At 71.0% G+C, this 57,671-nt stretch carries 46 protein-coding genes and 5 pseudogenes (2 of these 51 running past the window's edge); 27 read left to right on the forward strand and 24 right to left on the reverse strand.

All coding sequences use genetic code 11. From position 1 onward, the window contains the following. Window positions 1-774: the 5' portion of an ATP-binding cassette domain-containing protein gene (locus tag C6361_RS27290; RefSeq protein WP_107269440.1), read on the reverse strand. The gene continues 267 nt to the left of window position 1, outside the view; 774 of the gene's 1,041 nt are visible here — the first part of the coding sequence; the start codon lies at window positions 772-774; the stop codon falls past the left edge of the window. 88 nt (window positions 775-862) lie between these two features. On the opposite strand from C6361_RS27290, the gene C6361_RS27295 reads away from it, so the two are divergent. Further along, the gene (locus C6361_RS27295) at window positions 863-1,651 is read left to right on the forward strand and encodes a TetR/AcrR family transcriptional regulator (RefSeq protein WP_234359030.1); all 789 of its coding nucleotides are present in this window, start codon (window positions 863-865) and stop codon (window positions 1,649-1,651) included. Between the two features lie 43 nt (window positions 1,652-1,694). Next, the gene (locus C6361_RS27300; RefSeq protein ID WP_199853096.1) at window positions 1,695-2,933 is read left to right on the forward strand and encodes an MFS transporter; all 1,239 of its coding nucleotides are present in this window, start codon (window positions 1,695-1,697) and stop codon (window positions 2,931-2,933) included. Here the strand turns inward: C6361_RS27300 and C6361_RS27305 are convergent. Beyond that, window positions 2,911-4,143, reverse strand: coding sequence for a winged helix DNA-binding domain-containing protein (locus C6361_RS27305; RefSeq protein ID WP_107269442.1), 1,233 nt, complete (start codon window positions 4,141-4,143; stop codon window positions 2,911-2,913). The genes C6361_RS27300 and C6361_RS27305 overlap by 23 nt on opposite strands. 195 nt (window positions 4,144-4,338) lie before the next feature. Here C6361_RS27305 and C6361_RS27310 point away from each other — a divergent pair, with 195 nt between their 5' ends. After that, window positions 4,339-5,103 carry a DUF6071 family protein gene (locus tag C6361_RS27310; protein ID WP_107262449.1) on the forward strand — a complete coding sequence of 255 codons (765 nt, stop codon included), beginning with the start codon at window positions 4,339-4,341 and terminating at the stop codon, window positions 5,101-5,103. Next, window positions 5,100-6,044, forward strand: a complete 945-nt coding sequence (locus tag C6361_RS38350) for a glycosyltransferase family 2 protein (RefSeq protein ID WP_107269443.1) — start codon at window positions 5,100-5,102, stop codon at window positions 6,042-6,044. Before C6361_RS27310 ends, C6361_RS38350 begins: the two co-directional genes overlap by 4 nt. 120 nt (window positions 6,045-6,164) lie before the next feature. On the opposite strand, the pseudogene C6361_RS27320 reads toward C6361_RS38350, so the two are convergent. From C6361_RS27320 to C6361_RS27350, 7 genes and pseudogenes are all read right to left on the reverse strand, one after another. Further along, a pseudogene (locus C6361_RS27320) lies at window positions 6,165-7,166 on the reverse strand (Gfo/Idh/MocA family protein); the annotation flags it as partial. Further along, a complete protein-coding gene (locus C6361_RS27325) occupies window positions 7,163-8,089 on the reverse strand; it encodes a sugar phosphate isomerase/epimerase (protein ID WP_107269444.1) in 927 nt (308 codons plus the stop codon). The gene C6361_RS27325 and the pseudogene C6361_RS27320, both read right to left, overlap by 4 nt. Continuing rightward, window positions 8,086-9,096 carry a Gfo/Idh/MocA family protein gene (locus C6361_RS27330; RefSeq protein WP_107269445.1) on the reverse strand — a complete coding sequence of 337 codons (1,011 nt, stop codon included), beginning with the start codon at window positions 9,094-9,096 and terminating at the stop codon, window positions 8,086-8,088. Before C6361_RS27330 ends, C6361_RS27325 begins: the two co-directional genes overlap by 4 nt. After that, entirely contained in the window at window positions 9,093-10,646 is a 1,554-nt protein-coding gene (locus C6361_RS27335; RefSeq protein WP_107269446.1) for a hypothetical protein, read from the reverse strand. The genes C6361_RS27330 and C6361_RS27335 overlap by 4 nt, the downstream gene beginning before the upstream one ends. Next, window positions 10,643-13,054: an ROK family protein gene (locus C6361_RS27340; RefSeq protein ID WP_159079497.1), complete on the reverse strand. Its 2,412-nt coding sequence runs from the start codon at window positions 13,052-13,054 to the stop codon at window positions 10,643-10,645. Before C6361_RS27340 ends, C6361_RS27335 begins: the two co-directional genes overlap by 4 nt. Continuing rightward, entirely contained in the window at window positions 13,051-15,099 is a 2,049-nt protein-coding gene (locus tag C6361_RS27345; RefSeq protein WP_159079498.1) for a hypothetical protein, read from the reverse strand. Before C6361_RS27345 ends, C6361_RS27340 begins: the two co-directional genes overlap by 4 nt. Window positions 15,100-15,103: 4 nt before the next feature. Further along, window positions 15,104-16,462, reverse strand: a complete 1,359-nt coding sequence (locus tag C6361_RS27350; RefSeq protein ID WP_199853097.1) for a glycoside hydrolase family 5 protein — start codon at window positions 16,460-16,462, stop codon at window positions 15,104-15,106. Between the two features lie 621 nt (window positions 16,463-17,083). Here C6361_RS27350 and C6361_RS27355 point away from each other — a divergent pair. The 3 genes from C6361_RS27355 to C6361_RS27365 all read left to right on the forward strand — a co-directional run bounded on the left by C6361_RS27355 (window position 17,084) and on the right by C6361_RS27365 (window position 21,049). Then, on the forward strand, window positions 17,084-18,487 hold the full coding sequence (locus C6361_RS27355) for a sensor histidine kinase (protein ID WP_159079499.1): 1,404 nt from the start codon (window positions 17,084-17,086) through the stop codon (window positions 18,485-18,487). A 36-nt stretch (window positions 18,488-18,523) separates the two neighbouring features. Next, window positions 18,524-19,129, forward strand: a complete 606-nt coding sequence (locus C6361_RS27360; protein WP_107269449.1) for a DNA-binding response regulator — start codon at window positions 18,524-18,526, stop codon at window positions 19,127-19,129. Between the two features lie 120 nt (window positions 19,130-19,249). Continuing rightward, on the forward strand, window positions 19,250-21,049 hold the full coding sequence (locus tag C6361_RS27365; RefSeq protein ID WP_159079500.1) for an Hsp70 family protein: 1,800 nt from the start codon (window positions 19,250-19,252) through the stop codon (window positions 21,047-21,049). A 37-nt stretch (window positions 21,050-21,086) separates the two neighbouring features. Here the strand turns inward: C6361_RS27365 and C6361_RS27370 are convergent, their stop codons facing one another. After that, window positions 21,087-21,914, reverse strand: a complete 828-nt coding sequence (locus C6361_RS27370) for a DUF72 domain-containing protein (protein WP_199853098.1) — start codon at window positions 21,912-21,914, stop codon at window positions 21,087-21,089. Window positions 21,915-22,094: 180 nt separating this feature from the next. Here C6361_RS27370 and C6361_RS27375 point away from each other — a divergent pair, with 180 nt between their 5' ends. From C6361_RS27375 to C6361_RS27395, 5 genes are all read left to right on the forward strand, one after another. Then, the gene (locus tag C6361_RS27375) at window positions 22,095-23,144 is read left to right on the forward strand and encodes a hypothetical protein (protein ID WP_234359031.1); all 1,050 of its coding nucleotides are present in this window, start codon (window positions 22,095-22,097) and stop codon (window positions 23,142-23,144) included. 119 nt (window positions 23,145-23,263) lie between these two features. Then, window positions 23,264-23,797, forward strand: coding sequence for a YlcI/YnfO family protein (locus C6361_RS27380; protein ID WP_107269453.1), 534 nt, complete (start codon window positions 23,264-23,266; stop codon window positions 23,795-23,797). A 76-nt stretch (window positions 23,798-23,873) separates the two neighbouring features. After that, window positions 23,874-24,719 (forward strand): DUF4097 family beta strand repeat-containing protein, encoded by an 846-nt coding sequence (locus C6361_RS27385; RefSeq protein WP_107269454.1) that lies wholly within the window; start codon window positions 23,874-23,876, stop codon window positions 24,717-24,719. A 30-nt stretch (window positions 24,720-24,749) separates the two neighbouring features. Further along, window positions 24,750-25,709: an ATP-binding cassette domain-containing protein gene (locus tag C6361_RS27390; protein WP_107269455.1), complete on the forward strand. Its 960-nt coding sequence runs from the start codon at window positions 24,750-24,752 to the stop codon at window positions 25,707-25,709. Further along, window positions 25,706-26,536 (forward strand): ABC transporter permease, encoded by an 831-nt coding sequence (locus C6361_RS27395; RefSeq protein ID WP_107269456.1) that lies wholly within the window; start codon window positions 25,706-25,708, stop codon window positions 26,534-26,536. The genes C6361_RS27390 and C6361_RS27395 overlap by 4 nt, the downstream gene beginning before the upstream one ends. A gap of 76 nt (window positions 26,537-26,612) precedes the next feature. Here the strand turns inward: C6361_RS27395 and C6361_RS27400 are convergent, their stop codons facing one another. Next, complete coding sequence (locus C6361_RS27400; protein WP_107269457.1) at window positions 26,613-26,927, reverse strand: hypothetical protein; 315 nt, start codon at window positions 26,925-26,927, stop codon at window positions 26,613-26,615. Between the two features lie 88 nt (window positions 26,928-27,015). Further along, window positions 27,016-27,309 carry a hypothetical protein gene (locus C6361_RS27405; RefSeq protein WP_107269458.1) on the reverse strand — a complete coding sequence of 98 codons (294 nt, stop codon included), beginning with the start codon at window positions 27,307-27,309 and terminating at the stop codon, window positions 27,016-27,018. A gap of 501 nt (window positions 27,310-27,810) precedes the next feature. Between C6361_RS27405 and C6361_RS27410 the strand changes: the two genes are divergently transcribed. The 3 genes from C6361_RS27410 (at window position 27,811) to C6361_RS27420 (ending at window position 29,732) form a co-directional block, all read left to right on the forward strand. Beyond that, the gene (locus C6361_RS27410; protein ID WP_107269459.1) at window positions 27,811-28,035 is read left to right on the forward strand and encodes a hypothetical protein; all 225 of its coding nucleotides are present in this window, start codon (window positions 27,811-27,813) and stop codon (window positions 28,033-28,035) included. Window positions 28,036-28,249: 214 nt separating this feature from the next. Beyond that, complete coding sequence (locus tag C6361_RS27415) at window positions 28,250-28,453, forward strand: cold-shock protein (protein ID WP_107269460.1); 204 nt, start codon at window positions 28,250-28,252, stop codon at window positions 28,451-28,453. A 661-nt stretch (window positions 28,454-29,114) separates the two neighbouring features. Further along, window positions 29,115-29,732: a GNAT family N-acetyltransferase gene (locus C6361_RS27420; RefSeq protein ID WP_107269461.1), complete on the forward strand. Its 618-nt coding sequence runs from the start codon at window positions 29,115-29,117 to the stop codon at window positions 29,730-29,732. Window positions 29,733-29,920: 188 nt separating this feature from the next. Here the strand turns inward: C6361_RS27420 and C6361_RS27425 are convergent, their stop codons facing one another. Continuing rightward, window positions 29,921-30,553 (reverse strand): TetR/AcrR family transcriptional regulator, encoded by a 633-nt coding sequence (locus C6361_RS27425; protein WP_107269462.1) that lies wholly within the window; start codon window positions 30,551-30,553, stop codon window positions 29,921-29,923. 232 nt (window positions 30,554-30,785) lie between these two features. On the opposite strand from C6361_RS27425, the gene C6361_RS27430 reads away from it, so the two are divergent. Next, on the forward strand, window positions 30,786-31,931 hold the full coding sequence (locus tag C6361_RS27430) for an NAD(P)/FAD-dependent oxidoreductase (protein WP_107269463.1): 1,146 nt from the start codon (window positions 30,786-30,788) through the stop codon (window positions 31,929-31,931). A gap of 813 nt (window positions 31,932-32,744) precedes the next feature. Here C6361_RS27430 and C6361_RS27440 read toward each other — a convergent pair. Then, a complete protein-coding gene (locus C6361_RS27440) occupies window positions 32,745-34,550 on the reverse strand; it encodes a CocE/NonD family hydrolase (RefSeq protein ID WP_199853099.1) in 1,806 nt (601 codons plus the stop codon). 378 nt (window positions 34,551-34,928) lie between these two features. Further along, window positions 34,929-36,518 carry an FAD-dependent monooxygenase gene (locus tag C6361_RS27445; RefSeq protein WP_107269465.1) on the reverse strand — a complete coding sequence of 530 codons (1,590 nt, stop codon included), beginning with the start codon at window positions 36,516-36,518 and terminating at the stop codon, window positions 34,929-34,931. 278 nt (window positions 36,519-36,796) lie between these two features. On the opposite strand from C6361_RS27445, the gene C6361_RS38850 reads away from it, so the two are divergent. Continuing rightward, entirely contained in the window at window positions 36,797-36,922 is a 126-nt protein-coding gene (locus C6361_RS38850) for a hypothetical protein (protein ID WP_255416170.1), read from the forward strand. Between the two features lie 276 nt (window positions 36,923-37,198). Here C6361_RS38850 and C6361_RS27450 read toward each other — a convergent pair whose 3' ends face one another. From C6361_RS27450 to C6361_RS27465, 3 genes are all read right to left on the reverse strand, one after another. After that, window positions 37,199-38,119: a LysR family transcriptional regulator gene (locus tag C6361_RS27450; RefSeq protein ID WP_234359032.1), complete on the reverse strand. Its 921-nt coding sequence runs from the start codon at window positions 38,117-38,119 to the stop codon at window positions 37,199-37,201. 524 nt (window positions 38,120-38,643) lie between these two features. Further along, window positions 38,644-39,447 (reverse strand): maleylpyruvate isomerase family mycothiol-dependent enzyme, encoded by an 804-nt coding sequence (locus C6361_RS27455; RefSeq protein WP_107269467.1) that lies wholly within the window; start codon window positions 39,445-39,447, stop codon window positions 38,644-38,646. Window positions 39,448-39,827: 380 nt separating this feature from the next. Further along, window positions 39,828-40,784 carry a DUF3500 domain-containing protein gene (locus tag C6361_RS27465; protein WP_107269469.1) on the reverse strand — a complete coding sequence of 319 codons (957 nt, stop codon included), beginning with the start codon at window positions 40,782-40,784 and terminating at the stop codon, window positions 39,828-39,830. Window positions 40,785-41,758: 974 nt separating this feature from the next. Here C6361_RS27465 and C6361_RS39285 point away from each other — a divergent pair. The 3 genes and pseudogenes from C6361_RS39285 to C6361_RS38365 all read left to right on the forward strand — a co-directional run. After that, a pseudogene (locus tag C6361_RS39285) lies at window positions 41,759-42,025 on the forward strand (helix-turn-helix domain-containing protein); the annotation flags it as partial. 76 nt (window positions 42,026-42,101) lie between these two features. Next, on the forward strand, window positions 42,102-43,454 hold the full coding sequence (locus C6361_RS27475; protein ID WP_107269470.1) for a hypothetical protein: 1,353 nt from the start codon (window positions 42,102-42,104) through the stop codon (window positions 43,452-43,454). A gap of 100 nt (window positions 43,455-43,554) precedes the next feature. Next, window positions 43,555-43,890, forward strand: a complete 336-nt coding sequence (locus C6361_RS38365; protein ID WP_107269471.1) for a hypothetical protein — start codon at window positions 43,555-43,557, stop codon at window positions 43,888-43,890. A gap of 66 nt (window positions 43,891-43,956) precedes the next feature. Here the strand turns inward: C6361_RS38365 and C6361_RS38370 are convergent. Then, a pseudogene (locus tag C6361_RS38370) lies at window positions 43,957-44,645 on the reverse strand (IS630 family transposase); the annotation flags it as partial. Window positions 44,646-44,786: 141 nt separating this feature from the next. On the opposite strand from C6361_RS38370, the gene C6361_RS27490 reads away from it, so the two are divergent. After that, window positions 44,787-45,344: a GNAT family N-acetyltransferase gene (locus tag C6361_RS27490; RefSeq protein WP_107261885.1), complete on the forward strand. Its 558-nt coding sequence runs from the start codon at window positions 44,787-44,789 to the stop codon at window positions 45,342-45,344. Window positions 45,345-45,361: 17 nt separating this feature from the next. Here the strand turns inward: C6361_RS27490 and istB are convergent, their stop codons facing one another. Continuing rightward, window positions 45,362-45,859, reverse strand: coding sequence for an IS21-like element helper ATPase IstB (gene istB, locus C6361_RS27495; RefSeq protein ID WP_304598553.1), 498 nt, complete (start codon window positions 45,857-45,859; stop codon window positions 45,362-45,364). Window positions 45,860-45,975: 116 nt separating this feature from the next. Here istB and C6361_RS27500 point away from each other — a divergent pair, with 116 nt between their 5' ends. Both C6361_RS27500 and C6361_RS27505 read left to right on the forward strand, forming a co-directional pair. After that, entirely contained in the window at window positions 45,976-46,590 is a 615-nt protein-coding gene (locus tag C6361_RS27500) for a hypothetical protein (protein ID WP_107269472.1), read from the forward strand. Next, window positions 46,587-46,976: a hypothetical protein gene (locus C6361_RS27505; RefSeq protein WP_107269473.1), complete on the forward strand. Its 390-nt coding sequence runs from the start codon at window positions 46,587-46,589 to the stop codon at window positions 46,974-46,976. The genes C6361_RS27500 and C6361_RS27505 overlap by 4 nt, the downstream gene beginning before the upstream one ends. A gap of 286 nt (window positions 46,977-47,262) precedes the next feature. On the opposite strand, the gene C6361_RS27510 is transcribed toward C6361_RS27505, so the two are convergent. After that, window positions 47,263-48,155, reverse strand: a protein-coding gene (locus C6361_RS27510) for an IS5 family transposase (RefSeq protein ID WP_234359034.1) whose coding sequence is annotated in 2 segments (ribosomal slippage) — window positions 47,263-47,480 and window positions 47,480-48,155 — 894 coding nt in all. Because the reading frame shifts where the segments join, the coding sequence is not laid out codon by codon here. Between the two features lie 193 nt (window positions 48,156-48,348). On the opposite strand from C6361_RS27510, the gene C6361_RS27515 reads away from it, so the two are divergent. Further along, window positions 48,349-49,491 (forward strand): IS701 family transposase, encoded by a 1,143-nt coding sequence (locus C6361_RS27515; RefSeq protein ID WP_107269474.1) that lies wholly within the window; start codon window positions 48,349-48,351, stop codon window positions 49,489-49,491. Between the two features lie 698 nt (window positions 49,492-50,189). On the opposite strand, the pseudogene C6361_RS38375 reads toward C6361_RS27515, so the two are convergent. The 3 genes and pseudogenes from C6361_RS38375 to C6361_RS27525 all read right to left on the reverse strand — a co-directional run. Beyond that, window positions 50,190-50,414, reverse strand: a pseudogene (locus C6361_RS38375) (integrase core domain-containing protein); the annotation flags it as partial. Window positions 50,415-50,484: 70 nt separating this feature from the next. Further along, window positions 50,485-53,781 (reverse strand): annotated as a pseudogene (locus C6361_RS27520) (amino acid adenylation domain-containing protein); the annotation flags it as partial. Window positions 53,782-53,929: 148 nt separating this feature from the next. Beyond that, window positions 53,930-54,715, reverse strand: a complete 786-nt coding sequence (locus tag C6361_RS27525) for a transcriptional regulator (protein WP_234359035.1) — start codon at window positions 54,713-54,715, stop codon at window positions 53,930-53,932. A gap of 834 nt (window positions 54,716-55,549) precedes the next feature. Between C6361_RS27525 and C6361_RS27530 the strand changes: the two genes are divergently transcribed. The 3 genes in view from C6361_RS27530 to C6361_RS27540 are tightly spaced (at most 7 nt apart) and all read left to right on the forward strand, a layout consistent with a single transcriptional unit that may run on beyond the window. Next, entirely contained in the window at window positions 55,550-56,680 is a 1,131-nt protein-coding gene (locus C6361_RS27530; RefSeq protein ID WP_234359036.1) for an ABC transporter substrate-binding protein, read from the forward strand. A 7-nt stretch (window positions 56,681-56,687) separates the two neighbouring features. Further along, window positions 56,688-57,617, forward strand: a complete 930-nt coding sequence (locus C6361_RS27535; protein WP_107269476.1) for an ABC transporter permease subunit — start codon at window positions 56,688-56,690, stop codon at window positions 57,615-57,617. Beyond that, window positions 57,605-57,671: the 5' portion of an ABC transporter permease gene (locus tag C6361_RS27540; protein ID WP_234359037.1), read on the forward strand. The gene runs 758 nt beyond the window's last position; only the first 67 of its 825 coding nucleotides appear in the window; its start codon is at window positions 57,605-57,607; the stop codon falls past the right edge of the window. Before C6361_RS27535 ends, C6361_RS27540 begins: the two co-directional genes overlap by 13 nt.

Consider the following 57,671-nt stretch of genomic DNA (forward strand, 5'->3'; position numbering starts at 1 on the left):
GGGACCGTCGGCGATCCGGCCGAGCAGCGTGGCCGCCGCCGGCAGGTCGTCGAGCCGGTGCAGGAGTACGTCGATCCGGTCGCCGCCGAGCCGGCTCTTCAGGGCGTCCGGCGTACCGTCGGCGACGATCCGACCGGCGTCGACGACCGAGATCCGGTCGGCGAGCTGGTCGGCCTCGTCGAGGTACTGGGTGGTGAGCAGCACCGTCGTACCGGCGTCCACCAGGGCCCGTACCGCCTCCCAGACCTCGTTGCGTCCGCGCGGGTCCAGCCCGGTCGTCGGCTCGTCGAGGAAGAGCACCGGCGGGGCCAGGATCAGCCCGGCGGCCAGGTCGAGCCGGCGCCGCACCCCGCCCGAGTACCGGCCGACCGGCCGGTCACCGGTGTCGGCCAGGCCGAACCGGTCCAGCAGTTCGTCCGCCCGACGGTCGGCGACGGCACCGGGCAGGTGGTAGAGCCGGCCGAACATCGCCAGGTTCTGCCGGCCGGAGAGGATCTCGTCGACCGCCGCGTGCTGGCCGACCAGCCCGATCCGGTAGCGGACCTGGTCGGGCTGGCGGGCCACGTCGTAGCCGGCCACCTCGGCCCGTCCGGCGTCGAACCGGAGCAGGGTGGCGAGGATGCGTACCGCCGTGGTCTTGCCGGCGCCGTTCGGCCCGAGCAGGCCGTGCACCGTACCGGTGGGGACGTGCAGGTCGAGCCCGTCCAGGGCGAGCCGGTCGCCGTACCGCTTGCGCAGCCCCTCGGTCCGGATCGCGAGAGCGTTGTCGTGCATGACCACCCCAAATCATGTACACCGTATAGAGTTGACGCGCAACTATAGCGTACGCTGTAAGGAATTCAAGTCCGGGGAGAATGGCGAGGTGACGACGGAGTACAGCGGCAGTGGCGACCCGAAGCGGAGCATGGAACTGCTCTGGGGCGGGCCGGAACGCCCGCGCCGGGGACCGAAACCCAAGCTCACGGTGGACCAGATCGTCCAGGCGGCGATCGAGATCGCCGACGCCGAGGGGCTGCCGGCGCTCTCCATGCGGCGGGTCGCCGACGAGCTCGGGGTCACCGCGATGTCGCTGTACACGTACGTGCCGGGCAAGGCCGAGCTGATCGACGTGATGTTCGACACCGTGCATGCCCGGGCCGCCACCCCGGAGGACGACCAGGGCGACTGGCGGAGCCGGCTCGAACGGCTGGCCCGGGAGAACTGGGACCGCTACCTCCGGCACCCCTGGCTGCTCCAGGTCGCGACCAGCCTTCCGGTGCTCGGCCCCAACTCGGTGGCCAAGTACGACCGGGAGCTCACCGTCGTCGCCGGGCTCGGCCTGACCGACATCGAGATGGACCTCCTGGTCGGCCTGGTCTCCGACTACGTGCACGGCGCGGTACGCGGCGCCGTGGAGGCCGCCCAGATGCAGCGCCGCACCGGGATGACCGTGCAGGAGTGGTGGGAGCGCTTCGCACCCCTGCTGGAGCAGGTCTTCGACGCCGAGCGCTACCCCGTGGCGGCCCGGGTCGGCGCGGCGGCCGGTGCCGAGCACGACGCCCCGGCCGACCCGGCCCGGTCGTTCGAGTTCGGGCTGCAACGAGTGCTGGACGGGATCGAGGCGTTCGTCCGGAGCCGGGCCGGGCAACAGGGGCTTGCCGAGCGACCCTGACGGGTGTTGGCTGAGATCCTTTCCGGTTCCCGCTGGGGGTGACGTGCCGCCGTCCCTCGACGACCCCGCCGCGCTGCGCCGTGGCCGGGTCGCGGTGTCGCTGCTCTTCCTGCTCTTCGGGATGGCGATCGGCACCTGGACGGCCCGGATCCCCGCGGTCAAGGAGAGTCTGGGGCTGAGCGACGGCCAGCTCAGCGTCGGCCTGCTCGGGCTCGCCGCCGGCGCCATCACCGGCATGCAGTTCACCGGGCGCCTGGTCGACCGGTACGGCAGCGTCCGGGTGATGCTGCCGGTGGCCTTCGCCGAGGGCGGCTGCCTGCTGCTGCCCGGCTACGCCGGCAACCTCGGCACGCTGACCCTGGCGCTCTTCGTCTTCGGCACGGTGCACGGCACCCTCAACATCGCGATGAACGCCAACGCGGTCGAGGTGGAGCGCGCGCGGGGTCGCCCGATGCTCTCGTCGTGCCACGCGGTCTACAGCATCGGCGGTTTCCTCGGTGCGGCGCTCGGCGGGCTCTTCGCCCGCGCCGACGCCAGCGTCGTCGCCACGCTGTGGACGACCGCGCTGGTCGCGCTCGGTCTCGCCACCTGGGGCGCCCGCTGGGCACTGCCACACGCCGGGCAGGCCGGGACGCCGCCGACCGCCACATCCGCCGACGCCGCCGCCGAGAGCGACACCGTGGCGCGGCGGGAGCCGCCGGGGGTGCTGTTCCTCGGCGTACTGGCATTCTGTTGCCTGGTCGGCGAGGGCGCCGCCGCCGACTGGAGCACCGTGTATCTGCGCGACAACCTGGGCAGCGACCCCGGCTTCGCCGCCGCCGCGTTCGCGGCATTCTCGATCATGATGACCGCCGGCCGGCTCGTCGGCGACCGGCTGGCCGCCGCCCTTGGCCCGGTCGTCCTGGTACGCGGCTGCGGGATCCTCGCCGCCGTCGGGCTCGGCGGCGCGCTCGTGCTCGACCACCCGGTCGCCGGATTGCTCGGATTCGGCTGCCTCGGTGCCGGCCTGTCCTGCATCGCGCCGCAGGTCTTCTCGGCCGCCGGCAACCGGGACCCGAGTCAGGCCGGCCGAGCGCTGGCCCGGGTCGCCGGCCTGGGGTACCTCGGTTTCCTGGTCGGACCGGTGGTGATCGGCGGCGTCGCCGAACTCTCCGGGCTGCCCCGCGCCCTGGCGATCCCCGCCCTGCTCGCGCTCTTCGTCGCGCTGGCCGCCGGAGCGGTCCGGCCCCGTCCGGAGCGGCCGCGCCCCGCCGAGCCGGTCAGTTCGGAGCCACGATCCTGACCTCGGGCCGGCACTCCTCGCCGGCCAGGAAGCGGAGCAGGCCCACCCCCTCGACGGTCAGCGCCTCGGCGTCCACACCGGAGAGTCGGGCGAACGGCTCGACGGTGAGCAGGGCGCTGTCCCGCTCGATGGCGGTCGTCCAGATGCCGGCGGTGACGCCGTCGAGCAGGAGGCCCCGGGGCAGTTGGCCGTTTCGGACGGCCGATCGGGCGCGGAACTCGTCGGTGAGCACCCGGGACCGGTCGGCGTACGAGAGCAGCAGGTTGTCGAAGTCGTAGAGGAACCGGGGCGGCGCCGGAACGTCCGGGTCGGGGCGTACGGCGTCGGGCAGGTCGAAAAGCTCGGCGCCGCTCTCGTCGCGGAAGGTGACCAGGCTCGGGCGCAGCCGCTCCAGCACCTCGGCGAGCCGGGTCAGGCCGGACCAGACCTGCACGTCGCGCACGCTGGCCGGGCCGAAGGCGGCCAGGTAGCGCAGGACCAGCTCCTCCACCGAGCGGGCCGATCCCTCGACGGAGCGGGCCGCTTCCTCGACGGAGCGGGCCGCTTCCTCGACGGAGCGGGCCGCTTCCTCGACGGAGCGGGCCGCTTCCTCGACGGAGCGGGCCGCTTCCTCGACGGAGGCTGCCCGGGGCGGCGCGACGCCGAGCCAGTGCTCGACGCTCTGGTGCGCGGCGAGCGCGCTGCGGCCCCAGACGCCCCGGGGCGGCACCTGGACCAGCGGCACCCAGGCCCGGACCGCCTGCGCCAGCGCGGCCGGATCGCGGTCCGGCCACCGCCTGCCCAGTGCCGTGCCGAGCTGCCCGAGAGTCAGCGGTCGCTCGTCTAGCAGCTCGCGACCGGCCGCGACGACCTCGTCGCGGGGCAGGCCGGCCAGCCGCCGCCCGTAGGTGTGCGCCGTGCCGCGCTCGATCACCGGCTGCAACAGGGGTCGCAGCGCCAGCGCGTCGGCGGCGGTGACCAGGTGGATGGTCGAGCGCATCAGCGCGATCCGGACCGCCTCCCGGGTGGTCAGCAGCTCCGCCACCGCCTCGGGGCGGCAGTCGCGCAGCCGGCTCCAGAAGCCGACGTACCAGGTGTGCGGGGTCTGGGCCTGCATGCCGACCAGGTGCTCCAGCAGCTCGGCCGGCCTCCGGTCCGCGCGGGCCAGCAGGAGCTGACGGTGCAGGGTGGCCCGGTTGAGCGCCCGACGGGTCAGCACTGGGGCGTTCATCTGGAGCCCGTCCCGGTCATCGAGGTTGTCAACTTCCTGTCGCCGGTCAGATCAGCAGCCAGACCATACCGAGATCCCCCGACACGGCCGCATCGTTGCCCACCTCGGCGGTACTGGATATATTTACCTTCATCATCATGTGGGAGCGTTCCCACGGCGTGGGTCCGCAGGTACGGGACGGGGGAGGTCGGCCGCATGAGCACGATCCGGCTGCTCGTGGCCAACGGTTGCAGCTTCGCCCGGGGCGCCGAACTGGCCGAGCCGGAGCGGGACGCCTGGCCGGCCGTACTCGGGCGACAGCTCGGCATCGACGTGGTCAACCTGGCCTGCGACGGCGGCTCCAACCGGCGGGCCGTCCGCACCACCGTGCAGCACCTGGAGTCGATCCGGGCGGCGCACGGGATCGACTACGACCAGATCCTCTTCGTCAACATGTGGACCGCGCTGAGCCGCAACGAGTACTACGACAGCGGGATCGAGGACGGCCCGGTCCGCCCCGACCTCGGGGTACGCCCGGCGCTCCCCGGCGAGCTGCACTGGCAGCGGGTCGCCGACTGGAAGGCCGCCGAGGGGGACAAGCCGTCGAAGGCGTACCTGCGGCACCTCTTCAACCCCACCGGCGAGACGGTCAACTTCTTCGTCGACTGGCTGCTGCTGGAGCACCACCTCACCGGTCGCGGCGTGCCGAGCCGGTTCGCGTTCGCCTGGGAGATCCTGCCCGACCCGGTCCCGGCCGAGGCGGTACCGGTGATGCGCGCGCTCCGCGCCGACCTGGTCTTCGGGACGCTGCCGCCCCGGCCGGAGCAGACCTTCCGGGAGATGGTCTTCGGCCGGGTGCCGTTCGGCGACTGGGACCATCCGCTCCGGGAGGGGCACCAGCACTTCGCCGCCGCCATGTCGCACTGGCTCGGCGGCGACGAGCGACTGCGCTTCCCACCGACCGGACGGAGCCGGCGATGACCGTACAGGCGATGACCGTACAGGCGACGACCTCGACGACGGCGGGCCCGGCGGCCGATCCGCCGGTCCGGACCGGGCCGGGGCTGGTCTCGGTGATCATGCCGGCCCGCAACGGCGCGGCGACCATCGGCGCGCAGCTCGCGGCGCTGGCCCGGCAGACCTACCCCGGACGCTGGGAACTCGTCGTGGTCGACAACGGCTCCACCGACGGTACGCCGGAACTCGTCGCCGCCTTCGCCGACCGGCTGCCCGGGCTCCGGCTGCACCGGGCGGGCGCCCGGGCCGGCACCAGCTACGCCCGCAACGAGGGCTGCCGGGTGAGCCGGGGCGAACTGCTGCTCTTCTGCGACCAGGACGACGTGGTCGCGCCCGACTGGGTGGCCGGGATGGTACGCGGACTCGCCGAGTTCCCCGCCGTCGGCGGACACGTCGAACGCCGGCTGCTCAACGACGACGTCTCGCTGGCCACCCGCCCCGAGAAGCCGGCCGGCTCACTCCAGTCCGGATTCGACTTCCTCCCGTACGCCCTCGGCGCCAACTGCGGGGTGCGCCGGACCGTCTTCGAGGAGCTGGGCGGCTTCGACCCGGCCTACCGGTACGGCTCGGACGAGGTCAGCTTCTTCTGGCGGGCGCAGCTCGCCGGGTACCCGATCGGGGCGCTGCCGGACGCGGTGGTGCACTACCGGCTGCGTCGTCGGCTCCCGGAGATGGCCCGGCAGTACTACTCGTACGGCCTCAGCCATCCCCGGCTCTACCGCGACTTCGCCGCCGCCGGGCTACCCCGCTCGGTCCGGCCGGCCGCCCGGGAGTGGCGCTGGCTGCTGCGCCACCTGCCCGACCTGGTCCGCTCCCGCAAAGCCCGCGCCGTCTGGGTGACCCGGTGCGCGATGCGCTGCGGTCGGATCGTCGGCAGCCTGCGCAACCGGGTCGTCTTCCCCTAGCCCGGCAGGGCGGGCGTCGCCCCGGACCGGCCCGGCAGGGAGGACGTCGCCCCGGGCCGGCCCGCCGTCCGCCCCGGTCCAGCGGTCGTCCGGCGCCGCCGGCCAGTCGTCGTCGGCCGGATAGCGCACCCCGGTCCGCGCCCGGGCGGCGTCCAGGATCCGCAGCACCGCCACGGTGTCGGCCAGGGTGGCGAGCGGGCTCTCGGTCAGCCCGGTCCGCAGGCAGCGCATCACCTCGACCGCCTCGTGCACGAACCCCTCCCCCTGGTAGGGCACCTCGACGATCCGGGGCTCGGCGTCACCCTGCCGCAGGGTCAGCCTGGCGGGCCGGAAGAACCCCCGGTCCAGCTCGATCCGGCCGGCGCTGCCGCAGACCGTCGCCGTCCACGGCGTGTCGGCGACGATCGAGCAGGAGAGGCTGGCCAGCGCGCCGTCCGGATAGCCCAGCACCAGCGCGGTGGTCTCGTCGACGCCGTACGGGCTCAGCGTGGCGACCCCGGTGACCGTCTCGGGTGTTCCGAGCAGCAACTGGGCCAGCGTCACCGGATAGACCCCGAGATCCAGCAGGGCACCGCCGCCGAGCGCCGGGTCCCGCAGCCGGTGACCCGGGTCGACCGGCCCCACCAGGCCGAAGTCCGCCTGCACCAGCCGGGGTACCCCGACCGCGCCGTCCCGGACCAGGGTCACCAGCCGGCGGATCGCCGGCACGCAGCGCATCCACATCGCCTCCATCAGGAAGAGACCGGACGAGCGGGCCCGGGCCACCAGGTCGACGGCCTGGCCGGCGTTGAGGGTGAACGGCTTCTCGCAGAGCACCGACCGGCCGGCGTCCAGGCAGAGCGCGGTGGCGGCGTGGTGGCTCGCGTGCGGGGTCGCCACGTAGACCACGTCGACCCGGTCGTCGGCGGCGAGACCCGCCCAACTGCCGTGCGCGCGCGGAATCGCGTACCGGGTGGCGAACCGCTCGGCCGCCTCCCCGGTACGCGAGCCGACCGCCACCACCTCGGCGTCCGGCAGCCGCAGCAGGTCCTCGACGAAGCGCCCGGCCATCCAGCCGGTGCCGAGCACACCCCACCGGACCGGCCGGTCGGCGGGACGGACCGGCGGCCGTGCCGCGCTCACCGGCCGGACCCCGCCGCACCCGCCAGCGCCGCCGCACCGCTGGCCAGTTCCCCGACCGCCTCCGCCTCGGCCGCCGCGTGCCGGCGGGCGAGGTCGTCGCGGAGCGCCAGACAGTCGCGTACGTAGTCGCCGGCCCGGGCGATCGGCGGGTGCGGGTCACCGTCGCCGCAGTACTCGACACAGATCGCCGGTACGCCGAGCGAGTCCGCCTTGGTGATCCAGGCGTAGTTGTCCAATACCCCGTCGGCGGTGTCCACGTTGAAGTCGGCCCGTCCGCCGTCCGGGTGCAGGTTCTTCAGGTGGAAGTAGCCGAGCCGGCCGGCGAGCTGGTCGAGCACGTCGGGATTCCGGTCGGCCGCGCTGACCACGTAGGCGTTGCCGGGATCGGCGGTGGCGACCACGGCCGGATGGTCCACCATCGCCAGCAGCTTCGCGGTGCCGGCCACCGTGTCGTGTACCGAGCCGGGATACACCTCCACCCCCACCCGTACGCCGTGCCGGGCCGCGTGGTCGCCGAGCCGGCGGTAGCCCTCGGCGGCCCGCTCATAGTGCACCTGCTCGGCCAGGGCGCTGCCGTTGACCCGCCAGTCGTCCGGATCCCGTTCCAGGGTCCCGGACCAGCCGTTGACCATCTCGATCCCGGCGGCCGCGGCGGCGGCGATGGTCCGCTCGGCCAGGGCCAGCGAGGCTGCCCGGGCCGACCGGTCGTCGCCGACGAAGTCCCCGGTGTAGCCGACGCAGTGCACGCCCACCCCGTACCGCCGGCCGAGCGCCGCCGCCGCCGCGACCTCGCTCTCGACCCGGGACGGGTCGAAGTGGAAGTGGACCAGCTCGATGCCGTCCCAGCCGTGCCGCGCGGCGACCGCGAAGACGTGCCGCAGGGGGTACCGGCGGAAGGTGTAGCTGTGCAGGACGAGCTTCATGGGTTCTGCCCTCCGGTCAACGCCAACCGCACTCCGCCGTTGGCGACGCTTCGTTCCAGTGCGTGCAACACCCGCAGGTCCCGCAGTCCACGGGCGACGCCCACCTCGACCGGTACCGGCTGTCCGGCCGCGCTGGCCGCGAACGCCCGGTACTGGGCGAGGTACGGATCCACCGGTTCCGGACGCAGCCAGCGCCGTCCCCGTTCGTCGCAGACCAGCACCGAGCCGCCGGAGTCCATCGCCCACGAGTTCCGGACCACCAGCAGGCCCCGCTCGCAGACGACGGTGTAGCGCGAGACGCCGGTCTCCGGTGGCTCGGTGAAGGACGACTCGACCTGGAGCCGCCGCTCGTCGCCGAACCACACCGTCGCCTCGACGAAGATCTCGGTCTGCTCCCGGTCACCGGCGGGATAGCCGGTGGCCCGGCAGGCGGTCGGCGCGGCGTCGAAGACGTCGGCCGCGGTCAGCAACGGATAGATCGCCAGGTCGCCGAGGCAGCCGAGGCCACTCTCGGCCCGCCGGTTACGCCAGTCCCGCTGCCGGTGCCCGAGGTGGCAGGCGGCGATCGACCGGGGTGCGCCGAGCCGTCCGGAGCGGACCAGCTCGACCACCGCCCGGTTGTAGGCGTTGTACCGGGACATGTAGCCGATCATCGCGGGCGCGCCGGAGGCCATCGCGGCGCGCAGAATCCACTGTCCACCGGCGACGGTGTCGGCGAGCGGCTTCTCCACCAGGGTCGGTACGCCCCGGGCCAGCGCCCGGCAGGCGTACTCGGCGTGCCGCCGGTTGGGCGTCGCCACGTGCACCCCGTCCAGCGGCGTACGCAGGAAGTCCCGCACGTCCGTCCCGGACCAGACGCCCGGTACCTCGGCAGCGACCGCCCGCAGCGCCGCCTCGTCGGAGTCGAGTACGGCGACCAGGCGCAGGTCGTCGGCGGCGGCGATCGCCGGCAGCAGCGCCCGGCGGGTCAGGAACCCGGCGCCGACGATGCCGATCCGGAACGTCATCGGACCCGCTCCGGCCCGCCGCGCCAGTGCAGCAGCAGGCTGCGCGGCGCCAGCGAGCGGTGGGTGGCCACGGCGATCGCGTCCAGGGTGTGCCGTTGGGCCGCCAGCGCGCCGTCCAGGGCCGAGTCGCCGGTGCCGACCGGCGGGTCCGGGTCGAGCAGCACCGCCACCCCGACCGATCGGGTGTGCCAGACCAGTTGGTAGGAGTGGTGGTTCCAGCCGCTGCCCTCGTGCACCTCGATTGGGCGGCCGAGCCGCTGCGCCAGCCGCTCCGCCTCGACCCCGGTGGCCGGGCCGGCACCGTAGCCGACGACGTGAACGGCGGTGAGGTCGGGCCGCCGGGCCAGCCAGCCGGCGAGTACCCCGGCGAGTTCGTCGGTACCGGCGACCGCGTCCGCCCCGGTGGGCCGGTCGGCAGCGGTCGGGGCCGCCGGGACCAGCCGCTTGTAATGGTCCACGGCGTCGTGGGTGGCGAACCGCAACCCGTGCCGCACCGCGACGCAGGCGACCAGGGCGGCGACCGCGTAGCAGGCGGCCATCGCGGCGGCGACCGCACCGGCCGCCCCGGCCGGCCGGGACAGCGTGGAGATGCCCGCCGCGACGTCGACCACCAGCGCCGGCGGCGTCCGCTCGTCGACGTGCTCGTCGACGTGCCGGCCGCCGGAGGCCGGTCCGGCCGCAACGTCCGGCCCCGAGGCCGGTCCGGCCGCCACGTCCGGCCCGGAGGCCGGTCCGGCCGCCACGTCCGGCCACGGCCGGAACCGTTCGGACTTGCCGCCCCAGCCCTGCCGGGCCGCCTGGAGGGTCCAGAGCCGCAGCCCCGGGCCGGCGCCGGGCGGCAGCCGGAACAGCACCCGGGGCCGGCCGGTCGCCGGCAGCCGGGCCGACTCCTCGCCGGCCCACTCGCCGATCGCCCGGGCCGCACCGGCGAACGCCCGGTAGGCGTCGTCGAAGTGCGGCCAGCTCAGCATCCGGGCGGCGAGCAGCGCCGGCACCGAGAGTGGGGCGTGGTAGAGGGCCACCTGGTCGGGCCCGCCGCCCACCGAGAGGGTGCCGCCGCGTTCGCTGAGCCAGGCCGGGGCCGCCCCGCCGGTCCGGTGCCGGGCCAGCGCGAGGGTGGCGGCCAGCAGCCGGGTCTCCCGGGTACGCCCGGAGGCGCTGACCGCGAACCCGGCGACGGCGCCCCGCCCCGGCCACTCGTGCAGCGTCCGGCGCACCGTCTCCGGGTCGAGCGAGTCAAGTACCCGGATCGCGGACTGTCCCGGCACCGCCTCGGAGATCGCCCGCAGCCCGAAGGCCCAACCGCCGGTACCGACGAAGACCGCCCGCCGGCAGCCGCGCAGCAGGGTACCGCCGCCCCGTTCGGCGGTGAGCCGGGAGACTCTCGGCCAGGCCGGCGGGTGTACCCAGCCGAGCCGGGGCACCCCGGCGAGGCTGGCGAGCGCGGCGACCGTACCCGCCGGACCGTGCCGCTCGCCGCTGGCGGCCGCCCGCACGTACGCCCAGAGTTCGGCTCCGCTCGGCTCGACCGCCCAGTGCCGCCCGGTCACGGCGTACCCCGTCGGGCCGGCACCGGGGAGACCACCGTGCCGTCGAGCCGGAAGTCGACCACGACCCGCAGCGGCGGGCCGCCGCCGACCGTGCCGTGGTCGAGGAGTTCGGTCGCCACGCCCGGCAGCGCGGGCAGCGAGACGAGGTGGCTGACCAGCGGCGCCAGGTCGAGCACGGCCGCGGTGCCGCCCCCGGTGAGCAGCTCGCGGGCGGCGGCGAAGTCCTCGGCGCGCCCGCCCCGGGTGCCGACCACGGTGCACCGGCCACCGGCCGGGTTGGGCACGATCCGACGCTCACCGGCCCGCACCGGTCCCGGGTCCAGTGCCGCGCCGTCGCCGACCCGAAGCAGCCGGCCGGTCCGGAAGCCGCCGAACAGGTGCAGGCCGGCCCCGTCGGCCAGCGCCGGCCAGCTGAGTTCGGCCGCCGCCGGCCCGCCGTCACCGGCCACCGCCAGCACCGCCAGCTCGGCGCCCCGGCCGGCGGTGGCCGACCGTACCCCGGTGGCGAGTCCCGGCCCGAGCGGCAGCACCGCGTCCGGGGCCGGCAGTCCACGGTGGACGGCGGCGTGCAGCCTGCGGTCGCTCCGGCCGGCGACGATCACGGTACGGGCGCCACGGGCGCGGGCGACGGCGAGGTGCAGCAGGCCGAGTACGCCGGCACCGACGACGAGGACGTCCCGGCCGGCCCAGTCCGCGGCGAGGGCCCGGTGTGCCCGCAGTACCGCCGCCAGCGGCTCCAGCAGCACCCACTCCGGGCCACAGCCCGCCGGCACCTCGACGAGCTGCCCCTGTGCCAGCGCGCCCAGGTCGCTGACGAGCAGGTCCCGGAACACCCCGGGCAGGTTGTGCCCGAGCTTGAGGTAGTCGTCGGTCGGGTGGTTGGGGTTGAGCGTCACCAGGTCGCCGGGGCGCGGGCCGGAGACCGCCGTACCCACCTCGACCACCTCGGCCACGCACTCGTGCCCGAGCACCCCCGGTTCCAGGCCCCGTTCGCCGCGCAGGATCTCCAGGTCGGTGCCGCAGAGGCCGGCGTACCTCGGCATGAGCAGCAGTTGCTCGCGGCCACAGCGCGGCCGGGCGCCGGTGGTCAGGAGCAGCCGCGACTCGCCGACGGGCTTGACCAGCTCGCGGATCTCGGCCCGCCGCGCGGCGAGGTAGCCGGCCATCCCGGTCAGGGTGGCCGACTCGGCGTCGTCGGGGACGTGCAGCAGCCCGTCCCGCTCGGCGGCCGTCCAGCCGGCGAACCAGCCGGCGTCGACGCAGAGCTGCGCCAGCCATCCGCGCAGGGCGGCGAACCAGGGTGCGCCGACGCCGTGCGCGAAGCCGCCGACCACCACCACGCGGCAGAGCCCGAGCTGGGCGCAGACCTGCAACAGCGCCACCGCGAGGTGCCGGGTCGCCGCACGCACCAGGTCGGTGACGAACGCGTCGCCGGTCCGGGCGGCGTCGGCGAGCGCCCGGCCGTCGATCCGGTCCGGGTCGCCGCCGACCAGCCGGTGCAGTACCGAACCGGCGAAGTCGGTCGGCTCCTGCCGGGCGCGCCGGGCCGCCGCCCGCAGCACCGCCGGCCCGGAGCTGTACGCGCAGAGGTCCGCCACCGCACCGCAGTCGCACCACGGCAGGTCCAGTGTGGCCAGTTCCTCGCGGGCGGCCCGGTCTCCGGCGGCGGCGGCCCGGCCGAGCCGGGCGGCACCGGCCGGTCCACCGGGTACCGCGTCGAGCCGGCTCGGTTCCACCGGCACGTGCCCGATCTCCCCGCCCAGCCCGGTCGGGTCGGCGAGCAGCTTGGCGGTGCCGGGCAGCCGGTCGTCGAAGACCTTGACCGCCACGCCGGTGCTGACGGTGAGCAGGGCGAACCGGCCGAGCCGCCGGTAGTGCCAGGCCGCCGCGGCGACGTCGTTGAGTACGGTGACCCGGGCCCACGGCAGTCGGGCCCGCAGCGCGGCCCGTACGTCGTAGCCGGCCGACCGCGCCTGCCAGAGCACGCTGGCGTCCCGGACCACCCCCTCGGCGGTGACCACCGCGCCGAAGGCGACCCCGACGTCGCGCCGGCCGGTGGGCTCGGCGGCCCGGTGCAGCCGGTCGGCCTCGGCGGCGATCCGGTCCAGCAGGTCGTCCCGGACGACGGCCAGCGGGATCTCCGGCCGGTCGCGCCGGGTCGGGGTGGCGAACCGGACCACCTCGCCGACCAGCCGTCCCCGCTCGGCCAGCGCCAACCGGGTCCAGGTGCCGCCGACGTCGACCACCACGCCCCGCTCCGCCGCCGCCCCGGGCCACCCGTCCGGGCCCGTCCCCGCCGTGCCGGCGGCATCCGGTGCGCCGTCCCGGCCGGTGCCCGCCGTTCCGCCCGGCTGCCGTTCCTGCCCCGTCATCCGCGTCTGCCCGTCCTGCCCGGTGCCTCCGGTCACGAACCGCTCCACGCCGGGGCCGGCAGCACCGGCTCGCCGCCGGCTCCGGTGGTCCGGACCGGCGTACCGGCCCGGTGGCGCAGCGCCGACCAGGCCCGCTCCAGGTCGGCCGCGCCGATCTCCTCGATCGAGTCGACGAAGCCGCCGACCCCGAGCCCGACCGGTACGGCCAGGTGCAGCTCGCCGCCCTTGTGTGGCAGTACGTGGGTGTGCAGCGCCCGCCACAGTTCGGCGGCGTCACAGCAGTCGTCGTACGTCGGCAGCCCGATCCGGCGCAGCAGCGTCTCGGTACGGTCGGCGAGGCGTTCCGGCAGTCGCCCCGCGGCCACGCCCAGCCGGCAGGAGAGCGCCATCCCGACCGCCACCGCCTCGCCGTGCCGGAGCCGGTAGCCGGACCGCTCCTCCAGGACGTGCCCGAACTCGTGGCCGAAGTCGGCCAGCCGGCGCAGCCGCCGCTCCCAGGGGTTCTCCTCCAGTTCGACCAGCATCGCGGCGACCGCGCGCCGGAGTACCTCGTCGAGCACCGGGGCGGCGGCGGGGTCGCGCAGCCCGGCGTGGTGCTCCTCGACCAGGGCGAAGAGGCGGGCGTCCCGGACCAGAGCGATCTTCACGATCTCGGCCAGTCCGCACCGGAACTCGGGCTCCGGCAGGGTGGTCAGGAATCCGGCGTCGCAGAGGCAGGCCAGCGGCGGATGGTAGGCGCCGAGCAGGTTCTTCCGGCCGTCGAGGTCGACGCCGACCTTCAGCCCGACGCCCGCGTCGACCAGTCCGACCAGGGTGGTCGGGACGCGCAGGTAGGGGGTAGCGCCGGGATGGCAGGCGGCGACGTAGCCGACCAGGTCGAGCACGGTGCCGCCGCCGACCGCCAGGATCCGGTCGGCGGGCCCGAGACCGAGTCCGCGTACCCGGCGCAGCAGCCGCCCGGCGGCGTCGAGGGTCTTGCCCCCGGGCGAGCTGCGCACCGGCAGCACCGTGTAGCCGGCGAGCCGGCCCTGCCGGCAGCGGCGGGCGAGCGAGTCCCGGAGGGCGGCGGTGACGGTCGGCGAGTAGTCGTCGACCACCGCCAGCACCCGGGCGCCGGCCGGCAGGTGGGCGGAGAGCACCGGGTTGTCCGGGGCGAGGACCCCGACGGTGAAGGTGACCGGATAGCCCAGCTCCCGGATCCGGTGCGCCCGGACCGGCGCCGGCACCGACGGCCGCCACCCCGGTCCCGGTCCCGCCGCGGCGGGCGCCGGAAGCATCGCGGGCGCGGCGGTCGCCGGTGGCGGTGCCGGCCAGATCCGCCCGTCGCCGGGGCCGTACCGGTGCAGCAGCCGGGCCACCGCGTCCAGCGCCGCCTGCCGGACCAGGGCCGGCTCCGCGACCCGGTCGAGCTGGCCGGCGAGTACGTCGTCGTAGCCGACGAGGTGCCGGATCGCGGCCTCCTCGTCGGGGCGTACCGGGGCGGGGTCGGCGAGCAGGGTGTCCACGTCGACCAGGAGCACGGGATCGCGCGTCTCGGCGGCGAGTGCCGGCTCGCCGGCCACCACCCGGGCGCTCCAGTGCAGGGAGGCGAGCAGCGACGGCAGGTCGTCGTGCACCCGGACCGCGTGGGCGTACCGGCGGTACATGGCGGCGGCCAGCACGGTGGTCGCGGTCGCCGGTGGCCCGGCGAGGCAGACGAAGGCGTCCCGCCGGCCGAGTCCGGCGGCGACGGCGGCCCGCACCACGGCGCGTACCGGATCGGGGTCGTCCGGGGCGGCGAGGTCGGCGGCCTCGACCGTCCGGTGGTGGTCGAGCACGCCGCGGTCCCGCCAGTGTCCGAGATAGGCGTCGAGCCGGCGGCGCTGCTCCGGCCGGTCGCAGACCGCGAGGACCCGGCGCGCGCCGCCGAGCGTCCGCAGCAGGGTGACGTCGCCGGGCCGCCACAGGCCCCGGCGCATCCGCAGCTCGAAGGTGTCGATCAGCTTGACCCGGAGCGCGTCCTTGCGCCCGGGCGGGGACGCCGCCGGCCTGGGCAGGTCGCGGGGGCGGGCCAGGGCCGGAGCCCCGGTGGTCGACGACATCGCCTCACACCGGCGCTTGCTGGGCACAGGCCCGGCGCAGCAGTTCGACCAGCGGCTCGCGCTGCCGGCACTGGTCGAACCGGAACGAGCGCATCATCTCGTCGATCGCCGACTCGCCCATCCCCCGGAACAGTTCGCCGAACTCCGGCAGCAGCGCCTCGGCGAAGAGGATCTGCGGCACCAGCCGGCCGATCAGGAACTCGCTGCCGAACGGGAACGGCAGGTAGTCCGGGAACTCCCGGGCGAAGAGTTCCTTGAGCGGTCCCATCACCTGCTGGATGTGGTCGTGCCGGCCGCCCCACAGGTCGACGCCGAGCCGGGCCTTCTTCTCCAGTACCGGCCGGAGCCGGCGCATCCACGGGCTCTCCGGGTCGACGGTCAGCGGCGCCGCGACGCCGATGTCCTTGTAGGGCCAGAACGCCCAGTTGGCCCGGTGCCGGGTGTAGATCTCGAACTGGTCGGCGAGCAGGTCCAGCCGCATCCGGTCCTGTTCCGCGTCGCCGGTGAAGACCGCGTTGAACTCGCCGACGTAGACCGGGGTACCGGTGCGGAGCATGTACTCGCTGCGCTTGAGGTATGTCCGCTCCAGCACATCAGCGTCGAAGTACTGGTCGCGGGACTGGTCCGGCAGCAGGATGCCGTGCTCGTAGCCGACGCCGTCCGGCGACTCCCAGACGTGGGTCAGGTGCGCCACCCCGGGGTAGCGGCCGTCCGGCACGTAGCCGGGCGGGGCGTAGTCGTGGTGCGAGTAGATGACGTTGGGCAGCGGTTCGCCGTAGACGTCGAAGTCGTTGGAGTAGCGGTTGCCCTCCAGGATCACGATGTGCTCCGGGTCGACCTCGCGGATCGCCTCGACCAGCCGGCGGGAATACGGTCCGATCACCTCGCCGCTCGGGTCGGCCGGCTCGTTGACCGGGTTGTACGCGGCGACCCACGGCTCGTCGCGGTAGCGGCCGGCGATGGCCCGCCAGAGGTGTACGACCCGGTCCTGGAAGTGCGGGTGCTGCCAGAACTGGGCGACGTGGGTGGGGTTGTCGCTGTGCCAGTCCTGGTTCTGCCAGCCGGGCAGCGCGTGCAGGTCGATGATGGTGCGTACGCCGCAGGCGGCGAGCAGCTCGATGGCCCGGTCCAGGTGGTGGAAGCCGGACTCCACGATCTCGAACGGTCGCCGGTCGTCCTCCAGGTGCCGGTAGTTGACCGGGATCCGGACGACGTTGCAGCCCAGCCCGGCGATGAACCGGGCGTCGTCGGCGGTGAAGAAGTGTTCCAGGAAGCGGTCGAAGAAGAACGCCGCCCGCTCCGGACCGAGCACGTCCCGCACGGCGGCCCGCATGCCCTGCTCGTACGCCGGGAAACCGGTCATCCAGTTCTCGAAGTTGAGCCAACCGGCGAGGCCAATCCCCCGCCAGATAACCGGCCGTCCGTCGCCGTCAACTATTTGATCGCCATTGGTCCGGAGAAATCCTCCGGGGCATGTCAAAGCAAACCGAGACACGGACATGCCACCCCCTGCCTTTCCCGTCGTCGGATGCATTGCCCGTTCGGATCGATATCGACTCAATACGATGGAACGACAATCGTCAAGGGGTCGAGCATGATCAAATGGACGCGCTCCCACGGCGTACCTGCCGAGCCCGGAGCGTTGCACCGCAACCCCGGGGAGTCAGCGGGGCCGGCCGGTCCAGGTTGTTGCCGAGAACGATCCGAAGCGATATTTTTCGGCGGGGATGTTAGCGATCCCACCCACCCGGTCCCCGCCGCACCCCTCGGGGGGAAAATGGTTTGGCCGAGCGCGTTGAGGTCGGTCCTATCCGCCGTACGTCGCCTGATGCGGCGGCGCCGCCGTCGCCACCCCCGCGACCCGTTTCTCTACAAGTGAGGTACGACGCGATTCGCCGAATCGCCCGCCGAACCGGGTTCGGCCGGACGGGCCGGACCCCGGGCAGTCGGCATCGACCGTGCCCGGGGACATAGCATCGGCCGGATGGCGAGCCCAACCGATCCGCCCGGGCGTGATCCCCGGCTGCGCCGGCCCCGGATCGCCACCCTGGTCGCGCTGCTCAGCACGCTGCTGACCGCGCTGATGATGCCGGGGATCGGGCTGGCCCGGGAGTCGGATCCGCTCTGGATCGCCCTCGGCTCGGCCGGCATCGTCGCCGTCGCCACCGCCCAGATCGTCGCGCTGTACGTCCTGCTCACCCCCTGGCTGACCGCCTCGGCCCGGCGCCGCGCACTGGCCGGGTACGCCGGAACCGCCGTCGCCTCCGTACCGCTGGTCGCTCCGGTGGCCGGCGGCGACTGGCCCACCTGGGCCTGGCTCGGCGCCTCCACCGTCGGTACCGCGCCGCTGCTGCTCGGCCGCCGCACCGCGACCCTGGTGGTGGCGGCGACCGTCGGCGTCGCGGTCGCGGTGGCCCGGTGGACCGGCGGCGAGGTGTCGGACCACCTCCTGATCACCGGCGGCATCGGGCTCTCCGTCGCCGCGATCGGCTGGTTCCAGGTGTGGTTCTGGGACCTGCTGGTGCAGGCGCAGCGGGGCCGGGCCGCCCAGGCCCGGCTGGCCGCCACCCAGGAGCGGCTCCGGTTCGCCCGGGACGTGCACGACCTGCTCGGACACCACCTCTCGGTGATCGCGCTCAAGGCGGAACTCGCGTCCCGACTCGCCTCGGCCGATCCGGAACGGGCCGGGCGGGAGGCCGCCGAGGTGCAGCGGCTGGCCGTCGCGGCCCTGGCCGAGGTCCGCGAGGCGGTGCACGGCTACCGCGCGGTCGACCTGCGCGAACAACTGGCGGCCACCGCCGAGGTACTGCGCTCCTCCGGGGTACGCTGCGCGGTCACCCAACCGGCCGGAGACGTACCGGAAGAGGTCGCCGCCCAACTGGCTCCGGTGTTGCGCGAGGCGAGTACCAACCTGCTGCGGCACAGCCGGGCCACCTGGTGCACCATCGAGGTCGGTCGGGACGCCGACCGGTTCCGGCTGACCGTCGCCAACGACGGGGCGGGGCCGGCCGCGCCGGACCGGCACAGCTCGGGACTGCGCGGTCTCGCCGACCGGCTGGCCGACGCCGACGGGCTGCTCCGGACCGAACACCGCGACGGCGTCTTCACGGTCGAGGCCGTCGTGCCGGCCCCGGCGGAGGCCGCCGCGCCCGGCCCGGCGGAGGCCGCCGCGCCCGGCCCGGCCGTGGGCGACGGGGTCGGCCCGGCCGTGCATGACGAGGTCGGCCCGGCCGTGCATGACGGGGTCGATTCCGGGGCACGGCCGACGGTGGCGCGGCCACGGGTGCCGGGTGCACGGACCGGAGGCGACGGTGACGGGGAGGAGAGCGACGGTGGTGGACCAGACAGCAGCGGCGGGCACGACGGCGGCGGTGGGCGTGCCGGGTGAGCCGGGTGAACCGGCACCGGCCAGGGCGGACCGGCCGTGATCCGGGTACTGCTCGCGGACGACGAGGAGCTGATCCGGGTCGCCGTCGCCGCCCTGCTCGACCTGGAACCCGACCTGGAGGTGGTGGCGCAGGCCGCCGACGGCCGGGCGGCGGTACAGGCGGCGTTGGCGCACCGGCCGGACGTCGCGGTGGTCGACCTGGAGATGCCGGCGCTGGACGGGATGGGCGTCGCCGCCGAACTGGCCCGGGCACTGCCCTCCTGCGCGGTGGTCATCCTCACCGGCCGCGGCCGGCCCGCACACCTGCGCCGGGCACTGGGCACCGGCGCCCGGGGCTTCCTGGCCAAGGGCGCCCCGGGCGGCGCGCTGGCCGACGTCGTCCGGCGGGTGCACGCCGGGGCACGGTACGTCGACCCGGCGCTCGCGGCCGAGGCGCTGATCGCCCCCGAGTGTCCGCTGACCCCGCGCGAACTGGAGGTGCTCCGGGTCGCCGGCGCGGACGCGCCCGTCTCGGCCGTGGCCCGGCGCACCTCGCTGTCGCAGGGCACGGTACGCAACCACCTGGCCGCAGTGGTCGGCAAGCTCGGCGCCGGCAGCCGGGCGGAGGCGTACCGGATCGCCGTCGACAACGGCTGGCTCTGAGCGGCCGCCGACGACCTCCGCCAGGGTCCCCCGGCCCCCGGTCGGGCCCGCGTCGTCGCCGGGGCGAGGAAGCGCCGAACGGGCGAGCGTGCCGGGGTGCGGCTCCCGTACCGTGATGCTGTGCGTGGCGTGGGCGCGAGACTCGGCATCGACTTCGGCACCTACAACACGGTCGCGGTGCTGGCTCTGCCGGGGCGGGAACCCCGGCCGCTGCTCTTCGACGGCTCGCCGCTGCTGCGCTCGGCGGTCTGTGCCGACACCGGCGAGCGGCTGCTGGTCGGCCAGGACGCGCTGCACACCGCGCTCTCGCTGCCGCAGTCCTACGAGCCCTATCCGAAGCGCTGCGTCGACGAGGGCACCGTGCTGCTCGGCGGCCGGGAGATGTCGGTCGAGGAGCTGTTCGCCGCACCGCTGCGCCGGGTGGCCAGCGAGGTACGCCTGATCACCACCGAACCGGTCACCGAGGCGGTGCTGACCTATCCGGCCGCCTGGGGTACGCACCGCCGGGGCACCCTGCTGGCCGCCGCGAACCGGGTGCTGCCGACCGTACGCCTGGTCGCCGAGCCGGTCGCCGCCGCCAACTTCTTCGTCGAGGTGGCCGGCCGGGAGCTGCCGGTCGGGCGCTACGCGGTGGTCTACGACTTCGGCGCCGGCACCTTCGACGTCACCGTGGTACGCCGTACCGGGGACGGGTTCGAGGTGCTGGCCACCGAGGGGCTGGCCGACTGCGGCGGGCTCGACGTCGACGCCGCGATCGTGGAGCGGATCGGTGCCACGATCGGCAGCCGGGACGAGTCGCTCTGGGCCCGGCTGACCAGTCCGGAGAGCACCTCGGACCGGCGGGCCAGCCAGCAGCTCTGGGCCAACGCGCGGGCCGGCAAGGAGATGCTGACCCGGAGCACCACGACGCTGGTGCACGTACCGCTCTTCGATGTGGACATGCCGCTCGGCCGCGAGGAGTTGGAGGAGCTGGCGGCGCCGGTCGTCGCGCGTACCGTGGCGACCACCCGTGCCCTGCTCGGCCGGCTCGACGACGGGGAGTCGGCGGTCGCGGCGGTTTTCCTCTCCGGCGGGTCGAGCCGGATGCCGGCGGTCGCGACCGCGCTGCACCGGGCGCTGGACATCGCCCCCAGCGTCGTCGAGCAGCCGGAACTGGTGGTCGCCGAGGGGAGCCTGCGGGTCCCGGCCGGCTCCGCCGAGCCGGCCATGGTCGGGGTGCCGGCGCCGCCGCCGGCCGCCGAACCCGCGACCGCCGGCACCGCCGCGCCGGGCGGGCGGCTCGGCCGGTGGACCGCGCTGTCCCGGTCCCGGCGGGTCCGGGTGACGGGCGCGGCCGTGGCGGTCGCCGCCGTGCTGGCCGCCGCCACCGTCGCCGCCGCCGTCGCCGGGGGCGGCGACCCGAACCGGGGTACGGAGCTGACCGGCGCCGCCGGGGCGAGCAGCTCCGCGACGCCCGGCGGCAGCGCGTCACCCCGGCCCTCCGTCACGCCGACGGTGACCGCCGCCGGGGTGGACGCCTGCATGGTCGGCACCTGGCGCAGCCTCGGCGGCCAGTCGGACAAGAAGATCGACAACCAGAGCGTCCAGTTCAGCGGGGGTGCCGGCACCATACAGACCTACGGGGCGGACGGCAGGGTGACGCTGGACTTCAGCCGGACCACGGACGAGACCGCTACCTACCGGGGTGTCCGGTGGCGGGAACGGACCCGGGGTACCGCCTCGGCCAACGTCTACCACCGCAACGGCGTGGAGTACGTCAGCGGCGTACGGGCCAAGGGGACGATCGTGCTCTACCGGGGCAGCAGCCGCAACGCCAGCGTCCCGCTGTCGCTGCTGCTGGAGCCGACCGAATACATCTGCACCGGCGACACGATGCGGCTCTTCGGCAACGGCCCCAGCGAGTGGATCCGGGTCCGCTGACCGACCGCCGCCCCGGCAGAGGCAACGGATCGCCGGGTCAGAAGAGGGTCAGCGGCTCGGCCGGGGTCGGCTCCGGCAGTGCGGCGAGTCCGGGCACCCGGGCCCGTACCTCGTCGTGGAAGCGGCGGGCGAGCATCGGCGCGTCGGCGTTGTCCGGGGTGTGGATGAAGACGGTCGGCGAGCGCCCCTCGCCCAGCCAGTCGACGGCGACGTCGACCCAGTGCCGCCAGCCCCGCACGGTCTGTTCGGGATCGTCGCGACCGAGGTACCGGACGATCGGCCGGTCGGTCAGCGCGACCGTCCGCAGCGGCATCCGGGGTTTCTTGGTCCAGGCGTCCCGTTCCGCGTCGCTGGTCGGCGGACGCTGGAAGAACCCGGTGGTGTCGAACGGGATCCACTCGGCGGCGGCGTCGGCGAGTACCCCTTCGAGCAGCCGCGTCGCGCGCGGGTCGGTGAAGAACGCGGGGTCGCGGACCTCGACGGCGTAGCGGTGCGAGTCGGGGAGCCGGCGCAGGAAGCGGGCGAGCACGGCGACGTCGCCGGGGGCGAAGGAGCCCGGCAACTGGATCCAGAGCGCGTGTGCCCGGGGGCCGAGCGGCTCGACCGCGGCCAGGAAGGCCCGGAGCGGCTCGTCGACGTCGGTGAGCCGGTGTTCGTGCGTGATGAGCTTCGGGATCTTGACCACGAACCGGAAGTCGGGATCGGTCTGCCGCGCCCAGGAGGCCACCGTCTCCCTGGTCGGGGTCGCGTAGAAGGTGGTGTTCCCCTCGACCGCGTCGCACCAACCGGCGTAGCCGCGCAACCGCTCGGCGGCCGGCAGGGGATGCGCCAGGAACCGCCCCTGCCAGGACCTGTGCGTCCACATCGCACATCCCACGGACAGTCGCATCCCGGATCCCTCCCGCCGCACCGCGCACACCCCGGCCGGCCCGCCCGGGTCACCCGTCGGGTCGTCCGCCGTGCTATGGCAACGGTATACGGCCGCCGCCGGGTGGTCCGGTTCCGCCTTGACCTCGCCCCGGGGGCGCGGCGCAGACTCCATGGCGTGCGGCGAAGGTACCTGCGGGCCGGCGAGTTCGGCGCGGCCGAGCGGCTGTCGCCGAGGGCCCTGCGCCTCGCCGCGTACCCGGTCACCTCTCCGTCTCCCGATCCACCCCGGCGAAAGGCTCTCTCCATGCGCCACACCCCCTATGTCGGCAGCGGCCCGTACTGCTACGCCAACTCGTTCGCGATGCTGCTCGGCGAGCGGGCCCCGTCGACCGCCGTCATCGAGGTCGCCACCGGTGGCCCGTTCGGCATGCAACTGATCGGCGGTCGGACGGTGTTCTTCGACGCGTACGGCTGGAATCCCGAACTCGGCTTCGACCAGGCGCTGGCGGCGATCGGCTGGCGCTCGGCGGTCAGCCGGGGCGGTACCGCCGACGAGGCGCTGGCCCGCCTCGCCGGGGCGGCCGCGACCGGTCCGGTCTGGGTCGGGCCGCTGGAGATGGGTCACCTGCGGCACCATCCCGAGATGACCGGGCCGATCGGCGCCGATCACTACGTGGTCGTCCTCGACGTGGCCGACGACCGGGTGCTCGTGCACGACCCGCACGGCTACCCGTACGCCCAGGTGCCGGTGGACGACTTCCTGGCCGCCTGGCGGGCCGAGACGGTGGACTACGGCGAGCCGTACACGATGCGTACCGACTTCCGGCAGGTCGCGGAGGTGTCCGACGCCGAGGCGATCCGGTCGATCGTCCCGACGGCGATCAGGCGGCTCGCCATGGAGGCCGAGATGGCGATGCCACCCGGCAGTCTCGGCAACGGCGAGGCGGCGGAACGGGTCGCCCAGCTGATCGAGGCGGGTGCGGGCGGCGGGCTGCGGGATCACCTGATCTACTTCGCGATCCGGGTCGGCGCGCGTCGGCTCGGCGACACCGCGGACTGCCTGCTGCGGGCCGGGTACGCCGAAGCGGCGGGGATCGCCGCGCTCCAGGCCCGGCTGGTGGGCTCGATGCAGTACCCGATGGTGGTCGGGGATCTGCCGGCGGCGGCCGCCGCGCTCCGCGAACTCGCCCCGACGTACGACCGGCTGCGCGCCGCCCTCGGCTGACTCGTAACCCACCTCTGAGCTGCCCAGATGCGGCTTGGCACACCACTTGGCACCACGCATGGCAGCACCCTGAGCCAAGTTGGCTTGCAGTGGTGCCATGAGTGTGCCATGATGGCACCATGGATTTGACCTCGTACGTGAGCAACCTCGGACGTGAGTTCGCCACGCTCGCCGAAGCCGGCGGCGAGGAGTCGCGGGTGCTGGTCGAGCGCCTGACCGAGTCGCTCGAGTCGGCGATCCGGATGACGCTGCTGGACGCGCTCTCGGCCGCCGCCGACGAGATCACCCGGGACCTGGCTCCCGGCTCCGTGGAGCTGCGGCTGCGCGGACGGGATCCGAACTTCGTCGTGACCCCGCCACCCGCCGAGCCACTGGGGTCCGCCGCCGGGGACGCCACGGCGCCGATCGACGGCGGACCGGAGAGCGATCTGCTGATCGCCGAGGAAGGTCCCTCCGCGCGGATCAACGTACGCCTGCCGGAGCAGCTCAAGGCGGCGATCGAGGAGGCGGCGGCCAAGGAGGGCCGCTCGGTCAACGCCTGGCTGGTCCGGGCGGCCGCCGCCGGCCTGCAACGCTCCGACCGCGCCGCGCGGCCCGAGGCCCGCACCAGCGGGAAACGGACCCAGCAGCGCTTCAGCGGCTGGGTGCGCTAGCCACACCCACGCCTTTCCTTCCACCACGTCCCCGACCTGCGGGGACGCCTCAGCTACCGATGATGTGGAGACAACCATGCCAAATTTCGAGACGCCCGAATCGATCGCCGTCACGCTCGAACTCGGCGTCGGCGCCGTGCAGATCACCGCGAGCGACCGGACCGACACCGTGGTCGAGGTCCGCCCGAGCGACGAGGCCGACGAGTCGGACGTGAAGGCCGCCGCACAGGTACGCGTCGACTACACCAACGGGGTACTCCGGGTGACCGGCCCGAAGTCGCGCCCCTTCGACTTCTCCCGCAAGAGCAGGTCGGTCGACGTGTCGATCGCACTGCCCAGCGGTTCACAGGTCTCCGCCGAGATGCAGGTGGGCGACATCCGCTGTGCCGGTCGACTCGGTGAGTGCCGGGTCAAGACCTCCGCCGGGAACGTCTGGCTCGAACGAACCGGCCCGCTCCGGCTGGAGACCGCGGCCGGGCACGTCACCGCCGACGGCATCGCCGGCAACGCCGAGATCTCCACCGGCTCCGGCAAGGTCCGGATCGGCGAGATCGAGGGCACCGCGGTGATCAAGAACTCCAACGGCGAGACCACGGTCGACTCGGTCACCGGCGACGTACGGGTCCGCGCGGCCAACGGTGACATCCGGGTCGAGCAGGCCGGCGCCGGTGTCGACGCGAAGTCCTCCAACGGCAGCATCCGGCTCGGCGAGGTGGTCCGCGGCTCGGTCGTACTCGAAACCGCGATGGGCGACCTGGAGATCGGCATCGCCGACGGCACCGCCGCCTGGCTGGAGGTGAACACCGGATTCGGGCAGGTGCGCAACCTGATGGAGAGCGCCACCCGCCCCGACGAGACCGACCGGACCGTGCAGGTGCGCGGCCGCACCTCCTACGGCGACATCACCGTCCACCGCTCCTGATCCACCTCTGGCCCCCGGAGAGAGGCAACCATGACCACCAGGCAATCCCAGCCGGCGATCGTCACGACCGGACTACGGAAGTCCTTCGGCGACCACGTCGTACTCGACGGTCTCGACCTCGACGTACGACGGGGGACGGTCTTCTCGCTGCTCGGCGCGAACGGTGCCGGCAAGACCACCACGGTCAAGATCCTGTCCACCCTGCTCAGGGCGGACGCCGGTGACGCGTCGGTCGCCGGGCACGACCTCGGCCGCCAGCCGGACGCGGTACGCGCCGCGATCGGCGTCACCGGTCAGTTCTCGGCGGTCGACAACCTGCTCACCGGCGAGGAGAACCTGCTGCTGATGGCGGACCTGCACCACCTCCCCCGGGGCGAGGGCCGGCGGCGCACCGCCCAGCTCCTCGAACAGTTCGACCTGGCCGATGCGGGCCGGAAACCGGCGGCGACCTACTCCGGCGGGATGCGGCGGCGGCTCGACCTGGCGATGACCCTGGTCGGCAGCCCGCAAGTGATCTTCCTCGACGAGCCGACCACCGGGCTCGACCCGCGCAGCCGCCGGAACATGTGGCAGATCGTCCGGGACCTGGTCGCCAGCGGCGTCACCATCTTCCTGACCACCCAGTACCTGGAGGAAGCCGACGAACTGGCCGACCGGATCGCCGTCCTCGACCACGGTCGGGTGGTCGCCGAGGGAACCGCGGAGGAACTGAAGCGCCGGATCCCAGGTGGACACGTCCGGCTGCGCTTCACCGACCCGCGGAGCCTCGACGCCGCCCTCGGCGTACTGGGTCAGGCCTCCCGCGAGGCCGACGCGCTCGCCCTGCGGGTGCCCAGCGACGGCAGCCTGCGCTCGCTGAAGACCCTGATCGGCCGGCTCGACGACCGGGCCATCGAGGTCGACGAACTCTCCGTGCACACCCCCGACCTCGACGACGTCTTCCTCGCCCTCACCGGCAACCCCACGAACGAGAAGGTGACCGCCCGATGAGTACCTCCGCCCTCGCCGGCCCCGCCCCGGCGAGCCTCCGGCTCCATCCGCTGCGCGACTCGGCGACGATGCTGCGCCGCAACCTCAAGCGCATGCTGCGGTACCCGTCGATGACCCTGATGCTGGTCGGGATGCCCGTCGTCTTCCTGCTGCTCTTCGTCTACGTACTCGGCGGCACCCTGGGCGCCGGGCTCGGCGGGGTGGTGGACGGCTCGGCCGGCGGGCGGGCCGCGTACGCCAACTACGTGGCGCCGGCGATCATCCTGATGACCGTGGCGGCCACGGTCCAGGGGACCGCGATCTCCATCGCCATGGACATGACCGAAGGCATCATCACCCGGTTCCGCACCATGCACATCGCCCGGGTCTCGGTGCTGACCGGACACGTCCTGGGCAGCATGATCCAGACGGTCTTCAGCCTGGCGATCGTGATCGGCGTGGCGGTGCTGGTCGGCTTCCGGCCCACCGCCGGGCTGGGCGGATGGTTGGCCGCAACCGGCTTCCTGCTGGCGGTGACCTTCGCACTCGTGTGGCTCTCCGTCGCGCTCGGCCAGGTGAGCAAGTCCGTCGAGACCGCGAGCAACCTGCCGATGCCGCTGGTGCTGCTGCCCTTCCTCGGCAGCGGGTTCGTCCCCACCGACTCCATGCCGGCCGGGCTGCGCTGGTTCGCCGAGTACCAGCCGTTCACGCCGATCATCGAGACCCTGCGCGGCCTGCTGCTGGGCGGGCCGATCGGAAACAACGCCTGGATCGCCCTCGCCTGGTGCGCCGCCATCGCGCTCGGCGGGTACCTCTGGTCGAAGCGACTCTTCAACCGCCAGTCCTGACCAGGCATCGTCCTCCACCGCCCGGGGCCCACGGACAGTTGCCGTCCGTGGGCCTCGGGCATTGGTACCGGAAGGGTCATCCGGCCCGGTAGGCGTCCAGGATGGTCTGCTCGATGCCGCTACCGGCCCTGCCCTGCGCCGTCACCCGCAACGACACCGTCTGGCCGGCGGCGGGTTGCGGCAGTCGGGCCCGGTAGCTGCCGTCGCCCGACCGGTCGACCCGGACGGACCGCCGGGTGGCGCCGCTGTCCAGGGAGGCGGCGAGGGTGAAGGCGGTGATGGCCTGTGCCGGGTGCCTGGCGACGGCGAAGGTCGCCGTGCCGGACGCGATCGGCCGGTTCGCCCCGTCCAGCGGCAGGTAGTCATCGACCGCCAGCAGCGGCAGCGGCACGCTCCCGGTGCCGGACGGCGGCTGTGGTGTGGCGTTGCCGGTGACGGGACAGCGATCCGTAGCGCGACGGACCTTCTGATCGAGGCAGCTACCGTGATCGCAGGGGCGCGAGCTGCACGGTCCAGGTCCGGGCTGTCCCGACAACCGAAATGGCCCGGCAGAGAAGGTCGCAGCCAAGCTGCGGACTTCCTTCCGCGAAGCCGCGGTTGATGAAGCTGATCGCTCTCGGGTGGTCACCCGCTTCGAGCGCATCCTCCAGCCCGGCGGCCAGGACCCCGGCGAGCACGGCGTGAAAACTGTCTGCCCCTTTTTCCCGGAGGGTCTTGGTGGGCTGGCGCAAGGGTGCCGGAAAGACCGCGGGCGGGGCTAACAGAAACGTCATGTCCTTCTCCTGTGGTGTGGATGTTGCTCGTTCGGGCCAGGCAGATCGGCGCCCGCCTGCCGCGGTCGTGCCGCAAGCCCCGGGCAGGGTCACTGACGGACGCCGGAGCGTTGTGCCTGGGCCGAGGGTTTCCCGAAGGGGGCGACCAGCCACTGGACGCCTGTCATGTCTTCGAGCACGACGGTTTGCCGCACGCCGTCGCTGGTCGTCGCCGGCAACGGATTCGGCGTCGCCCGTCAGCAAACTGAAGTGTCGATGTCGATCGGATGGTCTGCCAACGCTCGGCCCTCAAACCTGGAGGTTGTCCCGTGGACACTGCCGAGACCTGAGCAGCACGCCCGGTAGGCGCTGGCCCGCCAACGCTGTTGACGAACTGATCCATCGCCCACTCTACCCGCACTACAGCCAGCGGTGCCGCTGCAAGCCCAGGGGCTGAGTGCCGGCGAAGGCGGCTCCCCTCGGCACTGCCCCTGGCTTCCCCACTCGACTAGCTTCTAGGACATGGCAACCACGGTGCTACGCGTCCGGCTCATCGGCGGCGACCGCATGGACATCACGTACGACAAACCGGAGGTCTCCGACGAGGACGAGCTGGTGGAACAGGTGATCTCGACCCTGGCGCAGGATTCGGGAGTGCTGCACACGACACACGGTGACCGGCTCGTCGTACTCTACGGCCGAGGCGTCGCGGCGATCGAAGTGGCGCCTCGCGGTGCGGTGCTGTGAGAGAGCCGCGCGCATGGGTCTGGCGGCGAGGGAGAGATTCTGTGCTATGGTTGCCCGGTTGCAGTTTTGATTTCCGTAGACGTTTCGGCGCCTGATGGGTTATCCAAACCCATCGGGCGCTTTTCGTTTTCGTGTCGTTTCCGACGCGGGTGATCAACGCGGCGGCGTGCGAGTCCGCACAGTGCGGTCTCCAACAGCCTGCGAAGGAGCAGACATGGCTACAGGTACCGTGAAGTGGTTCAACGGCGACAAGGGTTTCGGCTTCATCAGCCAGGACGACGGCGGCGCCGACGTCTTCGCCCATTTCTCGGCGATCTCGGCGAGCGGCTTCCGCAGCCTTGAGGAGAACCAGCGGGTGGAGTTCGACATCGCCCAGGGGCCGAAGGGCCTGCAGGCGACGGATATCCGTTCGCTCTGATCCACGCTCCGACCGCGGCGGCCCGACTGGTTCAGCGGGCCACCGTTCGGCGTTTCAGCTCAATCACCTGTCCAGGTTCGTTCTTGCGATGTCCCGTGGCCCGCGGCCCCTGCCTTCGTTGCGACGTGCCGTTCGAGGAAGGCATCACACAACCGTGATCATCACGTCACCGCGTACACCCAACGCACTTCCGAGGACGGTCTCCGCCGGATTCAGCGACGACCGGCAGCCGGTTGCCGTCGTCCCGCGTTTCCCAGGCCCGACCCCTGCCGTCGCCTACGGCGCGGCACAGTTTCTTGCTCCGTCCACCGCAGCGGAAGAGAAGCCCGTGCCCCGGGTTTCCGACTGCGGTGAGGTGGCGATGCGCCGATTGCGCCACCCGTTCACCATCACAGCCGACGCGACGCCACATCGAACGACTGTGACGATGGCCGCGCAGGTAGGGTGAATTCAGAACCAACCAGCCGGCGGTAACCGCAATCATTGCCGACCCGCAACCACAGGCGAGGTCTCGTTCCCACCAGTGTCTTCTGGTTGCACCAGCCGTGTCGGCAGGGTGACGGGCCACGGACGGTCAGACGCACTTGTTGCGACAGGCGGGCGCGCGTGACCTGCGACAAATCGGTTCGCGTTGTTGGTCACACGATGGAATCCTCGCCGCGTGCCTCAACCGATCTTGCGCACCGACCGCCTGCTGCTGGTCCCCCTTGTCGACCGGCATCTCGAGCTGGAGATCCAGCTCGACTCCGACCCGGAGGTGCTCCGCTACCTCGGTGGCCGGGCGCGTTCCCGGGACGAGGTGGTCGCGTCCCATGCGCAGAGAATGGCGCTGGCACGCAAGGTTGACGGCCTGGGATATTGGATGGCGTTCGGGTCTGATGGCGGCGCGCGTGACTCCACGTCGCCGACAGGCGAGGACGAGGGCGATTTCGTCGGACTCATGATGCTTCCACCGGCGCACGGCCCCGACCAACCTGACGACCCGACCGTTGCCGATCTGGGCTACCGCCTCGTCCGCCGGTACTGGCGGAAAGGACTGGCCAGCGAGGCAGCCCGCGCCCTGCTGCGGCACGCCTTCGACGTCGTCGGGCAGCACCGGGTGATCGCGCAGACCATGACCGTGAACGTCGGGTCCCGAGGCGTAATGAACGCCGTCGGTATGCGCTACGTCCGCACGTACTTCCCCACCTGGGATGCCCCGCCACCCGGAGCCGACCTCGGCGAGGTCGAGTACGAGATGACCCGGGCGATGTGGGAGGAGCTTCGCGGCGCCCGCTGAGGCAGGGATGCGTGGCCACGGAGTGGAGTTGCAGCCCCTGCACGAATCCCACGTGCACCGCCCGGTCGGAGGCCGCCAGCGACGGAAACCTCCGGGAATTAAAGCCATCGCGCCCGAGCGGAAGCCACCTCGCCGTGAAGCCCGGCGTCGTGGTGTCGTGTCCATCGCTTCCGGGGTGGGCGACGGCGTCACACCTGAGCTATGGGTCGGGGTGCGGCCGAGATGCCGTGTTCGATCGCGTCGAACGCCTGGTTCAATCGTTGTTGATGGGCCGTCGCGATGTCGGCGAGGTCATCGCCGGCAAGCCGGCGTCGGACGGTCGCGACGGCGACGACGCGGTACGCGGCGACCACGAGCGCGGCGACGAGCGCACCGTCCCCGGAGAAGCGCTTGTCGGATTCGAGTTCCTCGGCCAGCGCCGCCTCGATCTCGTGCTCGAACACGCGAAGGCGCGCGATCACCGTCGGCGCCTCCATGACGACCCGCATGAACGGTTCGATCCCCTCCTCCAGGACGGACACCCCGTGCCGTTCCTCGGTGAGGGCGAGGAGAGTCCGACGGATCGCTTCCACAGGGCCGACGTCGTCCGCCCGCTCCCGGACGGTGGTCCGCGCGATCTCGACCACGTCGGGAAGACGGTCGAGCAGAAGATCCTCTTTACGATCAAAGTGTGTGAGAACGGTCATCTTCGACACCCCCGCCGCGCGGGCGACCTCGACGAGCGTGACGTTGTCGAAGCCGCGTTCCAGGAACAGCCCGGTCGCGACATCAGCGATGTGCGCCCGGGTCTTCGACCCACCGCGGTCACCTCGATTGGGCATGTGCAACGACTCCTCGAAGTGTTACCGTTACCGAGTAAGCTTACCCGGTAAGGGGACCGGGTCAGATTCCGTAGTCGAGCCTAAGGGGTGCGCCTCGACCCGTATGAGCGCGTCGCCGAAATGCCACAACCGGACCCCTGGTAACCAGGACGACGCGGGCCACTCGCGCAGCCCACCACATCCACTGCCGTGCCGGCGTACGTCGGCACGCGCTCGACCCTGCTGGAGCACCATGTCCACTCCCGTCACGATCATCGGCGCCGGCCTCGGCGGCCTCATGCTGGCCCGCGTCCTGCACGTTCACGGCATCCCGGCAACGGTCTACGAGGGGGAGTCTTCCCCTACCGCGCGCACCCAGGGCGGCTTGCTCGACATCCATGACCACAACGGCCAACTGGCTCTGCGGGAGGCCGGCCTGATCGAGGAGTTCCGCAGCCTCGTCCTAGAGGGCCGTCAGGCGAGCCGGTTCCTCCTCCCGGACGGGACCGTCCTGGTCGACCAGCCCGACGACGGCACGGGTGGGCGCCCCGAGATCCTCCGCGGCGACCTGCGCCGGATGCTGCTCGACTCCCTCCCTGCCGGCAGCGTCAAGTGGGGCAACCGGGTCAGCGGCGTAACTGCCCTCGGCGAGGGCCACCACCACGAGGTGACCTTCGATGACGGCAGCACAATTGTCACCAGTTTGCTGGTCGGCGCGGACGGCGCCTGGTCACGGGTCCGGTCGCTGTTGTCCGACGCCACTCCCGAGTACACCGGCATGTCGGCCGTCGAAACCCACCTGTTCGACAGCGAGCGTCGGCACCCAATCACCGCGAAGGCGGTCGGCCAGGGAGCGATGTACGCCCTTGCGCCGGGAAAGGGCCTTCTGGCGCACCGCGAGAGGGGCGGTACCCTGCACAACTACGTGTTCGTCACCGCGCCGCAGTCCTGGTTTGCCACCATCGACTTCACCGATGCCGCCGCAGCCGCCGCGCGGATCGCGCAGGAGTTCGAGGGGTGGGCCCCCGAGCTCACCGCGCTGATCACCCACAGCGACACTCCACCGGTCCTGCGCCCCCTCTACGCCCTGCCGATCGGACACCGGTGGGATCGGGTGCCGGGGGTGACCCTGCTCGGCGACGCCGCCCACCTCACAGCCCCGAACGGCGAGGGCGCCAACCTGGCCATGTACGACGGCTCCGAACTCGCCAAGGCCATCGCCGCCCACCCCGACGACGTCGAAGCCGCCATCACCGCCTACGAGCAGGCCATGTTTGCCCGCAGCACCGAGGCCGCCGCCGAAGGCACCGAAGGCCACAAGCTCCTGTTCGGCGAGGGCACGCCCTACGTCATGCTCGGCCTCGACACAGACGACAAGCAGATCTCACGGGTGCCGTAGCCGCAGGGGACGATAGCCAGTGTCCCGACCAGCCGCCGTGCAGGGTGGCATTGGTTACCGCGCGCCGCCGCTTCTCGCTCCCGAAGGTCTCCATCGGTCAGAACCACTCTCCGGACACCGCTTCCCGCACGCCTTTGCGGCACCCGAAACACCCGCCGTCCAGGCATCACGATCCCTTGCGTGAAGATTACATAGGTAGACGTCGAAGCTGTGGCCATCTTCTTGCTGGTCAGCGCCCTGTGCTGGTGCCCCCGGCAGGATTCGAACCTGCGACACACGGTTACCAACCGTCGCCCTCCCGGACTTGTCATCGGTGGTCGCATCTTGGCGTTGAGCTGCACAGACGTTATCCTGTGCCGATCGTCGCCTGTCACTGGTAGTCAACCCTCGGGACGGGTTTTCGGGGGTAAACGGGGGCGCCTGCCCGGGTCCGTCAGTGAGCGGATACTGGCGCAGGTTGGTGCCCTGGACGTTGTCTTCGTGCCAATCCACGACGCATCCGGTCACCGAGTAGGTGCTGGTGTGGCGCAAGGACGCGCTGCGCCAGCCCGGGCGCGACTTCGTCGAGGTGACGGTCGAGCTCGGCCCGCGCGAGTTCGGCACGGTCAAGCAGTAGCAGGTTCGGCTACCGGCCGGGCTGGTCGGTGGCTGCACGGCCACGCGGTGGCCTTCTCGTAGAACAACGGCACAAACCCCGCATCACCAAGGCCTGCAGTCGGCGTCGATGATGGCCTGGTGAACTCGGGACGCCCGAGACGTCATGCGTACGGTCGCGACCACACTGGCCGCGACCGTACGCATAGATCGGTCGTGCTATTTCCCGCTGGGCGTACCGGTGACCAGCGGCAGCGAGATCGAGGTACCGGCCAGGTCGACGGTGACCCTGGTCCCCGTACCGGTTTCGGCATCGGTGACGTCGTCGTTCGTTCCGGTCAGCACCAGGCCCAGCCGGTGCCCTGCCTTGAACTCGTAGTCCTGCGGCAGCATCGACCAGGTGATCTGGTACGACCTGCCCGGCGTCAGCGGTGTCGAGCGGCGGAGCGACGTGTGGTTCTGCGCGTCCATGAATCCCCGGGCGACCACCTGGAAGCCGGATGTCACCGTGTTGTCCGCGGCCCGGACGTAGCAACTGTCGTCATCGGCCGTGCTCGCGCCGACGCAGTCTTCGGCGTCGATGAGCTTGAGGCCCTGCCCCATGGGGTCCGCACCGTGGATGCGGGTGTCCTGGCCGTAGTCGACGAGCATGACACCCAGGTTGGCGGTCGGCTTGTCCAGCGTGACCCGCAGGCTCACGGACGGCGTCCCGGACAGCCGTGTCGCGCTCCGCAGCGGTGAGGTCAGGTACGCCAGCCGGTTGGGGTTGGTGGTGCCGGGGTCGTCGGCCATCGCGGCCTCGGTCTGCAGGGTGTCGAGGTAGCTGCCGGTGCCGGTCGATGGGGTCCGGTCCAGCGAGCCGTCATGCTGCGGTCGCAGGGTCACCGTTCGCGTCGGCGCCGGCCAGTCGGCCTGGGTGGTCCAGCGGTCCGGGCCGAGTTGTACGTCGGCGCGCGGCTGCCGCATGATGTCGTTCGGGACGCCCATCAGTTCGTGGTCGAACCACTTGTGCAGAGTGTGGACCCACACGTCGCGGCGGGCCCAGAACGGGTCGAGGTGCCCGTACTGTGTTACCCACACCTTGCGTCGCACGTCGCGAGGCAGCGCGGCCCACCACGTGGAGAACTGGTCGGCCATCACGTTCCGGTCCTGCATTCCCACCACCGGAAAGACACTGGCGCGCACGTTGCGGGCGTTTGACACCGGCCCGGTCCGGTAGTCGAGTTCGTGCCAGTAGGCGTTGTAGTTGCCGGTGGCATCGTCCGAGCCAGCGGTCATGCGTTGGTGGACCGCCGCGCATTTCTCGTCCGGATCCTCGTCGACCATCGTGGCCAGCCACGCCTGTCCGCCCTTGGTATCCGTGAGGGTGCCGTTCGCGCGCCACAACCCGTACCAGTTGCTCGGCGCCGCGAGCGGCACGATCGTCGCCAGCCCTCGCACCCCGGTGCCGGCGACCCCAATGGCGAGCGCTCCCTCACCGGAGTGGCCGATCATCCCGGTACGCCCGGTGGTCCAGGTGGCTCTCACCGGATTGCCACTGTCGTCGAAAGCGGTCGCCCGGCCGTTCAGCCAGTCGATGACCGCCTTGCCGCCAAGCACGTCGGACCGGCCGCCGGAGGTCGGGCAGCCGTCTGACAACCGGGTGCCGATCATGTCGACGGACACGAACGCGTAGCCGCGCGGCACGAAGTAGTTGTCGTAGAACAGCGGAAACTTCGTCAGGTCCCCGTTCGCGTCGTAGGTTTTGTGGTCCAGCTCGAAGCCGGCACCCGGGGCGTCGTAATACGGGCTCTCGTGCATGATCACGGGCACCTTGAGCCCGAATCTCGTCTCTTTCGGTCGGATGATGTCCACCCGGACCAGGTCCTTGCTGCCGTCGTTGTCACTGTCGACCGGTGACTGCACCCGGACGTGCTCGCGAATAGCGTCCTGGTAGGAGTAGACGGGCTGCGTCAGCCCGCCGGAGACTTCGATCGCCGGCCTCGCGGTCGCGGACGCGGCGGGAGCACCGGCGACGACGATCACGGTCGCGAGTGCGACCGCAGCGCAGACAGCTCGCCGTTTCGAGGTTGGCATGTGTACCCTTCTTTCTGCGTTGGGGATCAGGCAGCCGCGCGCCGGACGATGCCGTCAAGTTACGTACGGGCGCAGATCTCGGCCTGGTGTGTGGAACTCGGGTCAGGGCTTGCGAAGATCGGGGTGAGGGTCAGGACACGGCGGAGGGTTCAGCCGCCCCAGCCTGTGACGTGCCCGTCCTTGCCCCGCGTCGTACACGCCGATCACCGACGAGCGCCGCGCTGACCGGATCAACCAGCGTTGTCGGCAATCGCTCTGGATCGGCCGCCTCGACACACTGCTTGAGATGTGCGGATGGTTGAAAGCCGAGGTGGTCTGGTCGTCGTCTCAGGGTGTGCCGAACCAGCCGCTGAGTGCTTCTCGCAGTGCGGGCGCGGCGGTGTCGGTGGCTTCATCGATGGTGGCGGCCCAGGCGATGTGGGCGTCCGGGCGGATCAGCAGGACGTCGGCTGGTCGCTGATCGGTTTTGGCGGTGTGGATGTCGACGCGATCTTGCCAGTCCTGGGCGGTCTGACGGAGGTCCGGGCGGTCGGCGAGGTCGAGGAGGATGGGCCGTGCGGTGTGCATGAGTTCCGCGACGCTGGTGATGCCCTGCTCGGTGTGCAGGGTGAGGTTGGGGGTGAAGGTGCCGGCCAAGGGGTGGTGGGAGCCGGGCATCGGGTAACGGATGTCGGTGCCGGCGACAAGCGTTCCCATCCGGCGCAACGGCTGCTCGTCGGCGAGCAGTTCCTGGAAGACTTCCCGGAGCGCTTCGGCGGCCGGGTCGTGTCCGCGCCGGAGTGCCACCTGGGCTCGGGTGTGCAGCATGGTGCGGGTGCCGGCGAGGTGGCGTTCGTCGTGGTAGGTGTCCAGCAGGCCGGCCGGCGCGCGACCGTGGATGTCGGCGGCCATCTTCCAGGCCAGGTTGACCGCGTCGAGCATGCCGGCGTTGAGTGCCACACCGGTGGCGGGGAACAAATGCGCCGCGTCACCGGCCAGCAGGATCCGCCCGGCACGGTATCGCTGCGCCTGCCGAGCCTTGAAGGTGAAACGCGACAGCCGAATCGCTTCTCCCACGGGCAGATGCACGCCGAGCACACGGCGCAGGCTGTCCTGGAACTCGGGCAGAGTCATCGGTAGGTCGTCGTCGTATTCGGTGCTCTCGTCTTCGACGGTGTAGAGCGAGACTGCCCTGGACTCGGGCGACGAGCCGACCCCGAGGAGCCCGTGGTCGGTCCGGGTGAAACCCGCGCGGACCGTGTCGGAACCGGGGACCTCGAGATCGCCGTTCCCGAGGACGGTCACCGCATCGGGCAAGGTGACCTGGGCCAGCCGATTGACCTCTGGATAGACCGTTCCCGGGAAGGGGATACCGGCCCAGTGACGGACCCGGCTGCGCGCTCCGTCGCACCCCACGAGGTAGCGGGCGACCACCTGGTACGACCCGTCCGGACCCCGTACGTCCACGGTCACCGCGGCATCGTCCTGGCTCACCCCGATCGCCTCGTGTCCGCGGCGGATCTCGACACCGAGTTCCTCGGCGCGTTCGTCGAGCAGCCGCTCCAGCTCCGGTTGCGGCAGCGGCAAGGCGTGCAGCGGCGGATCCGCCAACCGGGTGAAATCCAGATGCACACCGCCGAACGGGAACCGGGGAGCCGGGACAGGGCCGGTGCAGGCTGCTTCGAACCGTTCCAGTATGCCTCGGTATAGCAGCAGCTCGAGGATCTGACCGCCGATGCCACCAGCCTTTGGGGTGGCTCGGCGCTGCGGCTGCCGCTCCATCAGCAGTGGCCGCACTCCGGCCAGGCGCAGTTCATTGGCCAGCATAAGGCCGGTCGGGCCCGCGCCCACAATGATCACGTCGGCGTACGCCGCTGGCGGCTCACGTCGCGGTCCTTCGCCGCTTTCAAACGCGACCTCATCGTCGACAACACGCATTCGTCACTCCACTTCCGCACGTTCCAGCCCGGCTGGTCAGCGACGAGTCTTCCGCGCGGAACACCCGAAGATCAACGACAGTCTCCGTAACGTGGCATAACCCCTCGCTAATAGATTGAGGTGCCGGAATCAGTACCCGGTGGTCATAACCGAGCGGTTATCGCTGCTTGCGATCTTTGTCGTTGATCGACGTCCATACCAGCGGGGACCATGAAAGCGTCAGACGGGCCCGCACGCCGTGGGCGCGGGCCCGAATCCAATCCTCGTGGGGGATGCACATGCAGTTCGCACTGATCGGATTGCCGGTCGCGACGCAGGACCCGGCCGCGAGCGCGGCGTGGTTCGCCGAGCGCTTCGGGTTCAAGGTCGGGGTCGATCTTCGTTGGTACTGCCGGGGCCCCTGAAGTGTTCTGCGGCGGGCGGGCGGGCCGGACCGGCTGACAGCGCCGAGCCGGCCCAGTAGGCAGGGCTGCGACCTGGACCGTACGCCTCGGAGGTGGACTCCTTGCGGTCGTGCATCAGGTGAAGCGCGACCTGGTCGTCATACCGATGGGACGAGCATCCGCAGTCGCGGCCCCACGCGCATTCGTCATCGACAAGGTGCGATCACGGTTCCCGAATCATCGACCATCCGGTGCCACTCTCCACACCGACGCCAATGGTGACAGCGCAGAAGACGCCTATCTGGGTTTACCGAAAGCGCGTGGACCGAGTTGCGCCGCCGTCTCGACGAAGCTCTGCACCCGTGGCGAGGCCCCGTCCTTACGCCACAGCAGGACCCACTCGGTGACGGGCGCGTCATGGACGGGCACGAACACCACGCCCGGGTGTGAGTAGTACCGCAACACGTGCTCGTTCAGCGGACTGAGGCACTTTCCGGCAGCCACCTGGGTCAGGATTTCGTGAAACGTCGTGACGAGAGGGGCGCGCGGAATCGGCCGGCCGCTGGGTGTCTTCACAGGCACCATCGCCTCGACCCAATAGTCCGGAAGGTTTGGGGCGAAATCGACGAACACCAGTCCGCCAAAGTCCTCCATCGACACCGATGTCCGGTTGGCAAGCTCATGCCCGGTCCAGACGGCCAGCACCCGCCCCTCGGTCAACAACACCGGCCCCTCGACCAGATCCGGCTCCCGTACCGGCCGCCACAGCAAGGCCAGGTCTAGCTCCCCAGCCCGCAGGGCGGCGAACGGATCACTGAAATGGATCTCACGCAGCGCCACCTCACAGCCGGGGTGACGGCTCCGGAACAGATCTATGATATCGCGAATCTCGTGACCAACCGCCCCCATCACACCCAACCTGACGGTACCGCTGACACCCCGCGCCGACTCCGACGCCGCCGCGAGACCCCTCTGGATCGCGTCATAGCCGGGCCGCAGATCGTCGCGCAGCTGCTTGCCGACCGCGGTCAGCCTCACCGCCCGGCTCGTACGATCGAACAACGCGGCCCCGATGCGGCGCTCCTGTGCCTTGATCGCCTGACTCACCCGTGCCTGCGACACATGCAGTCGCTGCGCGGTACGTCCGAAGTGCAGTTCCTCGGCGAGCGTCAGAAAGATCTCGATGTCGCGAAGCTCCACCCGAACCCCAACTTCCATAACAACCAGGTTATTTATCCTAGCAGCGGAGGTTAGCGGTCGGCGTCGCAGCGCACCGAGGCAGGCCGGCGCAGACCCCGACACACTGCGACCTGGCTGACATCATTGACCTGATGCTGGCCACCGGTGCCCGCATCGACGAGATCCTAGTGGCGGCCCAGTTCGGTCACACCACCGAGCAGGTCACAAAACAGGCACTACATTGTGAAGCCCGTCCCTCGCCGCAGACAACTCCAGCATCCTCGAACAGCTCGGCGGTGGCCCGCCGACGACCGAGCCATGCGCCGAGACCACGACCCGCGTCAGACTGGATAGGCGCACCAGGGACGGCAGCCGACAGCACCGTGGCGGGCCGGTTCAGAATTCGATCGCCCAGACCGTTACCCGGGGGTTCGGGGGTAATTCAAAATCACATAGATGTACGCCGAAGCCCCCGGGCCGTGCGTTGCTTTCCCCGATGACGGCATTTCGTGCCGGTGTCATGCCGAGCGTTCCCTTCGTCGTGGTGGGGGCCGCGGTGCCGGTCAGTCGGCGATATGGGCGGTGTTGTCGAGCCAGTGCTGGGCGAGGTCGGTGTCGCCGTCGATGCTGATGTTGGTGGCTTGGCGGTCGGTCAGCGGGAGCCGTCGGGTCAGGATCAGCAGCAGCGATCGCGCCGGGCCGGCCACCGTCACATCGGCCTGCTGAATTCCGGGCTGCCACGTCGCCCCGTCAGACCGCCGTTCGACGAACCAGGCGCCCGCGTCGTCCGCGATGTCGGTGGCCAGCCATTGCAGGGTTTGCCCGGTGCCCCGGATGGCGTGGGCGGACTCGGACCGCAGCATCTCCCACGTGGGGGAGGTGAGCATGGCGAGGTGGTGGCTGATGAGCGCGGCTGCGATGTCGGCGTCGATGTCGGCCGGTCGGTGCGCTGCGTTGGCTGCGTCGAAGCCGTGGATGACCGTCTCGTTGAGGACATTGGACAGCCAGAATCGCGTCCCGGGCCGCTCGTCCCCCGCCGCGTTGAACACCGGCGCGTCCAGTGCGTCATCGGAGCACGCGCTCGCGACCCGCTGCGCGGACTCCGACAGCCACGCCTGCCACTGGCGGGGGTCGGCGGGCAGTACGGCATATTCGGTGGGCATCTGTGCGGGATCGGTGATGCGCTGCTCGATGATCTCCGCAGTCCAGTGCTGGGTCTGACCCACGTGCTCGACCAGGTCGGTGATGGTCCACCGCGGGGTGGTCGGCACTGCGGCGCCAGATCCGGCCGCGGCGGCTGATTCCCCCAGACGTCGGGTGTGGTCGACGACCGCTCGCCGGGCACGTTCCGCGTTCAGCTCGGTCATTGGATTGTCCTTTCCGTAGGTACGTTGTGCTGCAACTGACTGGGCGTGCCGGTCGAACTCATCGGTGACCTGTGGATCGGTATGCCAGACAACTTCCTGATCACCTCCTGATGTCGGTCGATCGAGAAGTGGTCGCGCTCGAACCTCACATCTGCGCGGACAAGTAAGCCCAGATGTGACTCGTTGACACTTGGCCAGTGGACCTGGGCGGACTCGATCAGCTTCAACGCCATCGCTACACCGGCGGCCCGTGAGCCGGGTCCTTGATGACCCCTGCCGGAGCCTGATGATGGCAAAGGCGGCTTCACGTCACCCCTCCGAGGGCCATCCATAGGTTCCGATCATTGCTCTGAGGGAAGCGATTTCTCTTGGAGTGTGGGTCACATAGCTTGGTGGCGCCGTGCGTAGTGATCCCTGAGTAGGTCGGCGCCCCAGTCGTGGCGCAGATGTCGCCATACGGAGTGGGCGTGATTGGCGTCGTCTTGGGTGTTGTCGTACTCGATGAGGAACTCGGGTGCGCGTATGCAGTAGTAGTGGCCTTCGCCGAGTGCGGTCGGGCCGGCCCACGCGAACCGGATCTGGTCCAGGCCAGCCGCCTCGGCCTGGCGCCAGCACGCCTGGGCATACGATGCCGGCGCGCGGTTGAGGTAGCGCTGGACCAACTGGTCGAGCAACCGCTGCTGCGCCGGCCGCAGCAGGTCGCGGCCGATGCCCTCGGGCAGCAGACTGGGATCGGCCACCGGATCGGCCCGGGTGAGGATGTCGTCCGGAGCAACGTCGGCACTGATGCCGACCGCGCGCTGGTGGGGGTCGAGCCCGGTGGCGAGCTCCCGCGCCAGGTCCTCCTCAGGGCCGAGGATCCGGCGGCCGGCGTGCGGCCCGGAGGGTACGACGGCCGGTTCTGAACCGACGAAGTGGGGCGTGATCGTCGTGCCGCCGGGTGCCACGACGACGTGCACGGCCAGGTGGTGGCCGTTGATCCGCCAGCCCCACGGCAGTTCGTCGCTCGGGTTGCCGAGCACTCGCATCCAGTACCGGTCCCCATCCGGCGGTGAGCCGGTGGCGAGTTCCCGCCTGACCCGCTCGACCTCGACGGCGCCGACGGCGAGATCGCCGCCCTCGGAAGAGTGGGCTGACCGAAGCAGCTCGACCGCGAGGGCGTGCTGGGCGTCGGTGAGGTGTTCCATCGACAGGCCAGGACGGTCCCCCGGCAGATAGGTCCACTGCCGAAAATCGGAGTCGGCGAGGTCGCCGCGGACAAGGCGGCGTTGGTGCTCGTCCAGGCTCGAGAGGAGGGCAAGCGCACATCGGCGGGCGTCATCGGCCGCGGTGGTCATGCAGTCCCTCCCGGGCTCCGTGGCTGCCGAGCCCTGCCTCGCAGCCGGCTGATGCGGGACTATCCGCGCTGCTTGTCATTCCCGTCCCTCGATCACGATCTTATCCTGGCGATGTTGAGCCTGGCCCGCGCGATCGATGGATGGACGGCTTCGCGAGGGCTGCCGTCCACTGCTCCCCTCCACCGAAGGCTGGGTACTCTTCTATCGCTGGTCTATTCGATCATGTTGGATGCGAATCAGATCCAGCGGACACGCTCACGCACCAGTTGATCTACGCCCGTCGGTTCGTGTTGACATCGGCTCATGGCGCGACCCGGGTGTGGATCAAGGCATGGCGTTTCGAAGACGCGTCGCCGTGCAGGGTTGCCGGGAAGGCGCGCTGTAGGTCAGGGCAGCGTCCGTTGACGCCGCCTCGACGGCCACCGAATTACGACAGTTAGGGCATGCGTGACGAAAGGCGAGTCGAGGGTCGAACCCCAAAACAGCGTCGCGAACGTCCGGTGCCGGGGTTTGCGCAGCTCAGCGGATGTGCAGGGTAGAGCGTTCATCCGCGCGTTCGTGCCCCCGGCAGGATTCGAACCTGCGACACACGGTTACCAACCGTCACCCTGTCGAGCTTGTCATCGCTGACCACATTTTGGCATTGACGTGCACAAACGCGGTCCTACGTTGATCGCCGCTTGTCACTGGTAGTCGGCTCTGGGAAGGGGTTTTCGGGGGGTAAACGGGGGCACCTTGGTCGGTGTACACCAGCGGACGAACGCTGGCGCAGGTTAGCGCCCTGGGGTGGTGAGGTGCATGGTCTAACGAGCACCTCGTCGTGCGGATTCCGGACGTCGAGTGGTACGCGCTAGTGCGTTGTCCATGAACGTTTGCCGGGTCGGTAACACGCCGGGCGGCGTGCGTTCGGATGAGGTGGTGAGGGCTCACTCTCGACGGCGGTGATGTAGGCCGTTGAGGGTGAGGTGGGTGGATTGGCCGCGCCGGTACGGGCGCGGCGGTTGACGCAGGATGAGGGCCGCAGGCTGCAACAGCTCGTGCGACGAGGCAAGCACGACTCGGTCCGGGTCCGACGGACAATGATCATCATGGCGTCGGCGCCCGGGACGCCTGTCACGTCGATCGCTCGGCTGGTCGCCGCGCATGAGGACACCGTCCGCGACGTGATCCACCTGTTCAACGAGATCGGACTACGCGCGCTGGACCCTCGATGGGCGGGAGGCGAGGATAGGACCAGTTCTCTTGTTTGATCGCTGCCTGCCATTTTCGCTGTTCGGTCTGGCGTCAGCTCCTGCGACTTCCGTCTATCATGCGGGCATGTGGAAGGTGCCGGTGACTGCTCCGGAGGCGCTGCCATACCTTGTGGACGCGGCGCGCCGTGACGGCTATCTGGGACTCATGGTCATTCTCGCTCGCACTGCGGAGGCGAGGACGCTTCATGAGGAACTGGTACGGGACTGGACCAGCATTCATGACGTGACCGGGCACCGGATTGCCGTGCTTTGCCCGGACGCCCGGTTCGTGCTGAGCGAGGCGGACAAGCACGGCAGGTTCTACGGGACCGAGAACGGCGTCACCAGATACTGGTCGAGGCTGAGACTCGATGATGCTCTCAACTTTCCCCACACCCGGGTGGTGGTTCCCGGCAGCGATGGTTATCCGCGCGGCGTCCCGGTCGCGGTTCCGCCCTATCCGGCGGAGGTGCAGCAGGCCGCATGGACCGAGGCCGTGACCCGCTGCGCCGAGTACTTCGGCATCCGCGAAAGCCGGCTCCCCGCGGTGCTCGTGCTGTGCTTGCGGGAAGAACGGGACGTGTTGATCCAGATCCGGCAGCAGACGAGCATCTACGGGCTGTGCAAGAGGATCGCGTCGCATCCCGGTTACGAGTCGGGGGACGACCACCGGCTGTTAGCGCGAGCCCGGCTCACCGCTCTGGTCGCGAGCCTCGAAACTGGTTACGGTCTCGACGACGACCCTCCGAGGAACATGCGCAGGCTGCTCACCGTGGCAAAGGTGGATGCGCAGTTCGAAGGGCTGCGGAAACACCTGGGTATGGTCGCGCACGTCGATCCAGATCTGAACTGGACGTGGTCCACCGGTCTCGACGAGCTGGTCGACTCGAACGCTGACCACAAGGCCGTGTTCGCCTACCTGTCCGAGATGGTGCACGCCGTCCACACGCACCCGCGAAAGGCCGATCTTCTCGGCTTGGACAAGAAGGCCCACAAGGTCAAGCGCGCTGTCACGGTGGCTGCGCATCCGCCTCCAGACTTTCGCTATCTAACGGAAGGCCCGGCAGTCAAGACCAACTGGGAGGCGGAATACACCCGAGCGCAGGTCGAGCTGGCCGAATTGGAACTGTTGCTGGACAGCAGGCCGGGGTTGGCGACCGCGTGCGAGGCGGCGGCCAAGGCCGAACAGGGCGCCTGCAAGACAACACAACTGGAAGTCGCCGAGTACATCAGACTCCACCGGGGATATCCCACGCAGCGCATTCACGCGGTGTCACCGGTCGACCCCCCGTCCGATGGTGCGAGCGTCACCACCCACAACGACATCTCCGGGACGGTACACGGCGTCGTGGTCCAGGCTGGGCACATCGACGATCTGCACCTCCACGTCCACCGCAAGTGGCTTGGCACCTGGCGAAAACGCCGCCGTCAGCAGTAGACCCGATACCCGAACCGAGCCTTGCACGCGACCGACCAGATGGCTGCTTCTGAAGACCATTGGGGCTTGTAGGCTGTGTCTCGGAAGAGGGGTGGTGCCAGTGCTTGAGCCGATCTTGGTCTCCGTCGCTGCCGCGCTTGCCGCGCAGTCGGCGACCTCACTCTACGACCTGGTGAAACGACGGTTCGCCGGCCGCGAAGACGCCGAGGCGGCACTCGAAGCGGTTAGCGGCGCATCGCCAGGGTCGCCTCAAGTAGCGGTACTCGCCGCACATCTCGCTGCCGCAGAGACCGAAGACCCCATGTTCGGGGTAGAGTTGCGGCACACATGGCAGCAGGTCAGCGCTAGCCGCAGTGGCGTGGTCAATCAGATCACCGGGAACGTGTCGGGCAAGGTCGTGCAGGCACGCAACATCGAAGGCGGCATCACCTTCTAGTGCTGTGACCACGAACGTTGGCCGGGTTGGGTCAAGCTGCTCGTGTGATGGTTTGGCCCGATCGGTGTTGGCGTTGCGCCACCGGAAGTAGGCGTGGATGGCCCGGGTCGCGGTGGTGTGGTTGGGATGGTTCGACCCGGCCACGACGAAGGTGCGTAGCGGTCGAAGTGCGCCTCGATCGGGTTCGCCCAGGAGGGATACGTCGGGGTGAAGCACAGCTCGACCCGGTTGGTGGCCGCCCAGGTCTTGATCCGGTGGCCCTTGTGCGCGGAGAGGTTGTCCAGGATGACGTAGATTGGTGCCCCGTCCGGGCGGGCGGCGCGGATCGACTTGAGCGCGGCGAGGGTGTTGGCCGCCGACTTCCGGGTCCGGACAGTGCCCCAGAGGGTGTCATCGCCGACGCTGTAGCAGGCGTGGAGTTGCCGGACCCCGTGGAGTTTGTGGTAGTTCGCGGGCAGCCGGTCGGGGTGCCCTTTCGCGGTCCATGACGCGCCGGGGTGTGGTCGGATGGTTAGTGGCCCGAACTCGTCGAAGGCGAAGACCCGGTCCGGGAAGGCGATGGTGACCTCCTCGATCCTGGCGAGTTTCGCCTGCGCGTGGGGGTCGTTGGTCTCCTTCCACGTCTTGGTGCGCTGGAAGGTGATCCCGTGTTTGTGGACAAACTCCCGTAGCCGTTCCCGGCTGATCGTCACCCGGCGGGCGCCGTGGTTGTGGGCTAGGTAGTGGGCGAGCTTCCGCAGGCTCCGGCGGGTGAACTGCTGTTCGTGTCGGCGTACGAGTTGGTGTACCCAGGTAGGTACGGATGAACGCGGCCAGTCCGTCCGGTGAGGTCAACGGCTGGGGGTGACAGCGTCGGCGGGGACTGCCCGAGGTGGCCTGTGGCGTAGCTTGGTCCGGTGTCGTTGGCCTATCCTGCTGTTGATCTTACTGATGGGACGGTTTGTCTTCGTTCCTGGCGGGAAGATGATCTGGACTGTGTTCGAGCCGCGGCCCATGATCCCCGAATTGTCGAGGCCACGACGGTTCCGGGAGTGTTCTCGGTCGATGCAGGACAAGCGTTTATCCGTCGGCAGTGGAGTCGAGCCGACAGCGGTGAGGGTGTCTCGCTTGCGATTGCTGATGCGGTGACTGGTCAGGCGATCGGTTCGGCCGTGCTCATGCTGCGGCCGCAGCCGGGTGTGGCTGGTCTTGGTTACTGGCTTATCCCATCGGCGCGGGGGCGAGGGATCGCCACGCGTGCGGCGAGGCTGGCGTCTTCGTGGGCGATCGACGTCGCGGGCATCGCGCGGGTGGAGGCGTGGGTGGAGCCGGAAAACGAGGCGTCACGGCGGGTTCTCACCGCTGCCGGCTTCGAGCAGGAGGGTGTGCTGCGCAGCTTCCTGGCTTTCGCGGGCCGTCGCGCTGACGCGGTGGTCTTCTCCAAGATCCGGGACACTCGTCCTAGACAAGCATGAGGGGATCCTGGCTGGGTTCAGGCGACGTTGGCTTGGCCGTCGATGGCGGTGAGGCGGTTCTTGAGTCGGTAGCTGGGTCCGTTGATGGCGACGACGTCGCAGTGGTGCAGGAGGCGGTCGAGGATGGCGGTGGCGAGGACTTCGTCGCCGAAGACTTGGCCCCATTCGCCGAAGATCTTGTTTGAGGTGAGCAGGGTCGAGCCCTTTTTTTCATAGCGCTTGGAGATGACCTGGAAGACGAGGTTGGCTTGGGCGCGTTCGAGGGGTTGGTAGCCGACCTCGTCGATCACGAGGACGTTGGGTCGTAGGTAGGTGTGCAGTTTGCGGGCGAGGCGTCCGATGGTGTCGGCGGCGGTGAGGTGGCGGACCATGTCGTCGAGGCTGGTGAAGTAGACGGTGAACCCGGCTCGGCAGGCGGCGACGGCCAGGGCGACGGCGATGTGGGTCTTGCCGACGCCGGGCGGGCCGAGGAGGGCGAGGTTGGCTTTGGCCTGCACGAACGCGAGGGTGGCCAGGTCCCTGGCTCGGCCCCACCCGGTCCGGGGTCACGGTCACGTTCTGGGCCGACACCGACGTCATCCACCTCATGATCGCCGGAGCACGGTTGAAGTCGTGCCGATCTCACCTGTCGGTGGCGGACCTGGTGGTCTTGGCCCGTGATGGTGGCCGTCCCGCCGGTCCGCCACCGCTACCCCCAGCAGCGGCCGGACAGCCGGCCGGTCCGGTCGAGGTCGACCGGACCGTGGGTAACAGCGGATGCGTCTCCCTCGGCCAGCACCTGGTCCTGGCCGCCGAGATCCTGGCCGGGCGGCGGGTCGGTGTCCGTGTCGACACGCATACGCTGTCGTTCTTCGACCTGGAGACCCGCGAACTGCTCCGCACCCGACCGAACCCGCTCATCCCCGCCCAGGTCGCCCGGCTGCGTAGTGCCCGACCCGCCGGACCACCACCACAACCATCCACCAGACCGGTCCGGGTCCAACGCCGCGCCTCGAACAGCGGCGGCGTCATGGTCGCCGGTCAGAAGGTTGCGCTCGGCCGGATCCACGCCCGCAAGACCATCACGATCGACGTGACCGCCACCGAGCTGGCCGTCCATTGCGACGACGGCACCCGCATCATCCGCCGCACCACCAGCCAAGCCGTCACCCAGATCAAAGCCCACCGACCTCGCATCCGTCACGGTGATCGCGAAGACAGCCAGGGACCATCGAGACGGCAGCACACAGGGAAGATCAACCCATGACCATCTGGGACGACCTGGGCCCCGAGGAACGCGTGATCTTGCAGAACGCGGTCGAAGAGGCGTGGCTCAACAACGTGATCGGTGACTACCTCGGCCACGCTGAGCACGGCGGCCTAGTCTGGATGATCAGCAGCGACGAGGACGCCATCCGCCCGCTCGTCCCACGCTTCGCCGCCATCGTCAAGGACATGGTCCGCCGTGACCTCATCGCGCTCATCCACACGGCCCGCCATCACGACGTGGCCAACGCCCCATACATGACGGACAACGAGATCGACGCCGCCCTCATCGACCCCGACACCTGGTTCCCACCCACGGGAGCGGGACCCGTCATGCTCATCACCACCGACCACACAGACCGCCTGCTCGGCAGGCAACAACCGTGAACCGCACCGACCCCGCAAGGTCGGCCCGAAGGTCTAGATCACCTGTCAAGGATCAGATGGGACGGATCCGTCAAGCATCAACTGGGACTAGACACCGGCGCAGAAGGAGTGCCCTTTGGCGCCTCGCTTACAAGTTCTGGGCGCGTCGTTCGGCGGGGTCCGTCCACGTTTGCGACCTCGGGAGACTGTCCGCGCCCGGCCACGGTCGGCTGTTCTCGTCCTGGCAGGTTGCTGTCGACAGCTACACCCGCTGCGATCGGTCGGCTAGGGTCCGTTTCATAAGCGGTTAGAGCCATTCGTTGATGGCGGCGACGTGGATGGTTGCCTGGTAGCGCACGGCGAGTTTGTCGTAACGGGTGGCCAGGCTGCGGTGGCGCTTGAGCCGGTTGATGCCGCACTCGACGGCGTGGCGCTGCTTGTAGATCTCGGGGTCAAACGTCGGCGGGCGTCCGCCCTTGGACCCCTTCTTGCGCCGGTTCACGGCCTGGTCGACCTTGACCGGATCGTCGCCTTGATCCCGCGTTTTCGCAGGTGCTCCCGGTTGGCTGCCGAGCTGTACGCCTTATCGGCCAGGACTCGGTCCGGGCGGGTACGCGGACGTCCGCCACCGGGCCGTGGCACCCGGATACGAGCAAGGATCCGGGCGAACTGCGGACTGTCACCACGCTGCCCACCGGTCACCACCACCGCGAGAGGTTTCTGGCCCTGCTCACACCCCAGATGCAGCTTGGTGGTCAACCCGCCACGGGAACGACCGAGAGCATGGTCGGCGGGCTCGTGCTCGACACCACCCGGCGGCTCATTCTGCTCCTGCGACCGGGCCCGAGCACCGGCGGCGTGCTGATGAGCGCGGGTGATCGTGGAATCGACACTGACGTCCCAATCGATCAGCCCGGCCGCGTCGGCGTGGGCTTGCAGGCCGGTGAGAATCTGCTGCCAGATCCCGCCGCGCTGCCAGCGCCGGAACAGCCCGTACACGGTCTGCCAGGGTCCGTACAGGTCGGGCACGTCCCGCCACGGGCAGCCGACCCGCACCCGCCAGCGGATCCCGTCGATGAGCTGGCGTTTGTCCCACTTCGGCGGACGGCCCGGCTTCTTGCCCCTGGGCAGCAGCGGCTGCAGCACCGCCCACTGGGCGTCGGTCAGGTCGTGCCGCCTCGCCGCCGGTATGGTGGCCACGAGGTCTCCGGTTTTCGTTCTTCTTGGTCGTTGAACGGTCTACCGGAGACCTCGCCGTCTAACGATCAGCGACACACCACCTGATCAGGCTTCCCGACACCAGCCATATGAGTCACGACCACTTCTGAAACGCGCCCTAGTACTGCAACGGCAGTGAGCGTGTCGAGTTGTGCTCGCGTTCGTTGGGTATCGCGTGACGGATGTCGATGTTGAGCGGTGGTCTGCCGAGCTGGACCGGTTGCACGGTCGGATCGGGGTGCGGTTCCGTCGGGTGCAGCCGCGCAGGCGGGCGCGGCAGTACCTGTGCGGGCTGGTCTCGGGCCTGGGCCGCAAGAACGGTTGGACCTTGGCTGAGCAGGCTGGGGATGTGTCGCCGGACGGGATGCAGCGTCTGTTGCGGTGGGCGGACTGGGACGTCGACGCCGTTCGTGACGACGTGCGTGACTACGTGGTCGAGCACCTCGGCGACCCGGGCGGGGTACTGATCGTCGACGACACCGGCTTCCTGAAAAAGGGCATCCGTTCGGCCGGGGTGGCCCGGCAGTACTCCGGCACCGCCGGCCGGGTCGAGAACTGCCAGGTCGGCGTGTTCCTCGCCTACCGCTCAGCACGCGGTCATGCGTTGATCGACCGGCAGCTGTATTTGCCGGCATCGTGGACCGACGACCGGGACCGGTGCCGGGCCGCCGGCGTCCCGGACTCGACAGGGTTCGCGACGAAGGTGGAGATGGCCCGCACCATGCTCGCCCGTGCCCTGGACGCAGGCGTGCCGGTCGGCTGGGTGACGATGGACGAGGCGTACGGGCAGTCGAAGTCGCTGCGGGTGTGGCTGGAAGAGCGGGACGTACCGCATGTGGTCGCGACCCGCCGCAACGACGACATGGTCACCACCAGCATGGGACGAGCCCGCGCCGACCAGCTCATCGCCGCCCTACCAGGTCAGGCGTGGTGCCGGCTGTCCGCCGGGGCGGACGCTCACGGACCACGTGAGTACTGGTGGGCGCGGGTACCGATCCGGGTGCCCGTTTGGTGGAGACCCGGCCGCGGGCACTGGCTCCTCGCCCGACGCAGCATCACCACCGGCGAGATCGCCTACTACGTCTGCTACGGCTCCCGCCGCACACGCCTGGTCGACCTCGCCCGGGTCGCCGGTGCCCGGTGGGCGGACGAGGAATGCTTCCAGCAGGCGAAGAACGAGGCCGGTCTGGACGAGTACCAGGTTCGGGACTGGCGGGCCTGGTACGCCCACATCACCCTCGCCATGGCCGCCTACGCCTGGCTGGTCGTGGCCCGATCCCTTGCCGTAAAAGGGGAACCGCCCCCAGCAACTGCATGATGATCGGCTACACCGTACCGGAGATCCGACGCCTACTCACCGCACTCACCGTGCGACGACCCCGCCCAGCAGAACAGGTCTGGGCCTGGTCCCGATGGCGCCGACGACGCCAGTACCAGGCCCGACTCTGCCACTACCGACGACACGGATACCCCTGACACTGCCGTTGCAGTACTAGTACGGGCCGCACACCGGATGACTCTGTCGAAGCATTCTGGCCATGCAGGCTTGCAGGGAGTGGCCGGATGGCCTACTGCACGTGACCGTCAGGCTCCCTAGAGTCTCTCCATGGCTAGGTTACGACGTGGCTGGGCGATACTGAATCTGCCGCCGGAAGCCGGGTGTCACTTCGCAATGGCGCATCGACCTGACGTGAGAGAGCCGTCGGGAGTGACCGCCCTATGCGGCGTCGACATACGCACGGCCGCCCCCCACAAGGGCAACTTGCCTCGCGGGATGACCGAGTGCACCGAATGCAGGCGCATTGCCATGGAGCGACGGCAGGCGGCTAGGAGCAGCCTCGACCGTCGCAAGCAGCTCGCGCAGGTAGAGCGCTACTTTCCGGACCGTAAACCCAGGATGCCGAGACAGGCAGAGGTGGCACTGTCTGAGGAGGTCGACCGCCGAGATCGCGCCCGCGATCGCGGAGTGTCCCTTCGCACCCTGAGCGGCGGACTCCCTACCCTCGGCCGCCGCCGCTAGGTGTAGGGACCAGCAGCGTTGTTGACGCGGCTGATGGGTGGTTGGCCTCCGAGTGCGGTGTGTCCGCGATGGTGGTTGTAGGTGTGGATCCAGGTGGGTAGGGCGTCGGCGCGGTGTTGGTTGCTGGTGTAGGGCTGTTGGTAGGCCCATTCGTCGAGGAGGGTGCGGTTGAAGCGTTCGGCTTTGCCGTTGGTTTGTGGTCGGTAGCGGCGGGTGAAGCGGGGTTGTGCGCCGACGCTCCACCGACGACAACAACCCCAACTCCGACAACCCCAACCCCGAACCACCAACAACCGAACCCAACAACACCACAAAAGAACCCACCAACCGCTCCACCGACCCCACATCAAACAAATCGGTGCTGTAGCGCAGCGAGCCGACCAGTTGCCGACCCTCCTCGCGGAGCAGCAGTTCCAGGTCGCAGTGCACCGTGCCGGCTCCGGCACCGGCCGCGAGCGCCGGCCGGCCGTCCGGGCCGGCACCCCGGACGGCCAACCCGGACCACTGCGTCGGGGCGTCGCCGAGTTGCTCGGGCAGCAGCCAGAAGAGCGTCTGGACGAGCGGGTTGCGGCTCAGGTCCCGGGCTACCCCGAGCTGCTCCACCAGCATCTCGAACGGCAGGTCCTGGTGCTCGTACGCCTCCAGCGTCCCGGCCCGGACCCGGCGCAGCAGCTCGACGAAGCTCGGGTCGCCGGAGAGGTCCGACCGCAGCACCAGCGTGTTGACGAAGGGGCCGACCAGCCCCTCGGTCTCGGACCGGCCCCGGCCGGCCACCGGCGAGCCCACCAGGACGTCGGTCTGCCCGGTGTAGCGGAACAGCAGGACCTGGAAGGCCGCCAGCAGGGTCATGAAGAGCGTCGCGGAGTGCCGGGCGGCCAGCTCGCGCAGCCCGGCGGTGATCTCCGGCGGGACCACCACCGGCACCACCCCGCCCTGGTACGTGGGCATCGGCGGCCGTGGACGGTCGGTGGGCAGCTCCAACACGTGTGCCGCCCCGGCCAGCCGGTCCCGCCAGTAGTCGAGGTGCCGGCCGAGCGCCCCGCCCGACAGGTGCGCCTGCTGCCACACGGCGTAGTCGGCGTACTGGATCGGCAGCGGCGGCAGCGCCGCCGGGGTCCCGTCGACGTAGGACGAGTAGAGGACGGCCAGGTCACGGGTGAGCACCCGCAGCGACCAGCCGTCGGTGACGATGTGGTGCATGGTCAGCAGCAGCAGGTGCCGGCGGCTGTCCAGGCTGATCAGCCGCACCCGCAGCAGCCGGTCCGCGCCGAGGTCGAACGGCGTGCCGGCCTGCTCCGCCGCGAGTGCGCGGACCCGGGCCAGCCGCCCCGGCTCCGTCCCGTCGAGGGATTCGGCGTCGGGGGGTTCGGCGTCGAGGGGTTCATCGACGTGCGGCTCGACCGGACAGGGCGGGTCGACGAGCACTGCCGGGCTGCCGTCCGCGGCGGCGTACCTGGTGCGCAGGACCTCGTGCCGGCGTACCAGGTCGGTCAGCGCCAGGCCGAGCGCGGTCCGGTCCAGCTCGCCCTCCAGCCACAGCTCCAGCGAGACGTTGTACGCCGGACTGCTCGGGACGAGCCGGTGCAGGAACCAGAGCCGCCGCTGGGCGTACGACGGCGGCAGTTCGCGGTCCCGGGGCACCGGCAGCGGCCGGGACTCGTCCGGGCCGGTCCCGGCATCCGCCGTGGTGCCCGCCGCCCGGTCCACCGTGGCCGCCAGCTCGGCCAGCGTCGCGGCGTCGAAGACGCTGCGCAGCGCGAGTTCCACCCCTCGGGCGTCCTGGATCCGCCAGAGCACCTGCATGGCCAGCAACGAGTGCCCGCCCAGGTCGACGAAGTTGTCGTCGGCGGCGACGGCCGGTACCCCGAGGACGTCGGACCAGATCTCCGCGAGCAGCCGTTCCGTCTCCGTCAGCGGCCTCGCCGACCCCGCCGCCTCCGGGTCGGAGAGCCCGGCCGCCTCCGCGTCGGAGAGCTCGGCCGTGGGTCGGGCCGCCGACAGCGCGGCCCGGTCGATCTTGCCGTTCGGGGTCAACGGGAACTCGGCCACCGTCACCAGGGCGGCCGGCACCATGTACTCGGGCAGCGAGCGCCGTAGCTCGGCACGGATCGCCGGCCACGGGTCGGCTCCGGGGTCGCCGGCCGGGACGACGTACGCCGTCAACCGGGCCTCACCGGTCGGCCCGTCCGGCACCACCACCGCCTGCCGTACCGCCGGATGGCGGGTGAGCGCCGCCTCCACCTCGCCGGTCTCGACCCGGAAACCCCGGATCTTCACCTGGTTGTCGCTGCGCCCCAGGAAGTCCAGCCCGCCGTCGCCGCCCCGCCGGGCCAGGTCTCCGGTGCGGTACATCCGGGCACCGGGCGTGCCGGCGTACGGGTCCGGCAGGAAGCGGGTGGCGGTCAGCCCGGGACGGTCGTGGTAGCCCCGGGCCACCCCGAGCCCGCCGAGGTAGATCTCGCCGACGGCGCCGTCCGGCACCGGGCGCAGCAGCTCGTCCAGCAGGTGGATCACGGTGTTGGCGATCGGCGGTCCGATCGGCACCGGCCCGGACGCCGGCCGCACCGGACCGGCGGCGGACCAGACGGTGGTCTCGGTCGGCCCGTACAGGTTCCACAGCACCGCACCGGGTGCGCGCAGCCGGTCGGCCAGGTCGCGCGGCAGCGCCTCACCGCCGCAGAGCCGCAACCGCAGGCCGGCCGGGATCGCGCCGCTGTCGACCAGCATGCGCCAGGTGGCCGGCGTCGCCTGCATCGCGGTCGCACCGGCCGCTTCGAGGAGTCGGCGCAGCGACCGGGGGTCGGCGGCCTCGTCCCGCTCGGCGATGACCAGCCGGGCGCCGGAGAGGAGCGGCAGCAGCAGCTCCAGCACCGCGATGTCGAACGACAGCGTGGTGACCGCGACCAGGGTGTCGTCCCGGGAGAGCCGCAACTCGTCCCGGAACGAGCGCAGCAGGTTGGCCACCGGCGTGTGCGGCACCTGCACCCCCTTGGGCCGGCCGGTGGAGCCGGAGGTGAAGATGACGTAGGCGAGGTTCTCGCCGTACACCCGCACCGGTCGCGGCTGTGCCGGGGCGAGCGCCACCTCGTCGGAGTCGACGCAGACCACCGCCACGTCCGGCCCGGCCAGCCCGGCGACGAGCGGCAGCAGCGACGTCTGGGTGAGGACCACCCGGGTGCCGGAGTCGGCCACCATCATCCGCAGCCGCTCGGCCGGGAAGTGCGGATCGAGCGGCACGAAGGCGCCGCCGGCCCGCCACACCCCGAGCAGCGCCCCGAGCATCTGCGCGGACCGGTCCAGGCAGATCCCGACCAGGTCGTCCGGACCGATGCCGTACCGGTCGAGCACCGTCGCCAGCCGGGCCGAGAACCCGGCCAGTTCCCGGTACGACGTGTCGGCGCCACCGGCCGAGACGGTGGCGCCGGGGTCGGCAAGGGCGTCGACGAGTTCCCCGACGACCGGGTCGACGGGCGGCACCGGTGGCCGGGCGACGGTGGCGCCGCCGGTCGCCCCGGCCGGGGAGTCGGCCGTCGGCGGATCGTCCGGACGCAACGGCGGATCGGCGTGCAGGGTCACTGGGGGCACCATCCTTTCGACGGGGCCGGCAAGGCGGGCTCTGGGCGGAGCCGACGGTCGCGGCCGGTCCCCGGATGGACGCCAGGCAGCCGTACCGCCCGGGTCGGTGGGTTCGGCGCGGCGGCCCGCTCGGCCCGCCGCGCCGGATCAGCACCTACGGTCACGCACGGTCCGCGCTGCGCTGGTCGAGTTCGTCGGCGAGTTCGATCCACACCCGGGCACACTCCCGGGCGATCCGCTCGATGAGGATGGCGCAGTGCGGCGAGACGGCGTCCACGGCCTGCCGCCACTCCGCCGGGGCGACGGTGCGGGTGCTCAGCCAGCGGAGCAGGTGCCGGCCGGACTCGGTGTAGCGGAGCGAGGGGTCGCGCCGCAGTCCCTCCAGGAGGGCGCGGGTGTCCACCGGGTCGAGCGCGACCGGGCCGGTGGCGCGGGGTTCCGCCCGGACTGCCCGGCCGCTCCCCGCGTCGCACGCGTTGCGCTGACGCGGCGGCACCGGGTCCTGACCGGCACGGATCCGCTCGCGTACGTCCCGGGCCGTCCCGACCGAGATGCCGGCGGCCCTGGCGATCTCCCGCAGCGACAGGCCGGGCCGGGCGGCGATCACCTGGCTGGCCAGCCGCCGCCCCTCGGCGGCGTTGAGCGGCCTGGCCCGGCCGTCCCGGCCGATCCGCACCGGCGACGGTTGTACGGCCGACCTGAGCCGGATGGCCGCGACGGTCTTGGCGGCGAGGCCGGCGGTCGAGGCGATGGCCCGGTCGGAGAGTTCCGGATGGGAGTGGATGATGCGGGCCGCCGCGGCCTGGCGCTCGGCCAGGGTCAGCGGCAGCCCATGGGTGACGTTCGCCTTCACCGCCAGCCGGAACGCGTCCGCCTCGTCCCCGTCGAAGAACTGTACGTCTATTCTGTCCCGACCCATCAGCCGAGCCGCCGTCAATCGGTGCATACCGTCGATCACACGCATCGTCTGGCGGTGCACAAAAATAGCGGGGAGTCCCGATTCCACTTCGGTGAGTGCGCGTACGTGGTCGGAGTCGACTCCATTGAGTCGCGGAGAGTCGGCCACCCGAAGCGCGGCGACGGCCACCTTGACGACGGGGGCGCTTCGGGAATCCTCGACAACCTCCGGGCGCTCGACCTCGGTGGATGATAGCTCGTCAATTGCGAAGTCGGCAGCCACTCATTTCCTCCGTTCGATCAAACCGGCCCCGAAGCAGATCGACATGAATCATCGACCACACAATTCAAGAGCCAGTTGGACGGCACGAGAAACTCGCCGCTACGGGGTCGTCGACACGACCCACGCCGCTCAGAGGAAATGATGTTTACGTGACGGCAGGCCCCCGTGCAATCGCTGTTGTAACCGTCTCCAACTGCGCCGTGATCGACTCTACCCCCCAGCACGAAGAGAATGCAATGGATCAATGCGTAGCGGAGTATCCCCATCGATGGCGGTTCGTCCGGGCCTGCGTCCGGGCCGGTCAGCCCGCCTGCCGGCCCTGCTCACGCCGCCACCGGCGGTACGACGTGAACGGGCCGGCGTTCAACCGGACCCATCCGCACTTGCACACCGCCGGCCGCCCGGGCCCGCTCTCCGCCCGAGTACGGCATTCGGGGCGACCCTTCGCCGGAACATCTCCGAGCGTTCACCCGAGCGTCGTCTTTTCCGCTGGTCAGGGCAGCTGCGCCGGGCATGATTGCCGCCGGGCGCGGCCGGGGAGGACCCGCAGCGGGTCCCGATCGACCGGTACGACGCCGACGGTGTCGCTAAGGAGAAAAAGTGCGTTACGCGGTTGCCCGTACGGTCGCGGTACTCGCGGCGTCGGCCGGGCTGGTAAGCATGGCCGCCTGCTCGCCGCCGGAGAAGGCCGGCGCGCAGACGGAGGGCGGCGCGGCCACCGCCACCAGCGCCGCCGAGTTGGGCGGGTTCGACAGGCTCGTCGAGGAGGCCAAGAAGGAGGGGCAGCTCAACGTCATCGCGCTGCCGCCGGACTGGGCCAACTACGGCGAGATCGTCAAGACCTTCGGCGAGAAGTACGGCATCAAGGTCAACTCGGCGCAGCCGGACGCCGCCAGCCAGGACGAGATCAACGCGGCGAACCAGCTCAGGGGACAGAGCGGCGCCCCGGACGTCTTCGACCTCGGTGACGCGGTGGCCCGGGCCAACGTGCCGATGTTCGCCCCGTACAGGGTGCAGAAGTTCGACGAGATCCCCGCCGCGCTCAAGGCGGCCGATGGTGCCTGGGTCAACGACTACGGCGGCTACATGTCGATCGGCTTCGACGCCGCCAAGGTACCGGCCCCGCAGAGCCTGACCGACCTGCTGAAGCCTGAGTACCGGGGGAAGGTGGCGCTCAACGGCGACCCGACCCAGGCCGGCGCGGCGTTCAGCGGCGTGGTGATGGCGGCGCTCGGCAACGGCGGCTCGGCCGACGACATCGGCCGGGGCGTCGACTTCTTCCGCCAGCTCAAGGAGGCCGGCAACTTCCTGCCGGTCGACCCGACCCCGGCCACCATCGAGTCCGGACAGACGCCGGTGGTGATCGACTGGGACTACCTGAACGTCGCGCAGGGCGCCAAGCTCACCGACAAGGCGGACTGGAAGACGGTGGTCCCGCAGGGCGCGGTGGTCGGCTCGTACTACGTCCAGGCGATCAACTCCGACGCGCCGCACCCGGCGGCGGCCCGGCTCTGGCAGGAGTTCCTCTACTCCGACGAGGGCCAGAACCTCTGGCTCAAGGGCGGGGCGCGGCCGGTCCGGGCCGAGGCGATGGCGAAGGCCGGCACGATCGACCAGGCCGCCTACGCGGCGCTGCCGGCCACCACCGGCGAGCCGGTCTTCCTCACCGAGGCGCAGACCGCCAGGGCGAAGGAGATCCTCACGGCCAACTGGGCCAAGGCAGTCGGCTGACCCGACGATGGCGGCCGTGACCTCCACGCCGGACCCTGTGGCGCCCGCGCCCGGGGTCCGGCCCCACCCGGCCCGGCGCCGGGTCAGACTTGCGGGCGGCGGCGCGCTGCTCGGCGTCGTCCCGTTCCTCGGGTACGTCGGGATCTTCCTCGCCGTCCCCACCCTGGTGGTGGCGGTCGGGGCGGTGACCGGCGACGACGGCGGCTTCACGCTGGAGAACCTCGCCCGGCTCGCCGATTCGTACGTCCTGGCGGCCTTCGGGCGCAGCATCCTGCTCTCCGCGGTCACCGCGCTGCTCGGGGCGGTCTTCGGCGCCCTGCTCGGGTACGCCCTGGTGACCGCCCGGCCGGACGGCCTGCTCCGCCGGGCGGTGACCGCCGCCGCCGGGGTGCTCGCCCAGTTCGGCGGGGTGACCCTGGCCTTCGCCTTCGTCGCCACGATCGGGCTGAGCGGGTTCGTCACCGAGTTCCTGCGGGACACGGTCGGCGTCGACATCTACGCCTCCGGCGTCTGGCTCTTCGAACTGCCCGGCCTGGCGCTGGTCTACGCCTACTTCCAGATCCCGCTGATGGTGATCGTCTTCCTGCCGGCGCTGGACGGGATCCGTCCGCAGTGGCGGGAGGCGGCGGCGAGCCTCGGCGGGTCGACGTGGCAGTACTGGCGGCTGGTCGGTGTGCCGCTGCTCGCCCCGCCGTTCCTCGGCGCCACGCTGCTGCTCTTCGCCAACGCCTTCTCGGCGTACGCCACCGCGGCGGCGCTGGTCAGCCAGGGCAGCCCGATCGTGCCGTTGCAGATCCGGGGCGCGCTGACCAGCGAGGTGGTGCTCGGGCAGCAGAACCTCGGCAAGGCGATGGCGCTCGGCATGATCGTGGTGGTCGCCCTGGTGATGTGGCTCTACGCCGTCGTGCAGAAGCGGAGCGCGAAGTGGCTGGGGTGATCCGGCGCCGGGCGCGTCGGCAGCGACTGTTCCGCCGAGTCGTGTTGACGGTGC

Source organism: Plantactinospora sp. BC1, assembly GCF_003030345.1.
Taxonomy (GTDB): domain Bacteria; phylum Actinomycetota; class Actinomycetes; order Mycobacteriales; family Micromonosporaceae; genus Plantactinospora.

What these genes read in the sequence shown, in the direction of transcription:
- C6361_RS27305 (WP_107269442.1), bottom strand. Translation starts at nt 4,143, where the DNA reads ATGAACGCCCCAGTGCTGACCCGTCGGGCGCTCAACCGGGCCACCCTG.
- C6361_RS27310 (WP_107262449.1), top strand. Translation starts at nt 4,339, where the DNA reads ATGAGCACGATCCGGCTGCTCGTGGCCAACGGTTGCAGCTTCGCCCGG.
- C6361_RS38350 (WP_107269443.1), top strand. Translation starts at nt 5,100, where the DNA reads ATGACCGTACAGGCGATGACCGTACAGGCGACGACCTCGACGACGGCG.
- C6361_RS27325 (WP_107269444.1), bottom strand. Translation starts at nt 8,089, where the DNA reads ATGAAGCTCGTCCTGCACAGCTACACCTTCCGCCGGTACCCCCTGCGG.
- C6361_RS27330 (WP_107269445.1), bottom strand. Translation starts at nt 9,096, where the DNA reads ATGACGTTCCGGATCGGCATCGTCGGCGCCGGGTTCCTGACCCGCCGG.
- C6361_RS27345 (WP_159079498.1), bottom strand. Translation starts at nt 15,099, where the DNA reads ATGTCGTCGACCACCGGGGCTCCGGCCCTGGCCCGCCCCCGCGACCTG.
- C6361_RS27350 (WP_199853097.1), bottom strand. Translation starts at nt 16,462, where the DNA reads ATGACCGGTTTCCCGGCGTACGAGCAGGGCATGCGGGCCGCCGTGCGG.
- C6361_RS27355 (WP_159079499.1), top strand. Translation starts at nt 17,084, where the DNA reads ATGGCGAGCCCAACCGATCCGCCCGGGCGTGATCCCCGGCTGCGCCGG.
- C6361_RS27370 (WP_199853098.1), bottom strand. Translation starts at nt 21,914, where the DNA reads ATGTGGACGCACAGGTCCTGGCAGGGGCGGTTCCTGGCGCATCCCCTG.
- C6361_RS27380 (WP_107269453.1), top strand. Translation starts at nt 23,264, where the DNA reads ATGGATTTGACCTCGTACGTGAGCAACCTCGGACGTGAGTTCGCCACG.
- C6361_RS27385 (WP_107269454.1), top strand. Translation starts at nt 23,874, where the DNA reads ATGCCAAATTTCGAGACGCCCGAATCGATCGCCGTCACGCTCGAACTC.
- C6361_RS27390 (WP_107269455.1), top strand. Translation starts at nt 24,750, where the DNA reads ATGACCACCAGGCAATCCCAGCCGGCGATCGTCACGACCGGACTACGG.
- C6361_RS27395 (WP_107269456.1), top strand. Translation starts at nt 25,706, where the DNA reads ATGAGTACCTCCGCCCTCGCCGGCCCCGCCCCGGCGAGCCTCCGGCTC.
- C6361_RS27405 (WP_107269458.1), bottom strand. Translation starts at nt 27,309, where the DNA reads ATGACGTTTCTGTTAGCCCCGCCCGCGGTCTTTCCGGCACCCTTGCGC.
- C6361_RS27410 (WP_107269459.1), top strand. Translation starts at nt 27,811, where the DNA reads ATGGCAACCACGGTGCTACGCGTCCGGCTCATCGGCGGCGACCGCATG.
- C6361_RS27415 (WP_107269460.1), top strand. Translation starts at nt 28,250, where the DNA reads ATGGCTACAGGTACCGTGAAGTGGTTCAACGGCGACAAGGGTTTCGGC.
- C6361_RS27425 (WP_107269462.1), bottom strand. Translation starts at nt 30,553, where the DNA reads ATGCCCAATCGAGGTGACCGCGGTGGGTCGAAGACCCGGGCGCACATC.
- C6361_RS27430 (WP_107269463.1), top strand. Translation starts at nt 30,786, where the DNA reads ATGTCCACTCCCGTCACGATCATCGGCGCCGGCCTCGGCGGCCTCATG.
- C6361_RS27445 (WP_107269465.1), bottom strand. Translation starts at nt 36,518, where the DNA reads ATGCGTGTTGTCGACGATGAGGTCGCGTTTGAAAGCGGCGAAGGACCG.
- C6361_RS38850 (WP_255416170.1), top strand. Translation starts at nt 36,797, where the DNA reads ATGCAGTTCGCACTGATCGGATTGCCGGTCGCGACGCAGGACCCGGCC.
- C6361_RS27450 (WP_234359032.1), bottom strand. Translation starts at nt 38,119, where the DNA reads ATGGAAGTTGGGGTTCGGGTGGAGCTTCGCGACATCGAGATCTTTCTG.
- C6361_RS27455 (WP_107269467.1), bottom strand. Translation starts at nt 39,447, where the DNA reads ATGACCGAGCTGAACGCGGAACGTGCCCGGCGAGCGGTCGTCGACCAC.
- C6361_RS27465 (WP_107269469.1), bottom strand. Translation starts at nt 40,784, where the DNA reads ATGACCACCGCGGCCGATGACGCCCGCCGATGTGCGCTTGCCCTCCTC.
- C6361_RS27475 (WP_107269470.1), top strand. Translation starts at nt 42,102, where the DNA reads ATGTGGAAGGTGCCGGTGACTGCTCCGGAGGCGCTGCCATACCTTGTG.
- C6361_RS27505 (WP_107269473.1), top strand. Translation starts at nt 46,587, where the DNA reads ATGACCATCTGGGACGACCTGGGCCCCGAGGAACGCGTGATCTTGCAG.
- C6361_RS27525 (WP_234359035.1), bottom strand. Translation starts at nt 54,715, where the DNA reads ATGCACCGATTGACGGCGGCTCGGCTGATGGGTCGGGACAGAATAGAC.
- C6361_RS27535 (WP_107269476.1), top strand. Translation starts at nt 56,688, where the DNA reads ATGGCGGCCGTGACCTCCACGCCGGACCCTGTGGCGCCCGCGCCCGGG.